General features: G+C 61.4%; 48 protein-coding genes and 4 tRNA genes (1 of these 52 cut by a window edge). 26 read left to right on the top strand and 26 right to left on the bottom strand.

All coding sequences use genetic code 11. The annotated features are described in order from the left end of the window. Positions 1-271, top strand: partial view of a lipoprotein-releasing ABC transporter permease subunit gene (locus FFM81_RS13000; RefSeq protein ID WP_003573890.1) — the 3' end only. It extends 1,034 nt beyond the left edge of the window; the window shows 271 of its 1,305 coding nt (coding positions 1,035-1,305); its start codon lies off the left edge, out of view; the stop codon is at positions 269-271. Positions 272-285: 14 nt separating this feature from the next. Next, complete coding sequence (locus FFM81_RS12995) at positions 286-969, top strand: ABC transporter ATP-binding protein (RefSeq protein WP_003573888.1); 684 nt, start codon at positions 286-288, stop codon at positions 967-969. Between the two features lie 257 nt (positions 970-1,226). Here FFM81_RS12995 and FFM81_RS12990 read toward each other — a convergent pair whose 3' ends face one another. Further along, positions 1,227-1,691, bottom strand: coding sequence for a DUF5680 domain-containing protein (locus FFM81_RS12990; RefSeq protein ID WP_003573886.1), 465 nt, complete (start codon positions 1,689-1,691; stop codon positions 1,227-1,229). 501 nt (positions 1,692-2,192) lie between these two features. Between FFM81_RS12990 and dnaE the strand changes: the two genes are divergently transcribed. Next, on the top strand, positions 2,193-5,690 hold the full coding sequence (dnaE, locus tag FFM81_RS12985; protein ID WP_138384864.1) for a DNA polymerase III subunit alpha: 3,498 nt from the start codon (positions 2,193-2,195) through the stop codon (positions 5,688-5,690). 83 nt (positions 5,691-5,773) lie between these two features. Here the strand turns inward: dnaE and FFM81_RS12980 are convergent, their stop codons facing one another. From FFM81_RS12980 to FFM81_RS12965, 4 genes are all read right to left on the bottom strand, one after another. Next, positions 5,774-7,027, bottom strand: coding sequence for a L,D-transpeptidase family protein (locus FFM81_RS12980; protein WP_138384865.1), 1,254 nt, complete (start codon positions 7,025-7,027; stop codon positions 5,774-5,776). A gap of 92 nt (positions 7,028-7,119) precedes the next feature. Further along, on the bottom strand, positions 7,120-8,412 hold the full coding sequence (locus FFM81_RS12975; protein ID WP_003573880.1) for a DNA polymerase IV: 1,293 nt from the start codon (positions 8,410-8,412) through the stop codon (positions 7,120-7,122). Positions 8,413-8,543: 131 nt separating this feature from the next. Beyond that, positions 8,544-9,221: a hypothetical protein gene (locus tag FFM81_RS12970; RefSeq protein WP_003573878.1), complete on the bottom strand. Its 678-nt coding sequence runs from the start codon at positions 9,219-9,221 to the stop codon at positions 8,544-8,546. 2 nt (positions 9,222-9,223) lie between these two features. Continuing rightward, the gene (locus FFM81_RS12965) at positions 9,224-9,532 is read right to left on the bottom strand and encodes a DUF3572 domain-containing protein (protein ID WP_003573876.1); all 309 of its coding nucleotides are present in this window, start codon (positions 9,530-9,532) and stop codon (positions 9,224-9,226) included. Positions 9,533-9,662: 130 nt separating this feature from the next. Between FFM81_RS12965 and FFM81_RS12960 the strand changes: the two genes are divergently transcribed. Together FFM81_RS12960 and FFM81_RS12955 are read left to right on the top strand one after the other, a co-directional pair. Then, complete coding sequence (locus FFM81_RS12960; RefSeq protein ID WP_003547430.1) at positions 9,663-10,034, top strand: response regulator; 372 nt, start codon at positions 9,663-9,665, stop codon at positions 10,032-10,034. 18 nt (positions 10,035-10,052) lie between these two features. Beyond that, positions 10,053-11,426 carry a PleD family two-component system response regulator gene (locus FFM81_RS12955; RefSeq protein WP_138384866.1) on the top strand — a complete coding sequence of 458 codons (1,374 nt, stop codon included), beginning with the start codon at positions 10,053-10,055 and terminating at the stop codon, positions 11,424-11,426. Positions 11,427-12,176: 750 nt separating this feature from the next. Here FFM81_RS12955 and rpmG read toward each other — a convergent pair. The 9 genes from rpmG to FFM81_RS12910 all read right to left on the bottom strand — a co-directional run bounded on the left by rpmG (position 12,177) and on the right by FFM81_RS12910 (position 23,680). Next, complete coding sequence (rpmG, locus tag FFM81_RS12950) at positions 12,177-12,344, bottom strand: 50S ribosomal protein L33 (protein WP_003547442.1); 168 nt, start codon at positions 12,342-12,344, stop codon at positions 12,177-12,179. A 93-nt stretch (positions 12,345-12,437) separates the two neighbouring features. After that, positions 12,438-13,622 (bottom strand): MFS transporter, encoded by a 1,185-nt coding sequence (locus FFM81_RS12945; protein WP_003573873.1) that lies wholly within the window; start codon positions 13,620-13,622, stop codon positions 12,438-12,440. Between the two features lie 256 nt (positions 13,623-13,878). Continuing rightward, positions 13,879-14,331, bottom strand: a complete 453-nt coding sequence (locus FFM81_RS12940; protein WP_003573871.1) for a DUF983 domain-containing protein — start codon at positions 14,329-14,331, stop codon at positions 13,879-13,881. A gap of 19 nt (positions 14,332-14,350) precedes the next feature. Continuing rightward, positions 14,351-16,723: a ribonuclease R gene (gene rnr, locus FFM81_RS12935; protein WP_138384867.1), complete on the bottom strand. Its 2,373-nt coding sequence runs from the start codon at positions 16,721-16,723 to the stop codon at positions 14,351-14,353. 1 nt (position 16,724) lies between these two features. Then, entirely contained in the window at positions 16,725-19,379 is a 2,655-nt protein-coding gene (gene topA / locus FFM81_RS12930; RefSeq protein ID WP_138384868.1) for a type I DNA topoisomerase, read from the bottom strand. Positions 19,380-19,629: 250 nt separating this feature from the next. Further along, positions 19,630-20,772, bottom strand: coding sequence for a DNA-processing protein DprA (gene dprA / locus FFM81_RS12925; protein WP_138384869.1), 1,143 nt, complete (start codon positions 20,770-20,772; stop codon positions 19,630-19,632). Continuing rightward, the gene (gene plsY, locus FFM81_RS12920; protein WP_003573863.1) at positions 20,772-21,392 is read right to left on the bottom strand and encodes a glycerol-3-phosphate 1-O-acyltransferase PlsY; all 621 of its coding nucleotides are present in this window, start codon (positions 21,390-21,392) and stop codon (positions 20,772-20,774) included. The genes dprA and plsY overlap by 1 nt, the downstream gene beginning before the upstream one ends. Positions 21,393-21,437: 45 nt before the next feature. Continuing rightward, positions 21,438-22,727, bottom strand: a complete 1,290-nt coding sequence (locus FFM81_RS12915; protein ID WP_003573861.1) for a dihydroorotase — start codon at positions 22,725-22,727, stop codon at positions 21,438-21,440. Next, positions 22,724-23,680: an aspartate carbamoyltransferase catalytic subunit gene (locus FFM81_RS12910; protein ID WP_025415898.1), complete on the bottom strand. Its 957-nt coding sequence runs from the start codon at positions 23,678-23,680 to the stop codon at positions 22,724-22,726. The genes FFM81_RS12915 and FFM81_RS12910 overlap by 4 nt, the downstream gene beginning before the upstream one ends. A gap of 179 nt (positions 23,681-23,859) precedes the next feature. On the opposite strand from FFM81_RS12910, the gene FFM81_RS12905 reads away from it, so the two are divergent. Beyond that, a complete protein-coding gene (locus tag FFM81_RS12905) occupies positions 23,860-25,518 on the top strand; it encodes an acyl-CoA dehydrogenase family protein (protein ID WP_138384870.1) in 1,659 nt (552 codons plus the stop codon). A 30-nt stretch (positions 25,519-25,548) separates the two neighbouring features. Here the strand turns inward: FFM81_RS12905 and vapC are convergent, their stop codons facing one another. The 3 genes from vapC to FFM81_RS12890 all read right to left on the bottom strand — a co-directional run bounded on the left by vapC (position 25,549) and on the right by FFM81_RS12890 (position 29,184). Beyond that, positions 25,549-25,938 carry a type II toxin-antitoxin system VapC family toxin gene (gene vapC, locus FFM81_RS12900; RefSeq protein ID WP_138384871.1) on the bottom strand — a complete coding sequence of 130 codons (390 nt, stop codon included), beginning with the start codon at positions 25,936-25,938 and terminating at the stop codon, positions 25,549-25,551. Then, positions 25,935-26,144: a type II toxin-antitoxin system VapB family antitoxin gene (locus FFM81_RS12895; protein WP_025415900.1), complete on the bottom strand. Its 210-nt coding sequence runs from the start codon at positions 26,142-26,144 to the stop codon at positions 25,935-25,937. The genes vapC and FFM81_RS12895 overlap by 4 nt, the downstream gene beginning before the upstream one ends. 142 nt (positions 26,145-26,286) lie before the next feature. Continuing rightward, positions 26,287-29,184 (bottom strand): Rne/Rng family ribonuclease, encoded by a 2,898-nt coding sequence (locus FFM81_RS12890; protein ID WP_138384872.1) that lies wholly within the window; start codon positions 29,182-29,184, stop codon positions 26,287-26,289. A gap of 623 nt (positions 29,185-29,807) precedes the next feature. Between FFM81_RS12890 and FFM81_RS12885 the strand changes: the two genes are divergently transcribed. From FFM81_RS12885 to prfB, 3 genes are all read left to right on the top strand, one after another. Next, positions 29,808-31,064: an N-acetylmuramoyl-L-alanine amidase gene (locus FFM81_RS12885; protein ID WP_138384873.1), complete on the top strand. Its 1,257-nt coding sequence runs from the start codon at positions 29,808-29,810 to the stop codon at positions 31,062-31,064. A gap of 361 nt (positions 31,065-31,425) precedes the next feature. Next, positions 31,426-33,885, top strand: a complete 2,460-nt coding sequence (locus FFM81_RS12880) for a penicillin-binding protein 1A (RefSeq protein WP_138384874.1) — start codon at positions 31,426-31,428, stop codon at positions 33,883-33,885. 98 nt (positions 33,886-33,983) lie between these two features. Further along, positions 33,984-35,115, top strand: a protein-coding gene (prfB, locus tag FFM81_RS12875; protein WP_003573848.1) for a peptide chain release factor 2 whose coding sequence is annotated in 2 segments (ribosomal slippage) — positions 33,984-34,052 and positions 34,054-35,115 — 1,131 coding nt in all. Because the reading frame shifts where the segments join, the coding sequence is not laid out codon by codon here. Between the two features lie 54 nt (positions 35,116-35,169). Here the strand turns inward: prfB and FFM81_RS12870 are convergent. Genes FFM81_RS12870 through FFM81_RS12860 form a run of 3 tightly spaced genes read right to left on the bottom strand, consistent with a single transcriptional unit; the run spans position 35,170 to position 37,511 of the window. Further along, positions 35,170-36,189, bottom strand: coding sequence for an alpha/beta hydrolase family protein (locus FFM81_RS12870; RefSeq protein ID WP_003573846.1), 1,020 nt, complete (start codon positions 36,187-36,189; stop codon positions 35,170-35,172). A 34-nt stretch (positions 36,190-36,223) separates the two neighbouring features. Next, complete coding sequence (locus FFM81_RS12865; RefSeq protein WP_138384875.1) at positions 36,224-36,733, bottom strand: hypothetical protein; 510 nt, start codon at positions 36,731-36,733, stop codon at positions 36,224-36,226. Positions 36,734-36,737: 4 nt separating this feature from the next. After that, positions 36,738-37,511: an NAD kinase gene (locus FFM81_RS12860; RefSeq protein WP_003573842.1), complete on the bottom strand. Its 774-nt coding sequence runs from the start codon at positions 37,509-37,511 to the stop codon at positions 36,738-36,740. A gap of 156 nt (positions 37,512-37,667) precedes the next feature. Between FFM81_RS12860 and FFM81_RS12855 the strand changes: the two genes are divergently transcribed. Both FFM81_RS12855 and FFM81_RS12850 read left to right on the top strand, forming a co-directional pair. Further along, positions 37,668-37,743, top strand: a tRNA-Thr gene (locus tag FFM81_RS12855). Positions 37,744-37,848: 105 nt separating this feature from the next. Further along, positions 37,849-38,262, top strand: a complete 414-nt coding sequence (locus FFM81_RS12850) for a hypothetical protein (RefSeq protein ID WP_172643070.1) — start codon at positions 37,849-37,851, stop codon at positions 38,260-38,262. Between the two features lie 41 nt (positions 38,263-38,303). On the opposite strand, the gene FFM81_RS12845 is transcribed toward FFM81_RS12850, so the two are convergent. Both FFM81_RS12845 and FFM81_RS12840 read right to left on the bottom strand, forming a co-directional pair. Next, positions 38,304-38,441, bottom strand: a complete 138-nt coding sequence (locus FFM81_RS12845; RefSeq protein ID WP_003573837.1) for a hypothetical protein — start codon at positions 38,439-38,441, stop codon at positions 38,304-38,306. 61 nt (positions 38,442-38,502) lie between these two features. Then, a complete protein-coding gene (locus tag FFM81_RS12840) occupies positions 38,503-38,661 on the bottom strand; it encodes a hypothetical protein (protein ID WP_003578649.1) in 159 nt (52 codons plus the stop codon). Positions 38,662-38,867: 206 nt separating this feature from the next. On the opposite strand from FFM81_RS12840, the gene FFM81_RS12835 reads away from it, so the two are divergent. After that, positions 38,868-39,608, top strand: a complete 741-nt coding sequence (locus FFM81_RS12835) for a hypothetical protein (protein ID WP_138384876.1) — start codon at positions 38,868-38,870, stop codon at positions 39,606-39,608. A gap of 7 nt (positions 39,609-39,615) precedes the next feature. Here the strand turns inward: FFM81_RS12835 and FFM81_RS12830 are convergent, their stop codons facing one another. From FFM81_RS12830 to FFM81_RS12820, 3 genes are read right to left on the bottom strand one after another with little or no spacing between them, the layout of a single operon-like run. Next, on the bottom strand, positions 39,616-40,308 hold the full coding sequence (locus FFM81_RS12830) for an AprI/Inh family metalloprotease inhibitor (RefSeq protein WP_138384877.1): 693 nt from the start codon (positions 40,306-40,308) through the stop codon (positions 39,616-39,618). 38 nt (positions 40,309-40,346) lie between these two features. Then, entirely contained in the window at positions 40,347-41,237 is an 891-nt protein-coding gene (gene rlmB / locus FFM81_RS12825) for a 23S rRNA (guanosine(2251)-2'-O)-methyltransferase RlmB (RefSeq protein WP_003573831.1), read from the bottom strand. Continuing rightward, positions 41,234-41,410 (bottom strand): hypothetical protein, encoded by a 177-nt coding sequence (locus FFM81_RS12820; protein ID WP_155256623.1) that lies wholly within the window; start codon positions 41,408-41,410, stop codon positions 41,234-41,236. Before FFM81_RS12820 ends, rlmB begins: the two co-directional genes overlap by 4 nt. Before the next feature lie 30 nt (positions 41,411-41,440). Here FFM81_RS12820 and FFM81_RS12815 point away from each other — a divergent pair. The 14 genes from FFM81_RS12815 (at position 41,441) to rpoC (ending at position 57,119) form a co-directional block, all read left to right on the top strand. Next, positions 41,441-41,525, top strand: a tRNA-Tyr gene (locus FFM81_RS12815). Between the two features lie 24 nt (positions 41,526-41,549). Next, a tRNA-Gly gene (locus FFM81_RS12810) sits at positions 41,550-41,623 on the top strand. A gap of 334 nt (positions 41,624-41,957) precedes the next feature. Continuing rightward, positions 41,958-43,133 (top strand): elongation factor Tu, encoded by a 1,176-nt coding sequence (gene tuf, locus FFM81_RS12805; protein WP_003573803.1) that lies wholly within the window; start codon positions 41,958-41,960, stop codon positions 43,131-43,133. Between the two features lie 204 nt (positions 43,134-43,337). Continuing rightward, positions 43,338-43,472: a hypothetical protein gene (locus tag FFM81_RS33135; RefSeq protein WP_281070048.1), complete on the top strand. Its 135-nt coding sequence runs from the start codon at positions 43,338-43,340 to the stop codon at positions 43,470-43,472. A 170-nt stretch (positions 43,473-43,642) separates the two neighbouring features. Next, entirely contained in the window at positions 43,643-44,536 is an 894-nt protein-coding gene (locus FFM81_RS12800) for an NAD-dependent epimerase/dehydratase family protein (RefSeq protein ID WP_003573828.1), read from the top strand. A gap of 168 nt (positions 44,537-44,704) precedes the next feature. Next, positions 44,705-44,780: transfer RNA gene (locus FFM81_RS12795), tRNA-Trp, on the top strand. A gap of 193 nt (positions 44,781-44,973) precedes the next feature. After that, positions 44,974-45,174: a preprotein translocase subunit SecE gene (gene secE / locus FFM81_RS12790; protein WP_003573826.1), complete on the top strand. Its 201-nt coding sequence runs from the start codon at positions 44,974-44,976 to the stop codon at positions 45,172-45,174. A gap of 17 nt (positions 45,175-45,191) precedes the next feature. After that, positions 45,192-45,722 (top strand): transcription termination/antitermination protein NusG, encoded by a 531-nt coding sequence (gene nusG, locus FFM81_RS12785; protein WP_003573823.1) that lies wholly within the window; start codon positions 45,192-45,194, stop codon positions 45,720-45,722. 177 nt (positions 45,723-45,899) lie between these two features. Continuing rightward, entirely contained in the window at positions 45,900-46,331 is a 432-nt protein-coding gene (rplK, locus tag FFM81_RS12780) for a 50S ribosomal protein L11 (RefSeq protein ID WP_003547518.1), read from the top strand. Positions 46,332-46,335: 4 nt separating this feature from the next. Further along, positions 46,336-47,037, top strand: a complete 702-nt coding sequence (gene rplA / locus FFM81_RS12775; RefSeq protein WP_003573821.1) for a 50S ribosomal protein L1 — start codon at positions 46,336-46,338, stop codon at positions 47,035-47,037. A 328-nt stretch (positions 47,038-47,365) separates the two neighbouring features. Continuing rightward, positions 47,366-47,884: a 50S ribosomal protein L10 gene (gene rplJ, locus FFM81_RS12770; RefSeq protein WP_003573819.1), complete on the top strand. Its 519-nt coding sequence runs from the start codon at positions 47,366-47,368 to the stop codon at positions 47,882-47,884. Positions 47,885-47,942: 58 nt separating this feature from the next. Continuing rightward, entirely contained in the window at positions 47,943-48,320 is a 378-nt protein-coding gene (rplL, locus tag FFM81_RS12765) for a 50S ribosomal protein L7/L12 (RefSeq protein ID WP_003573814.1), read from the top strand. 260 nt (positions 48,321-48,580) lie between these two features. Beyond that, a complete protein-coding gene (gene rpoB, locus FFM81_RS12760) occupies positions 48,581-52,720 on the top strand; it encodes a DNA-directed RNA polymerase subunit beta (RefSeq protein WP_003573813.1) in 4,140 nt (1,379 codons plus the stop codon). Positions 52,721-52,910: 190 nt separating this feature from the next. After that, complete coding sequence (gene rpoC, locus FFM81_RS12755; RefSeq protein WP_003573811.1) at positions 52,911-57,119, top strand: DNA-directed RNA polymerase subunit beta'; 4,209 nt, start codon at positions 52,911-52,913, stop codon at positions 57,117-57,119. A 147-nt stretch (positions 57,120-57,266) separates the two neighbouring features. Here rpoC and FFM81_RS12750 read toward each other — a convergent pair whose 3' ends face one another. Continuing rightward, a complete protein-coding gene (locus tag FFM81_RS12750; RefSeq protein WP_003573810.1) occupies positions 57,267-57,560 on the bottom strand; it encodes a hypothetical protein in 294 nt (97 codons plus the stop codon). Positions 57,561-57,671 lie beyond the last annotated feature (111 nt).

Below are 57,671 nucleotides of genomic sequence, written 5' to 3'. Positions count from 1 at the left end.
GATCGGTATCGTCGGCACCCTTGCCGGAGTGCTGCTCGGCGTTCTCGTCTGCGTCAACATCGAGTCCATCCGCCAGTTCTTCTCCTGGATTTCCGGCACCGTGATCTTTAATCCGCAGGTCTATTTCCTCAGCCAGCTGCCGGCCGAGATGCAGCTCAGCGAAACCATTTCGATCGTCGTCATGGCGCTGACGCTCTCCTTCATCGCGACGATCTTTCCGGCCTGGCGCGCCTCCAGGCTCGATCCGGTGCAGGCCCTGCGCTACGAATAAGGAATGCCGACTTCATGAACCGCAACGTCGTTCTCAAGCTTACCGGCGTCGAGCGCCATTACGGGCAGGGCGATACGCTGCTCCCGATCCTGAAGGGCGCGGAATTTTCGCTGTCGAAAGGCGAGATCGTCGCTCTCGTCGCTCCGTCGGGGACCGGCAAGTCGACGCTGCTGCATATTGCCGGCCTGCTGGAGCATCCAGACGGCGGTGAAGTCACCATCAACGGCCATGCGTGCGACGGCCTTTCAGACGAGAAACGTACCGGGATCCGCCGCAGCGAGATCGGCTTCGTCTACCAGTTCCACCACCTCTTGCCCGAATTTTCGGCGCTCGAAAACATCATGATGCCGCAGCTGATTGCCGGACTGTCCTGGAAGGAAGCCGGCGAGCGGGCCGGCCAGCTCCTCGATTATATGCGCATCGGCCATCGTGGCGCCCATCGCCCCGGCGAGCTTTCCGGCGGCGAGCAGCAGCGCGTCGCGATTGCCCGCGCCGTTGCCAATGCGCCAAGCTTGCTTCTTGCCGACGAGCCGACCGGCAATCTCGACCCGGAAACGGCAGCCTACGTCTTCGACGCGCTGGAGGCGCTGGTGCGCCAGTCCGGCCTCGCGGCGCTTATCGCCACCCACAATCACGAACTCGCCCGCCGCATGGATCGGCGCGTGACGATCTCGGACGGCAAGATCGTCGATTTCTAAAACCGCGGTCTATGGCTGTCCGGCTTGCGCCGATGCGCAACCGGCTGGATAGTGTGCTGCCCCTCACCCTAACCCTCTCCCCGTAAAAACGGGGAGAGGGGACGCGCCATGCGAGAGGTTTGCGGGAGGCCGAGAGGGTGCGGCATATCCCGAAGGTGCCGGCAGGCGGATGAGGGGCTGGTTCCGCCGATCTCGCCGTTCTCCTGGCCGTACACCACGCACTCAATCGGCAATTCGAACCCGAGGCAGCACTGCGGTCACGGGATGACCAGTCCGCCGTGATAATCGAGCATATAGGCCTTGCGGCCGTCGACCATGATGCATTCGTGGCCGCTGAAGCGCTTGCAACTGCCCTCGCTGCGGTCGAGATAACGGCCGAGCGGATGATCGAATTCCATTCCGCCAAGAAAGCGCCCCTGCCGATACATGGCTGAAAGTGCCGCCTTGATCACCGTCCCGGCGGCAGCGCCGTCGATGACATCCGGTGCAACGATCCATCCGAAATAATTCATCACCCAGATCGGCTCGCCGGCAGACCACACCACCTCCTGTCCGGCGAAATCGGTGCCGCCGAAATAGCTGTCGAGATAGCGCCAGTCGCCGCTCTCGTAACCGATATCATGGGAACCCGGTCGGCAGGGCGCGCTCGGCACGCCGCCGCCGACATAGGTCGCGGCCTTGGCCTCCACGACGAATTCATTCAGCATCGCAATGTCGACCATATCGTTCTCCTCTCGGCCGAATGCTGGCAAATATGCAGCAACGTGTAAAGAACAAAAGCGGAACAATAGTCGGAAAGAAGTGGCTCGCTTTAAACGGAGGTCAGACGGCTGAGGCCATGCTGATCTGAGGCGGATCGGGCGAGGACCACGGCCTGTCCATTACACGCGTGTCGGTCCCTCCCGATTCGCAATGCGCTGCCGGAGATTCTCCGAACACAAGAAAGGAGGAAAAGATTCCTGTTGACAATGGAACATATATCGAACAAATTGAAAACATAACGAGTAAAGGAGAGCCAAATGACTGACATGATCCGTGATATCGCAGCATTCACCTCCATCGCAATGTTCGTTGCCAGCTTCTCGCTGATTGTCATGGCGATCTAAAGTTTTCAGGGGACCGCATGGCAATCATGCGGTCCGGACGTGGGACTTCTGCTGGACATCATCGCCCTCTATGCCGACAATGCGCCCGATTCATTCGGGTGATTGGGAAGGCATGTCATGGCGGATACGGCAAAGGGTTCTACGGCTGAGGCGACCGGCGGCACGCCGGGCTTCATCCATCTGAGGGTCCATTCTGCCTATTCGCTTCTTGAGGGCGCTTTGCCGCTGAAGAAGATCCTCTACAAGGCGACCGGCGACAGCCAGCCGGCAATCGCCATTACCGACACCAACAATCTGTTCGTCGCACTGGAATTTTCCCAGAAGGCGATGGACGAGGGCCTGCAGCCAATCATCGGTTGCCAGGTCTCGATCGACATGGAAGACGGGTTGGAAACGGAAAAGCGCGGCGGCCAGCAGGCCCTGGTCAAGCTGCCGTCGATCGTTCTTCTCGCTGCCACGGATGCCGGTTACGAACGGCTGGTCGATCTCGTCAGCCGCGCTTATCTCGGCGGTGAAAGCAACCAGGCCATTCATGTCAGAGCCTCCTGGCTGGCGGAGGCCGGCACCGAAGGGCTGATTGCTTTGACCGGCGCCCTGACCGGGCCGGTCGACGCGGCGATCAAAGAGGGCCATTCCGCCCAGGCGGAAGCCCGGCTACTCGCGCTGAAGAGCCTGTTCGGCGATAGGCTCTATGTCGAACTGCAGCGGCACGGCACCTACGACAAGCGCCACGAGCAGGGGATCGTCGGGCTCGCCTATGCCCACGACCTGCCGCTGGTTGCGACCAATGAGGCCTTCTTCCCGACCCGCGACGATTACGACGCCCATGATGCGCTGATGGCGGTCGCCCACAACGCCATCGTCTCCGACGACAGCCGCTTTCGCTTGACGCCGGACCATTATCTGAAGAGCCGGGCCGAGATGGCCAAGCTTTTCGCCGACCTGCCGGAAGCGCTGGAAAATACGATCGAGATCGCCAGGCGCTGCTCCTTTGTGCTGAAGACGCGCAAGCCGATCCTTCCCCGCTTCACCGGCGCGACCGACGATGCCGAGGAAGCCGAACGCGCCGAGGCGAGCGAATTACGCCGCCAGGCGGTCGAAGGGTTGGACCTGCGGCTTGCGACGCTCGGCATGTCGCCGGGTTACGAGGAAAAGGAATATCGCGAGCGGCTGGATTTCGAGCTCAGTGTCATCGAGCGCATGCGTTTTCCTGGTTACTTCCTGATCGTTGCCGACTTCATCAAATGGGCCAAGCAGCACGATATTCCGGTCGGTCCCGGCCGCGGTTCCGGCGCAGGCTCGCTTGTTGCCTACGCCTTGACGATTACCGATGTCGATCCGCTGCGGTTTTCGCTGCTGTTCGAGCGCTTCCTTAATCCCGAACGCGTCTCGATGCCGGACTTCGACATCGACTTCTGCCAGGACCGCCGCGAAGAGGTGATCCGCTACGTCCAGGCCAAGTATGGCCGCGAGCAGGTGGCGCAGATCATCACCTTCGGTTCGCTGCAGGCGCGCGCCGCCCTTCGCGACGTCGGTCGCGTGCTTGAGATGCCCTACGGTCAGGTCGACAAGATCTGCAAACTCGTGCCGAACAACCCGGCCAACCCGACGCCGCTGTCGAAGGCGATCGAGGAGGAGCCGAAGCTGCAGGAGGAGGCGGCAAAGGAACCGGTCGTCGCGCGCCTGCTCGACATTGCCCAGAAGATCGAGGGGCTTTACCGCCATGCCTCGACGCACGCCGCCGGCATCGTAATCGGCGACCGGCCGCTCTCCAAGCTGGTGCCGATGTATCGCGATCCGCGCTCCGACATGCCGGTTACCCAGTTCAACATGAAATGGGTGGAGCAGGCCGGCCTCGTCAAGTTCGACTTCCTCGGCCTGAAGACGCTGACGGTGCTGAAGGTCGCCGTCGATTTCGTCGCCAAGCGCGGCATCGCGGTCGACCTTGCCGCCATTCCTCTCGACGACAAACCAACCTACGAGATGCTGTCGCGCGGCGAAACGGTCGGTGTGTTCCAGGTGGAAAGTGCCGGCATGCGCAAGGCGCTGATCGGCATGAAGCCGGACTGCATCGAGGACATCATCGCGCTGGTGGCGCTCTATCGTCCGGGCCCGATGGAGAATATCCCGACCTACAATGCCCGCAAGCACGGCGAAGAGGAGCTGGAATCGATCCATCCGATGATCGACCACCTGCTCAAGGAAACTCAAGGGGTCATCGTCTATCAGGAACAGGTGATGCAGATCGCCCAGGTCCTGTCCGGCTATTCGCTCGGTGAAGCCGACCTTCTGCGCCGCGCCATGGGCAAGAAGATCAAGGCCGAGATGGACCAGCAGCGCGAACGCTTCGTCGTTGGCGCCGTCAAGAACGGCGTCTCGAAGCCGCAGGCCGACAATATCTTCGAACTGCTGGCGAAGTTCGCCAACTACGGCTTCAACAAGTCGCATGCCGCCGCCTATGCCATCGTCTCCTACCAGACGGCCTATATGAAGGCGCATTATCCGGTCGAATTCCTCGCCGCCTCGATGACGCTCGACATGTCCAACACCGAAAAGGTCAATGACTTCCGTCAGGATGCCAAGCGCTTGGGTATCGAGGTGATCGCACCCTCGGTCCAGACCTCCTTCCGCCACTTCCAGACCGGCGACAACCGCATCTATTACGCGCTCGCCGCCCTCAAGGGCGTCGGCGAATCCGCCGTCGACCATATCGTCGAGGTGCGCGGCGACAAGCCGTTTGCCGGTATCGAGGATTTCTGCCTGCGTATCGATCCGCGCCAGGTCAACCGCCGCGTGCTCGAAAGCCTGATCTTTGCCGGCGCCTTCGATTGTTTCGACATGGACCGCGCCCAGCTTGCCGCCGGTCTCGACCGCGTTCTCGGTTATGCCCAGCGCGCCCAGGAGAACAAGCTGAGCGGCCAGTCGGACATTTTCGGCAGTACGCTGACCTCGGGGCCCGAGAAGATCTCCCTGCCGCCGTTTTCGCCATGGCTCGCCTCGGAGCGGCTGCTCAAGGAGTTCCAGGTGCTGGGTTTCTATCTCACCGCCCACCCGCTCGATTCCTACAACAACATCCTGCAGAAGATGCGGGTGCAGACCTTTGCAGAGTTTTCCCAGGCGATCAAACAGGGCGCCTTCAATGCACGCCTCGCCGGCACCGTCATTTCGAAGCAGGAGCGCAAGACCCGCACCGGCAACAAGATGGGCATCATCGTCTTTTCCGATTCCTCCGGCCAGTTCGAGGCGGTGCTGTTTTCGGAAATGCTGAACCAGTATCGCGACGTGCTGGAATCGGGAAAATCCTTCGTGCTGACCGCCACCGGCGAGGAGCGGCCGGAAGGGATCGGCCTGCGCATCCAGACGATCCAGTCACTGGAGGAAAAATCACTGCAGATGCAGAAGGCGCTGCGCGTCTATGTCAGAGATTCCGGGCCGCTGAAGATGGTCGCCGGCCATCTCAACGCCAAGGGCGACGGCCTCGTTTCCTTCATCGTCATCAAGGAGGACGGCAAACGCGAGGTGGAAGTGGCGCTGTCGGAGAAATACCGCATCACGCCGGAAATCGCGGCCGCTCTCCGCGCCGCCCCCGGCGTCGTTGATGTCGAGCTTGTCTAGAGATGATGCGCATCACCTAGGGTGATTTTTGTCACTTCGGATGATGGTTATCACCTGGGATGATGGTATCGCCCGGGAAATCATCAACCCCGGGTGATGGTGATGAAATCCGTACCTTCGCCGGTCTCCCGGCCGAGGCCGGTATCGGAGATCGTCAGCGTCGAGCCGGGCGCGATCAGCGCCTCGATTCTGCGGCGGGTCTCCTCGGGGATCGTGACGCGGCTAAGCGACCGGGCGATCGGCCTGCCGCTGACGATCGAGCTTTCCTGATTGGTGATGCCGAGCCGCTTCATCGTCTCGCGAGAGAGATTGTTTTCGAGCGTGATGCCGAGCCAATCCACGGTACCGGCCTTCTCATCGACTGCATGCAGCGTGAAGAAATGCGTGCCGAGCGCCAGGCCCGGATCGGCGATCGTCAGCGGCGCTTCGAAGATTGGCTTGAACGCCCGGCGCACCATGATGACGCCGTTCGGCGGCTCGCCCTTGCCTGTTGCGGCATAGACGGATTTGAGCAGCGTATCGGAGACCAGGCTCCTGTCGCCGGTAAATTCCGCCGGCCGCAATGTCTTGAAAGCCTTGATCGCCTCGACGGTCGCCGGCCCGAGCAACCCGTCAGGATTACCGGCGGGAAAGCCGAGCTGGTTGAGCAGGGTCTGGATGTCGATCACCGTCTCGCGCAGCGTACGGCGGGTGATCAGCATGCTGATCGGTTCGGTCGGCGGTTTGGGTTGGGGCATTGCAATTGGCGCGGCCGGCATCGGCATCGCCGCCGTGTCGTTCATCGCCACCTGCACCGGTGTCCCCGGGCTGTCGGGCATCGAGGGCCGCAATTCGACATCCGAAAGCAGCAGCATCGGCGCCGGCGCCTCTGGATGGAAAAGCGTCGGATGGTCGATCGGCTGCGGGACCACTTCGCCGTCGCTGATGATGACGGGAATACCGGGCTCGGTCATCCCGTAAAGCTTTTTCGCAAAAACGCCGGGCATGCGCACGCAGCCATGCGAAGCCGGATAGCGCGGCACGGAATTGGATTCGTGCAGTGCAATGCCCGACCACGTCAGCCTTTGCATGAAGGGCATCGGCGCGTTCGAATAGAGATTGGATTCGTGGTATTTCTGCTTTTCGAGCACCGAGAAGATGCCGCTCGGCGTCGTGTGCCCGTCCTTGCCGGTCGAGACTTTTGAAGTCGCGACGACCTCGGTGCCGTCATAGACCGCAAGCGACTGCTTGTCCTTCGAGACGATGATCTGCAGCGTGCGTGCATCCGCGGCAAGAGCAGGGTGCACGAGTGCGGTGGCCGACAGCAAGCCGAGGCCGAAGACGAGACGCGAGAACATGATACCCAACCATACGCAATACTGGTCCGGCACACTATGGGACGAAGTTTAAGGAAGATTTTATAGGCTCGACAGGAACCTGGACTCACGCTTTAGTGATCGCGCTTGCCGCTGCCGAAGGTGTAACCGGTCTCGACCGTGTTCTTGCCGAACTTGTCGCGCAGCTTGTCCATCGCCGCTTCGGCGGCCGCCCGCCGGCCCGATTGCCGGTCGATGAGATCGGGCGGATCGGCGCGCGCGGCATCGCCGAGATCGGTGACGCCGATGCCGAGTAGCCGGAACTTCGTGCCGTCGGTCTCCTTTTCGAGAAGCTCGAGCCCGATGCGGAAGATCTTGTCGGCCAGCTGGGTCGGGTCTTCCAGCTTGCGATTGCGTGTGCGTAGCTTGAAGTCGGCGGTCTTCATCTTCAGGACGACGGTCTGGCCGGCGATGTCGTTTTTCTTCAGCCGCCAGGAGACCTTTTCCGAAAGATTGCGCAGGATCGGCACCAGATCGTCATAACGTGAGATGTCGTCGAAGAAGGTCGTCTCGGACGACACGCTCTTGGCCGCATCGTTGAGATGCACTTCGCGGTCGTCGATCCCGCGCGACAGCCGGGCGAGCCGCTGGCCGATGCTGCCGTAGCGGCGCATCAGGTCGTTTTCCTCCATCTGCTGCAACTGGCTGATGGTGCGGATGCCGTCGGCCTCCAGCGTCGCCGCAAAGGCCTTGCCGACGCCCCAGATCGTGGTGACCGGACGCGGCGCCAGGAACTCGACCGCTTCCTCACGGCCGATGACGGAAAAGCCGCGGGGTTTCTGCAGGTCGGAGGCGACCTTGGCGAGGAATTTGCAATAGGAGAGCCCGACCGACACGCTGATGCCGATCTCCTTTTCGACCCGGCGGGCGAATTTGGCGAGCGTGCGGGCCGGCGGATCGTGATGCAGCCTCTCCGTGCCTTCAAGCTCCAGGAAGGCCTCGTCGATCGATAGCGGCTGCACCAGCGGCGTCAGATCCTGCATCATGGCGCGCACCTGGCGGCCGACCCGGACATATTTTTCCATGTCGGGGCGGATGACGATCGCTTGCGGGCAGGCTTCCAGCGCCTTGAACATCGGCATCGCCGAACGCACGCCGTGGATGCGGGCGATATAGCAGGCGGTGGAGACAACGCCGCGTTTGCCGCCGCCGATGATCACAGGCTTGTCGGCAAGTTCCGGATTGTCGCGTTTTTCGACGGCCGCATAGAACGCGTCGCAATCGATATGCGCAAGCGTCAAAGCATAGAGCTCGCGATGGCGCACCAACCGGGGGCTGCCGCAGGAAAGGCAGCGGCGAGCCTCGCCCTTCTGCTCGGCAAGGCAGTCGCGACAGAAGCCGGGTGTCTTGTCGGGCGCGGGCGTCATCATGAGAACAAAGGTTGAACGCCGGGACAATACGCCCTAAGCTTCCGAGTCTCAAGAGAGGGCGGGAGCTTTGCCTTTGGATAACGATCTTCGTTTCGAGACGGTAACGCGGCGCAAAGAAGGCCGCCCGCTCATGCGGCTGGAACTGCAGGGCTGAAAGCGCCGGCAATGAAATGCGCCTCGATCAGGGCGGCCGCATGCGCCCAGTCGCTGACGCGGGTGATGTCGTCGGCGGCTGCCGGCGCGAAACGATGGACGGGCGAGTCGGGCATCAGGTGAATCAGCAGGCAGTCGGCAACATATTCCCTTACGGAATGCAGATTGCGCGCCATATCATCGATGAAGACAACGGGAAGGGAGCGGCTGGCATGCAAGGCGTGAACGATCGGCCCCTTGGGCTCTTCGCTGGCAAGCAGCGGAAAAAGCAGGCCCATCCTGTCGAGCAGGCGGCGGCGCTGGTCCTGGAACCGCGGCTGCATGGCGGTCAGGAAAAGCACGTCGGCCTCCCGCGAAAGCCGGTCGAGCGTTTCGACGACGCGGTCGAGCGGCGTCTGCCAGAGCTCCTGCGTCTCGAAGAATTCCTCGATCAGCCGGCTGACCTGCTGGTCCCCGATCTCGACGCCATCCGCCTGCGAGACGATGTTGCCGTGCAGCTTGAACGAGCGTGGCAGAAATGCGTGGCCCTGGCTTTGCAAGAAAAGCTGGAACGGGCCGATGAATTGCAGCACGACATCGTCGACATCGCAGACGATCAGCGGCCGTTCGCCGAGCCGGATATGCGAGATATCGAGGTCCACAATGCCGGTCACCGTCAGTATTCCCCGGAATCGAGGCCGGGCGAGGAGAAATGCTGCCAGGCGGCGGTGACCGTTTCCGGGCTGATGCCGCTCGCCGCGCAGAAAGCCATTGCCGTCGGTTCGTGGTTCATCAGGAAATCCATCATGCCGGCGAGAAACCCGGGATCGTTGACGGCGCCGCGCACCTGGCCGGGAGCCACACCGGTCAGCGCCAGGAAGCGGCCGAACATGTCGGGATCGTCGGCAAGCCAGCCGAGCACGGCGATCGCGGTAGCGTGCGGGTCGGCGGCCGGTTGTTTCGAAGTCTTGAAGTTGCTTTGCATTTCGAGGGGTAAGTTACCTTTTCTTCAACCAAATACCGCTAGCGTGCGCTATCGGTTTTACGCAGCTACCGTCCGCATGCCTTTCTCATGGGACGAACCGCTGCGCGAACGGACGTAGGGACAGCTTGTCATGCCCAAACAGGTGATGATTGTAGAAGATAACGAGCTCAACATGAAGCTCTTTCGCGACCTCATCGAGGCGTCCGGTTATACGACGATCCAGACCAGAAACGGTATGGAGGCGCTGGATCTGGCGCGCAAACATCGCCCCGACCTCATCCTGATGGATATTCAGCTTCCCGAGGTCTCTGGTCTCGAAGTGACGAAATGGCTGAAGGAAGACGACGAGCTGCACGTGATTCCCGTCATTGCCGTCACGGCTTTCGCGATGAAGGGCGACGAGGAGCGGATCCGCCAGGGCGGCTGCGAAGCCTATGTTTCCAAGCCGATCTCGGTTCCGAAATTCATCGAGACGATCAAGACCTATCTCGGCGATGCCTGACGCATCGGAAAGACACCTATGACTGCGCGAATACTGGTGGTTGACGATATTCCGGCCAATGTGAAGCTGCTTGAAGCGCGGCTGCTTGCCGAATATTTCGACGTGATGACCGCGGCCGACGGCTACACGGCGCTGGCGATCTGCGAGCGCAACCAGGTCGATCTCATCCTGCTCGACATCATGATGCCCGGTATCGACGGTTTCGAGGTCTGCGAGCGGCTGAAGGCCAGCCGCAAGACCGCCCATATTCCTGTCGTCATGGTCACGGCACTTGATCAGCCGGCCGATCGCGTCCGTGGCCTGAAGGCCGGCGCCGACGATTTCCTCACCAAGCCGGTCAATGATCTTCAGCTGATCTCACGGGTGAAGAGCCTGCTGCGGCTGAAGACGCTGAGTGACGAGCTGCGCATCCGCGCCGATACCGCCCATACGATGGGCATCGACGATCTCATGCGGGCAGGCGAGGGGCGCATCGACGAGGCCGGTCAGATCCTGCTCGTCGATGGTCGCGCCAATTCGCAGGAGCGCATCATCAAGGCGCTGAAGCCCGTCGCCGACGTGCTTGCCCTTTCCGATCCGCAGGCAGCGCTCTTCGAGGCGGCGGAAAGCCCGTTTGATCTCGTCATCGTCAACGCCAATTTCGATGATTACGATCCGCTTCGCCTCTGCTCGCAGCTGCGCTCGCTGGAGCGCACGCGCTTCCTGCCGATCCTGATCATCACCGAGCAGGGTGCTGACGAGATGGTCGTGCGCGCGCTCGATCTCGGCGTCAACGACTACATCATCCGCCCGGTCGATCCCAACGAACTGGTTGCCCGCAGCCTGACGCAGATCCGCCGCAAGCGCTGCAACGACCGTCTGCGCGCCAGCGTCAAGCAGACGATCGAGCTTGCCGTGACCGATCCGCTAACCGGCCTTTATAACCGGCGCTATCTCGACAATCACCTGAACGTGCTCTTCAACCGTTCGATGGCGCGGGGCCGGCCGCTTTCGGTGCTGATCACCGATATCGACCGCTTCAAGCAGGTGAACGATACCTATGGCCATGATGGCGGCGACGAAGTGCTGCGGGAGTTTGCTAATCGCGTCCGCTCGACCATTCGCGGCGCCGATCTCGCTTGCCGCTACGGCGGCGAGGAATTCGTCGTTGTCATGCCGGATACCTCGCCGGAAATTGCCGCCACCGTCGCCGAGCGCCTGCGCGCGGCTGTCGAAAATGCGCCCTTCAGGCTGAAACACGCGGGGGAGGCGCTGAATGTCACCGCGTCCTTCGGCATCGCCTCGCGTATGGGCTCGGTGCTGACCCCGGATCAGTTGATGAAGCAGGCCGATCTTGCGCTTTACGAAGCCAAGAATACCGGCCGCAATCGCGTCGTCGCCGCAGCCGCTTGACGAATCACTTTGGCGCCATAGGCGCCATTTGCGGGTTTTCCACTGCGGTAAGCGAATTGTTACCGATCTTTAATCTTCGCCCGAGCGATGCGGGGCGAAAATTTTGCAATTCAATAGCCCCAAAATCGCCTTTCGGCATTGCTGCCGATATGCCGCAGCGCGATAGTGTTGAGGGTGTCGGGGCCTTCGCTCCGGATGAAATAGAGACTATAAAAAATGGCTGCTGCCTGCAGGCTCAAATAGAGCGCGGCGACGTCACCTCACGTAAGGGTAGGGGAGGCGTAAGTTGTTCAGTTATAGTGTCGAATTTCTTGGGGTGGTCGGACAATAGGCTTCAGGCCCAAGCAGAGCCGACAATTTTTTATATGTCCCAAAATTGGACTTTTAACCATAGAATCACACTCATAAAATTCACCATTAAGAATTTGTTGATTTTCTTTCATTTCTGCGCAAATTATCGGCTCATAAGAGAAGCGCTCCCGTAGAGGAGTTGTCGATACCCCATGATGCTCAGGTCCGCCGCATCTCCTGGGTCGTGGGGTCGGTCGGCTAGTAGGCAAATTATAGCGGTTCCTCGTGCCGTTTTGCATGCTGGCCGACCCCCTTTCAAGAAAACGCCGCCACTTCCCGAAGATGGAAGGGCGGCGTTTTTCTGTTTGCGCTATCATCTCTCGAAGCGGGCCAATTCAGGCAATAAAAAACGCGCAACCCGAGGGCGCGCGCTTTTTGCGAAATCCTGAGATCAAGCGATTACTTGATCTTGGTTTCCTTGAACTCGACATGCTTCTTAGCAACCGGGTCGTACTTCGTCTTCGTCATCTTGTCCGTCATCGTACGGCTGTTTTTCGTCGTGACGTAGAAGAAACCGGTGTCGGCTGTCGACAGCAGCTTGATCTTGATTGTTGTAGCCTTGGCCATAGTCGTCCTGCCTTTAAGAAAAATGAAAGCCGTGGAAGCCGGATGGGCTCCACGGCAAATTCTGGCGCGAAACTACGAATCCAGCTCGAAAAGTCAAGTCCGTTTTCGTATGAACATCAGTCTGATGCCGGAAAGTAGGGCGTAAAGACCGAAGAAACCGGCAATCGCCCAGGCAAAACCGTTGTTTCCGGCGACATCGATCGCCGCACCGATTGCCTGCGGCCCGGCCACGGTTCCCATCGCATAACAGAAGACGAAGGCGGCATTGGCCGCCGCAAGGTCGGAACCCGTCAGCCGCGAGCCGAGATGGCTGAGGCCGACCGTATAGAGGCCGGAGACGCAGCCGCCCCAGAAAAGCAGTAGCCCGGCCATTAGCAGCCAGTTGTCGACCAGCAGCGGCAGCATCAGCGAGCCGACGAAGCCCATCAGCGCCATGCCGGCCAGCAGCGGCCGTTTGTCCGGAATGCGGTCGGAGAGCAGACCGAGCGGGATCTGGAAGATGACGTTGCCGACGCCCATCATGGTGAGCAGAAGCGCTGCCTGCGATTCGGTGAAATGGGCGCGCACCGCAAAGATCGGAAAAAGCGACAGCCCGCCCGCTTCGACCGCGCCGAAGATGAAGACCGCCGCCGTCGCCGTCGGCACCAGGAAGACGTAGCGCATGAAATGCAGCTCCGGTTTTTCCTCGAGCGCCGGGCTCTCGTCGCGGGCGATGAAGATCGGAATGGCGGCAAGCAGGATGGCGCAGGCGCCGATCAGGAAGGGGAAGATGCCGTCGCTGCCGAGGATCGAAAACAGCAGCGGCCCGGCGGCGAAGCCAAGCGAAAGCACCGTCGCATAGATGCCGAGCACGAAGCCGCGTTTGGACGGCGGCGAGGCGGCGTTGATCCAGAATTCGGAGAGGATGAACAGCGTCGTCGTTGCGCCATGGAAGGCGAAACGCAGCGGGAACCACATCCAGAAATCCTCGGCATAATAAAAACCGAGTGCGCTCAGCGCCGAAATCAGCACTGCCCAGAGCATTGTCGGCGCAACGCCGTATTTATGCGCGAGCTTGGTGGTGATGGGCGCGGCCGCCATCGCCGCCACACCTGCCATCGCCGTGTTGAGCCCGATCAGGGTGGACGAGATGCCGCGTTTTTCCAGGATGATGCTGAGAAGCGGGAGTCCGAGGCCGATTGCTATGCCGACGGCTGATATGGACGAGATGGCTGCCACCAGAGAAGGCCAATGGATTTCCTCGACATCGCCCGGTGTGCCGTTTCTCGGCTGAGACATTTATCCATCCTTAGAAAGCTGCGCGAGCGAATCGGCCGGTCCCGTCAGATAGATAGACACAGACGTGCCAAATCCGGGTGACGGATGCCGCTTCGCAGTGTTTCCGATGTGAGTGACCATCTGCGGAATGTAAAGCCCGTTCGGCCAAGAAATGCTTACCATGTCGGGTCGTTGAGGATCGTCGGCTGCCGCATTCGGGTGGTGGTCGGTGGAGCGCTGGCCCTACACGTTAAATATGTCTGGAAGGTGAAAGCGATCAATCCGGGCGTCCGGGAAGGTCATAATCGTCCGGATCGTCGCTCTCGCCGCCGAAACCGTGCATCCGCAGCGCCCATTGCAGGCCGATGACGCCGCCCTTGATCGGCTGGATCGAGGCAAGGGCGGTGATGACGGTGATCGGCGCCCAGATGGCAATATGCACCCAAACCGGCAGCACGAAGGTCAGGTCGGTCAGCATATAGCCGCCGACCACGACATGGCCGAGAACGAGGATGACGATATAGGGCGGCAGGTCGTCGGCGCGTTGGTGATGCATCGCCTCGCCGCAGGCCGCGCAATGATCGACCGGCTTCAGGAAGGCGCGAAAGAGCTTGCCGCTGCCGCAGGCCGGGCAGCGGTTCATCAGCCCACGCAGGATGGAGCGTCCCAGCGGGCGCTCGACCTCGGGCGCATCCCCGTAGCGGACGGCCGGATCGGTCGGTGTGCTCATCGCATGTTCCTCTTCGGAGCTAGCGCCGCCCGCGCGGTGGCCTCGTTCCGGGTTTCTTGCGGACCTGACCTCTTTCGCGGCGGCCGGCTTTGTGGAAGGATCGCACCGCCGCTGGCATTTCGCGCCCTTCGCTGACCATTTCGAAACGCAGCGCACCGGCAAGCGGGATCGCCTCGGCAAGCTCCACCGTGACGTTGTCGCCAAGGCGGTAGCCGAGCCCGGTTCTTTCACCCGAGAGCGCCTGATGCGCCTCGTCATAAATAAAATAGTCGGTGCCGAGCGTAGATATGGGGACGAAACCGTCAGCGCCATAGTCCGGCAGGGCGACAAAGAGGCCTGATTTCGTCACACCCGAGACCCGTCCGGCGAATTCCTCGCCGACGCGGCCCGCAAGGTGATGGGCGATCAGCCGGTCGACCGTCTCACGCTCGGCCGCCATCGCCCGGCGCTCGAAGGTCGAGATTTCGGCGGCGATATCGTCGAGCGTGCCTTCTTCCTCGGGCGTGATGCCGCCTTCGCCGAAGCCGAGCGAGCCGACAAGGGCGCGATGCACAATGAGATCGGCGTAGCGGCGGATCGGCGAGGTGAAATGCGCATATTTCATCAGGTTGAGGCCGAAATGGCCGATATTCTCCGGGCTGTAGATTGCCTGGCTTTGCGAACGCAGCACCATCTCGTTGACCATGGTCTGGTGCGGCGTGCCGTCCGCCTTCGCCAGGATGCCGTTGAAATTGTTGGCGCGCATGTTGCCGCCCTTGGCAAGCGGGATGCCGAGTGTGGCCAGGAACTCGCGCAGGATTTCCTGCTTGGCAAGCGTCGGGCCGTCATGGATGCGGTAGATCAGCGTCTGGCGTCTCTTTTCCAGCGTCTCGGCGGCGGAGACGTTGGCCTGGATCATCATCTCTTCGATCAGCTTGTGCGCATCGAGCCGCGGCGGCACATGGACCCGGTCGACCGTGCCGTCGGGCTTCAGCAGGATCTTACGTTCCGGCATGTCGAGTTCCAGCGGCTGGCGTCGGTCGCGTCCGCGCTTCATCACCTCATAGGCGTGCCAGAGCGGCTTCAGGATCGGCTCGAGCATCGGTCCGGTCCGATCGTCCGGCTTGCCGTCGATTGCCGCCTGCGCCTGCTGGTAGGAGAGTTTGGCCGCGCTCTTCATCATGACACGATGAAAGGTGTGGCCGATCTTGCGGCCTTCCCCTGAGAAGCTCATGCGCACGGCAAGTGCCGGGCGGTCGACGCCTTCCTTTAGCGAGCAGAGATCGTTGGAGATGCGCTCCGGCAGCATCGGCACGACGCGATCCGGGAAATAGACCGAGTTGCCGCGCTTCAGCGCCTCGCGGTCGAGCGGCGACTTCGGGCGGACATACCAGGAGACGTCGGCAATCGCCACAGTGACGATGACGCCGCCGGGATTGTCGGGCGAGGGGTCGAGTTCGGCATAGACGGCGTCGTCATGGTCTTTGGCGTCGGCCGGATCGATGGTGATCAGCGGCACGTCGCGCCAGTCCTCGCGATGCGACATCGTTGCGGGCTTTGCGTCCTCGGCCTCGGCGACAACGGCGGGCGGGAAGACATGCGGAATGCCGTGCGCATGGATGGCGATCATCGAGATCGCCTTTTCCGAGCCGACGGAGCCGACGACGGAAAGCACCTTGGCGCGCGGCAGGCCCAAACGGCCGAGACGGGCGATTTCGACTTCGACCAGATCGCCGTCGGCAGCACCGCCGGTGAAGTCGGGATCGATCACCATCTCCTCGCCGCGCCGCTCAATCGGCAGTAGCCGGCCACCGCCGCCCGGCGCCGTGCGGAAAACGCCCATCGAGGCGCCGCGGCGCTTGTCGATCACCTTGATGATCCGCGCTGTGTAGGCCGGCCCGCCGCGATCGACGGCCGGGAAGATTTTCGCCAGGATGCGGTCGCCGAGGCCCGCGACGGGTGCCTTGCCCTTGCCCTGGCGGCCCGCGGGCGATTGCTGGCGGATGGCGACGGCAGGGGCGACACCCTGGTCCTCCGGCCATTCCGCCGGCCGGCCGATCAGATCGCCGTCCTTGTCGCGCGTGGTGATGTCGAGGACGGTGACGGGCGGCAGGGCACCGGGACGGATCAGCGACTTGCGGGTCTTCTGCAGCATGCCTTCCTGCTCGAGCTCCTGCAGCATGTGCTTGAGCTCGACGCGGTTGTCGCCCTTCAGGCCGAAAGCCTTGGCGAGTTCGCGTTTGGACGCTTTCTGCGGATGATCGGCGATGAAGCGCAGGATCACCTCGCGCGAGGGCAGCGCCCCGTGGACGATGTTCAGCGGCTCGACGGCGGGAGCATCCTTGCCGGCGCGGCCGATCTTGCCCGGACGTTTGCCCGCAGGGTTCGTTCTGTCGCGCGGTATTCTGCTCACGTCAGCTCTTTTTCAATTTCGCGGGCGCTTTCGCCTTCGTTGCCTTCGGCTTGGCCGCCGTCTTGGTGGTCTTGGTTGCAGCAGCAGCCGCCTTCGGCTTGGCCTTTGCCTTGGCCGTCTTGCCGGCTGGCGCCTTGCCAGCCTTCTCCGTGATCAGTGCAAGCGCCTCCTCGATAGTGACCGCCTGCGGATCCTTGCCCTTCGGCAGGGTGGCATTGACCTTGCCCCAGTTGACGTAAGGGCCGTACTTGCCGTCGCGAACGGTAATGGGGCCGCCATCCGGATGATCGCCGAGTGCCTTCAGTGCCGCCGGTGTACCGCGCGAACCCCGGCCCGGCGCCTGGTTGGCCCTTTCGGCAATGACCGTCACGGCGCGGTTGAGGCCGACCGAGAAGACGTCCTCGATGGTTTCCAGATTGGCATAGGAACCGTCATGCAGCAGGAACGGCCCATAGCGGCCGATGCCAGACGAAATCATCTTGCCGGATTCCGGATGCTTGCCGATATCGCGCGGCAGCGAAATCAGCGCCATCGCCTTTTCATAGTCGATGTCCTCAGGCTTCCAGCCCTTCGGCAGCGAAGCGCGCTTGGCTTCCTTGCCGTCGCCGCGCTGGATATAGGGGCCGAAGCGGCCGGAACGTAGCGTCAGCTCCTCGCCGGTCGTCGGATCGGTGCCGAGGTTCTTCGGTTCGTTGAGGGCCGCACCATCCGCTTCTCCGCCGTTTTCGGAGGAGAGCTGGCGGGTGTAATTGCATTCCGGATAGTTCGAGCAGCCGACGAAAGCGCCGTATTTGCCGAGCTTCAGCGACAGATTGCCGGTGCCGCAGACCTGGCAGATTCTCGGGTCGCTGCCGTCTTCCCGCTTCGGGAACACCAGCGGCGCCAGCGCCTCGTTCAGCGAATCCAGTACATTGGTGACGCGCAGTTCCTTGGTGTCTTCGATCTGGGCGAAGAAATCCTTCCAGAAGTCGCGCAGCACCTGCTTCCAGTTCAGCTCGCCGGCGGAAATCCGGTCGAGCTTTTCCTCCAGAGCGGCGGTGAAGTCGTATTCGACATATTTGGTGAAAAAGCTTTCGAGGAAAGCCGTCACCAGCCGGCCCTTGGCCTGCGGGATCAGCTTGCGCTTGTCGATCGTCACATAGTCACGGTCGCGCAGCGTCGCCAGCGTCGCCGCATAGGTGGAGGGGCGGCCGATGCCGAGCTCTTCCATCTTTTTGATCAGCGAGGCTTCCGAATAACGCGGTGGCGGCTCGGTGAAATGCTGGGTCGAATTGATCTTCTGCTTGGCGAGGTTCTCGCGCGCATTGATCTCCGGCAGGCGGCCATCCTCGTCGCCATCATCGCTCTGCTCCCCGTCTTCCTTCTGGTCGGTATAGGCGGCGATGAAGCCGTCGAAGCGGATGACCGAACCGACGGCGCGCAGGCCGGCTTTCTCGCCCTTGTTGTCGGCGGTGATTTCAGCCGTCGTGCGCTCGATTTCGGCCGATGCCATCTGGCTGGCGATGCCGCGTTTCCAAATCAGGTCGTAGAGCCGGATCTGGTCGGCATCGAGGAATTTGCGTACGCGGTCCGGGGTCCGGTCGAAATCGGTCGGACGGATCGCTTCGTGCGCTTCCTGGGCGTTCTTGGCCTTGGTGGAATAGAAGCGTGCCTTTTCAGGCATGTAGCGTTCGCCGAACTGGTCAACGATGGCGCGTCGCGCGGCATCGATCGCCTCCGGCGCCATCTGCACGCCGTCGGTTCGCATATAGGTGATGAGACCGACCGTCTCGCCGCCGATATCGACACCTTCATAGAGTTTCTGGGCGACCTGCATGGTGCGCGAGGCGGAGAAGCCGAGATTGGAGGAGGCGGCCTGCTGCAGCGTCGAGGTTGTAAAGGGCGGTCCCGGGTTGCGCTTGACAGGCTTGGCCTCGACCGCATCGACGATATAGCTGGCGCCGTCGAGCAATGCCTTCAGCCGGCCGGCTTCCTCGCCGTTGCCGATCGCCCGCGGCTGCAGGCGTTTGCCATTTGCCGAAACCAGCCTTGCCTCGAACTCGTCGCCGCGCGGCGTCTTCAGAAGCGCAGAGATGTTCCAGTATTCTTCCGAAATGAAGCGCTCGATCTCGGATTCGCGGTCGCAGACCAGGCGCAGCGCCACAGACTGGACGCGGCCGGCCGAACGTGCGCCGGGCAGCTTGCGCCAGAGGACCGGCGAAAGATTGAAGCCGACGAGATAGTCGAGGGCGCGGCGCGCGAGATAAGCGTCGACCAGCGGCACGTCGATGTCGCGCGGATCGGCCATCGCGTCGAGCACTGCCTTCTTGGTGATCGCGTTGAAGACGACGCGCTTGACCGGCTTGCCGTTCAGAACCCGCTTCTTGTTCAGCATGTCGAGCACGTGCCAGGAAATCGCTTCGCCTTCGCGATCCGGGTCGGTTGCGAGAAACAGGCTGTCGGAGGATTTCACCGCGTCGGCGATGTCCTTCATCCGCTTGGCCGAGGCGCTGTCGACCTCCCAAAGCATTTCGAAATCCTGATCGGGGAGGACCGAGCCATCCTTGGCAGGCAGATCGCGCACGTGGCCGAAGGAGGCGAGCACCTTGTATCCCGAACCCAGATACTTGTTGATCGTCTTGGCCTTGGCAGGCGATTCCACCACTACAACATTCATGATGATTCTCTAAAAAAGGAAACGACGCCAGCGTTGAAGCCAGCGCAACACACACCGTAACTTGGATACCGGCCTTCCGACATGGACAGGGAAATCGCCGCGGTCAAGGGGTTTGCTACAATTTTACCTCTTGCATCTGTTGCAATCAGAGAAAGATTCGCGATGAAAAACAATTTTCGATTGCGTATCCATCATTTTCGACACGCGGTTTCTGCAATCGGAGAGGCGTTCTCTCATATTGGGCAGGGGCTCAATCGGAAAGCGAGATAAGGCCGCCCTGATGCCGGTGCAGCCTGCCTGCAATGTCGAGTTCCAGCAGGATGAGATAGACCGCCGATGCCGAGAGTCCGGTGTGGCGGATAATGTCGTCGATCTCGACCGGCGTCGGCCCGAGCGCATCGATGATGCGGCTGCGATCCGTATCGCCGGGCGGCATCGTCATTGCCCCGCCCTCACGCGGCGGTTCCTCGGCCATCGACGACGGGAACAACTCGAATTGCGCAAGCGGCGCCAAGGCCTCGATGACATCGGCGGGTGCGGTGACGATCGAAGCCCCGTCCTTCAGCAGGCCATTGGTGCCATGGCAGCGCGGATCGAGCGGTGAGCCGGGCACGGCAAACACCAGCCGGCCGAATTCGCCGGCAAGCCGTGCGGTGATCAGCGACCCCGAGCGCGTTGCCGCTTCGACCACCACGAGGCCGAGCGCGATGCCGGCGATCAGCCGGTTCCGGCGCGGGAAATCGCGGGCGCGGGGTTCCCAGCCGAAAGGCATCTCGCTCACCGCCAGACCGTTGCCGCCGGTGATCTCCTCGAGCAGGCCGATATTCTCCGGCGGGTAGGGCTGGTCGAGACCGCCGGCAAGGGCCGCGATGGTGCCCGTTTCGAGGCTTGCCCGATGCGCCGATGTGTCGATGCCGCGCGCGAGGCCCGAGACGACGGTATATCCGGCCCGGCCGCAGTCGCGCGCCACCATTGCCGCGAATTTGGCGCCGGCGATCGAAGCGTTGCGCGAGCCGACGATACCGACAGCCGGTCGTTTGGCGGCGGCCAGCGCGCCCTTGACGGCCAAGAGCGGCGGTGCGCCGTCGATCTGCTTCAGCGCTTGCGGATAATCCGGCTCGCCGATGCCGACGAAACGGGCGCCGAAACGATGTGCCGCCTCCAGTTCCCGATGCGCCTCGGCCTCGCTGGCGATGCGGACTGCCCGCGTCGCGCCGCCGCGCGCTGAAAGCTCCGGCAGCGCTGCAAGTGCTGCCTCGGCCGAACCGAAATGATTGATGAGATCGCGAAAGGTGGCCGGGCCGATATTGTCGGAACGGATGAGGCGCAGCCAGGCAATTCTCTGCCGTTCGCTCAGCACAGTGCCTTTTGGTCCCGCGCTCAGCGCATCCATTATCCCTTTGCCCCGATCTTGCTTTCAGTCCCGCCCATCAGCCGGGAAATATTCGCCCTGTGCTTCCAATAGGAGATCAGCGTCATGATCGCCATGACGGCTGCAACCTTTTCGTTGCCCAGTATCCACAGCGCAACCGGAATGACAAGCATGGCGACCAGCGCCGACAGCGAGGAGTAGCGGGTGGTGAAGGCGACCGCCAGCCAGACGGTGGCGAAAAGCACGACCATGATCGGCGCGACACCGAGCAGGGTGCCGATATAGGTGGCGACACCCTTGCCGCCCTTGAAGCCGATCCAGACCGGGAAGAGATGGCCAATGAAGGCGAAGAAGCCGGCGATGATCGCAGCCTCCTCACCGAGGAAATAGCCGACGATCCAGGCCGCGGCCGACGCTTTCAGCGCATCGAGCAGCAGCGTCGCCGCCGCAAGCTTGCGGTTTCCGGTTCTGAGCACATTGGTCGCGCCGATATTACCGGAGCCGATGCTGCGCACATCGCCGAGCCCGGCGGCGCGCGTGAGGATCAGGCCGAAAGGAATGGAGCCGAACAGATAACCGATGACGGCGGCGGCAAGCGCAACCGGCAGGGTGATCTGCCATGACATGAGATTGGATAACATATGCCCCCTCGGCCCTCCGTGGCCTATCCTCAGTCCAGCCGTCTCCTAAAGCGCGTGGACAAGCTTTCCCGAGACGTAAGTCGCGACCGCCCGCCCGCTGAAGCGCGCATCCTCGAACGGCGTGTTCTTCGAGCGCGAGAGAAGCATGTCTTTGGCGACAAGCCAAGGCTCATCGAGATCGATCAGCGCGATATCGGCAGCAGCCCCCGGCTTCAGCGTGCCAGCAGCAAGGCCGAAAATCTCAGCCGGGCGGGTGGACATGGCGTCGATCAGGCGCATCAGGCTCACCTGGCCGCCGTGGTGAAGCCTGAGCGCTGCCGCCAGCATGGTTTCGAGGCCGACCGCGCCATCCTCCGCCTCGCCGAAAGGCAGGCGCTTGGTATCGACGTCCTGCGGATCGTGCGAGGAGACGATGATGTCGATCGCGCCGCTTGCCAGCGCCTCGACCATGGCGACCCGGTCATCTTCCGGGCGCAGCGGCGGATAGAGCTTGAAGAAGGTGCGGTATTCGCCGATGTCGTTTTCGTTGAGCGCGAGATTGTTGATCGATATGCCTGCGGTGACCTTGGCGCCGCGGCTGCGGGCGCGTTCGATCGCTTCGACCGATTGCGGCACCGAGATCATCGCGGCGTGATAGTGCCCGCGTGTCAGCTCTGCGATCCTGAGATCGCGTTCGAGCGGAATGAGTTCGGCTTCCCTTGGAATGCCGGAGAGCCCGAGCCAGCTGGCGAAAAGCCCCTCATGCATGACGCCGTTGGCGCCGAGATATTTGTCGCGGGTTTCGCAGGAGATGACAGCGCCGAATTCGCGCGCATAGGTCATGATCCGGCGCAGCACCTGCGTGTCGTGGACGCTGGAATGAGCATCGGTGAAGGCGACGGCGCCCGCCTGCATCAACAGGCCGATCTCGGTCATTTCCTCGCCGGCAAGCCCCTTGGTGATGGCCGCGGCTGGATAGACGTTGACGGCCGCCGTATCGCGCGCCGTCTTCTTGACGAATTCGACCAGCGCGATGTCGTCGATAACGGGATCGGTGTCCGGCATCATGATGATCGAGGTGACGCCGCCGGCCGCCGCCGCCCGGCTCGCCGAGGCGATCGTCTCACGGTGCTCGCCGCCGGGTTCGCCGATATGAACACGCGCGTCGACGAGGCCGGGCGTGGCGACGAGGCCGGTGCAGTCGCGGATGACGGCGCCCGCGGGGGCGCCCTGGTTCTGCACCGCGTGCCCGGCGGCAACAATGACCCCGTTTTCGGCGATGATCGTGCCCACTTCGTCGAGGTTGCGCGAGGGATCGACGATGCGGACGTTCTGGAGGACGATCGGGTTGCTCATGCCTTCATTCCATCGGTTCGGGGACCCTGGTTCTGCGAGACGAGCAGCGTCTCCATCACCGCCATGCGCACCGCGACCCCCATTTCCACCTGTTCGGCGATGACGCTCTGCGGACCGTCCGCCACCTCGGAGGCGATCTCGACGCCGCGGTTCATCGGGCCGGGATGCATGACCAGCGCATCCTCCTTCGCCGCCTTCAGCGTTTCGGCGTCGAGCCCGTAGAAATGGTAGTATTCGCGCACCGACGGCACGAAGGCGCCGGACATGCGCTCGCGCTGCAGCCGCAGCATCATCACCACATCGGCGTCCTTCAGCCCTTCCTTCATCGAATGGAAGACCTCGACGCCCATATCGGCGATGCCGGCGGGCAGGAGAGTGGCAGGGGCGACGACACGGACGCGCGCCCCCATCGCATTGAGCAGCAGGATATTGGAGCGCGCTACCCGCGAATGCAGCACGTCGCCGCAGATTGCCACGATGATGCGCGAGAGTTTGCCCCTGGCGCGGCGGATCGTCAGCGCGTCGAGCAGCGCCTGGGTCGGATGTTCATGCTGGCCGTCGCCGGCATTGACGACCGAGCAGGAGACTTTCTGGGCGAGGAGGGCGGCCGCCCCGGCGCTCGAATGGCGGATCACCAGCACGTCGGGGCGCATCGCATTCAGCGTCATCGCCGTATCGATCAGCGTTTCGCCTTTTTTCACCGAGGAATTGCCGACCGACATGTTCATGACGTCGGCGCCGAGCCGCTTGCCGGCAAGCTCGAAGGAGGCCTGCGTGCGGGTCGATGCCTCGAAGAACAGGTTGATCTGCGTCAGCCCGCGCAGCGTCGACGTCTTCTTCTCTCGCTGGCGGCTGATCTTGACGGCCTCGTCGGCCTTGTCGAGCAGATAGGTGATATCCTGCTCGGTGAGGCCCTTGATGCCGATGAGGTGGCGGTGGGGGAAAAAGACCATGACCCTGCCTCTTGCTGTCTCTGGCGGGTCTATAAAGAGTGCTGCCCGCCGGGGCAAGCATGCGCTGTGGGCAAAGGCTTATGTCCCCATGCATTTTCGCCAAAATTCCGATAGAGCAGAATGAACCGAATCATAACTTCCGGTTTCCCTTTGCCGGGCTCTTACACTAGAAGCGAATAATGACCTCCGCCAACCGGACTGACGAAAAACTCGCAGAACTCAACCAGCCGAGCCTGTGGTCCGGCATCAATGCCTATCGGTCCGATCCGCTGATCGTCGATCTGACGGCGGCCTTGCCGCGCGGTATCCGCGAAGACCTGGAAAATATGGGCCGTTACGTCACATCGCCGGAGGCGCAGGAGCTGGCGCGCATGGCGAACCAGGGGGCGCCGCAGCTGCGCACCCATGGTCCACGCGGCGAGCGCGTCGATGTCGTCGAGTTCCACCCCGCCTGGCATGCGCTGATGCGCCGCTCGATGTCGGTCGGCCTGCATTCTTCCGTCTGGGATCCGCAAGCCGACACCGAAGCCAAGGATGAAGCCCATAAGGTTCGCGCCGCCCGCTTCTACCTGACGTCACAGCTGGAATCCGGCCATCTCTGCCCGCTGACGATGACCAGCGCCTCCGTCGCCGCGCTCTCGGCCTCGCCCGCGGTGCAGAAGGACTGGGCGCCGAAAATCCTCTCGCGCAAATATGATTCGTCGAACAAGCCCGCCATGCGGAAATCCGCCGTGACCATCGGCATGGGCATGACGGAAAAGCAGGGCGGAACGGATGTGCGGGCCAACCGCAGCGCTGCCGAAAAGGTCAGCGAAGGCATCTACCGGCTGTCCGGCCACAAATGGTTCATGTCAGCCCCGATGAGCGATGCCTTCATCATGCTGGCGCAGACGAAGGAGGGCATGGGCTGCTTCCTCGTGCCGCGCCTGCTGGAGGATGGGTCCGCCAACGGCCTGCAGTTCCAGCGGCTGAAGGACAAGGTCGGCAACCGCTCCAACGCCTCTGCCGAAGTGGAATTCTCAGACACCTTCGGGTTCCTGCTCGGCGGTCCGGATGCCGGCATCCGCACCATCCTCGACATGGTGACGCTGACGCGGCTCGACTGCGCCTTGGCCTCCTCGGGCATGATGCGCGCCTCGCTGGCCGAGGCCGTGCACCACACCCGCGGCCGCAGCGTCTTCGGCAAGATGCTCGTCAATCAGCCGATCATGACGCGGGTGCTGGCCGACATGGCGCTCGATGTCGCCGCCGCCACCGCGCTCTCCTTCCGTCTTGCCGACGCCTTCGACAAGGCGCGTGGCAACGCCGAAGAAGCCGCCTATGCCCGCGTCATGACGCCGGTCGCCAAATATTGGTGCTGCAAGATCGCGCCCGCGCTGATCTACGAGGCGATGGAATGCATCGGCGGCAATGGTTACATCGAGGAGCGCCCGATCGCCCGCCATTACCGCGAGGCTCCGGTGAACGCCATCTGGGAAGGCTCCGGCAACGTCATGGCGCTCGATGTGCTGCGGGTGCTCAACCGCGGCAAGGATCTGTTCGAAACGGTTTTCGCTGGCCTTGCCCGCGACCTCGGCCCTGCCGGCAAGAAGACCATCGACGTGCTGCGCGCCGCAATCGCGCTCTGCGAACAGGATGAGGGCGCCGCGCGGCTGCTCGTCGAGCAACTGGCGCTTGCCGCCGGTGCCGCCGAACTCTACCGGCTCGGGGCAGGGCGCATCGCCGATGCCTTCATCGAGACGCGTCTCGCCGGCGGCTGGCGCTCGACCTACGGCATGCTCGATTCCCGCTTCGACGCCAGCTACATCGTCGATTTGCTCTATCCGCCGGCGGCCTGATCGCAGGCAGTGAGCCGCCGACCCTTGAGATCAGGCGATCCTGAGACCGAGATGCTCGGCCATCGGATCGAAATCACGATCATCGTGCAGGAGTGAATGGCCCTCTTGTATGCAGAATGTGCCTATGATCAAGTCCATGGTCTTGCGCACTGTGATGCCGCGTTCCCGTAACAGACGGTAGTTGCGAGCTGCCCGAATGGCCAGGCTCTCGCCAAGCATCGGGCGAATGGTGAATTGGCGCAAGCTCGCTTCGATGGTGGCTGCATGGCGTTCGTTGCGCGCGCCCTGGAGCACTTCCAGAAGGATAACATCACCGACAAGAATCTCTAGCGGATCCTCGATATCCTGCAGGCGTCGTCTTGCGGCGCTTTCTATCCCGCGCAGATGTGTAATCCAGACCGAGCTGTCGACGACGATCACTGGTTATCGTCCGGCCGATCGCGACGCATCTCGTCGAGATCGCCTTCCCAGCCGATTCCCGAGAGATTTGCGATCGCATTTTTCCGGCGGTGTCTGTCGACAAGGCTTCGCAGTGCCTGTTCGATGGTGGCTTTTTTCGTCGCCAATCCCGTGGCGGTCATTGCCGCGTCGAGCAAGGCGTCATCGATATCTATATTCGTCCGCATTTTCACCTCATGTGTATAATCTTCTTAAAAGATACACATCAGCGTCACGCGGTTCAAGATCGACGCTGACGCCATCGCCACAAACAAAAATCCGGCCGCGTCGCCGCGGCCGGATTGATCATTTATGTCCGAAAATCAGCTTTCAGAAGAAGCCACGGCGCTGCCACCAGCCGGCTTTCTTCGGCTTGCCGTCTTCGCCTTCGGCGTTTTCAGCGCGGGTGGACTTCACCGTCGGCTCGGAGGAGGTGATGTTGGATTCGCGGTTGGCGCGAACCGGCTTTGCCTCTTCCTGCGCTTCTTCCTGAACGGGTGTTCCGAGATCGGCGGCGGCTACCGCCAGTTCCGGTTCAGCCACGGCCGTCGGTGCTGTCTCTGCCACCGGCTCTTCGACCGGCGCTGCTGCGGCTTTGCGACGGCCGCGGCCACGGGCCGGCTTCAGATCCTCGGTGACGACGGCCGCACCCTCGACAGCGGCGGCTGCGGCCTGGCTTTCGCCCGCCTGCTCGACAACCGTTTCGACAGTTTCGGCTTCCTGGGAAGTGCCGTCGTTCGCGATGTCGTCGCCTTCGCCCTCTTCGACGCCCTCGTCACTGCCATTGTCTTCACCGGCTTCGCCGGCCGTCAGTTCGGAACCATCCTCGGCGCGGTTGCGGCGGCCGCCACGCTTGCCGCGACGGCGGCGCTTGCGGCGCTGCGATTCTTCGCTTTCAGCCAGTGTCTCGGGCGTGCCCTCGGCGTTTTCATCGCCTTCGCTGCCTTCGTCGTCACCGTCCTCATCCTCGTCGCCGGCTTCGCCTGCAGCCGATACCGGCTGCTCGGCATTGCCGTTGCGGCCGCGCCGACGCCGGCGGCGCTTGCGCTTGCGGTTTCCGTCACCCTCGCCTTCCGAGCGTGCCGCGACGGGTCGCTCGGCGGTGGCCGGCTTCTCCTCGAGTTCCTCGTCTTCGTCCTCATCCATCTCAATGACGATGTCGTCATCGTCATCCTCAGGAATAGCTGCGAAGTTGAAGAGCGTCTCGATTTTGACCGGGTTCTCCACGGCATCGCCCCGATCGATGGCGAAATGCTGCGCGCCGACCGAACCATCCGCATCGATGACGATAGCGACGCCGAAACGATTTTCGTAGTCGATGATCGTCTGGCGCTTGTGGTTGAGCAGGTAGAGCGCGATGTCAGGCGTGGTGCGTACGCTGATATTGTGCGTGGTATTCTTGAGCAGATATTCCTCGATACCGCGCAGGACATGCAGCGCAACGGAGGATTGCGAACGCACATGGCCACTGCCGCCGCAATGCGAGCAGACCTGCGTGGTCGATTCGAGAACGGAGGCGCGGATGCGCTGGCGCGACATTTCGAGCAGGCCGAAATGCGAGATCCGGCCGACCTGAATGCGGGCGCGGTCGTTCTTCAGGCACTCCTTCAGCTTCTTCTCGACTGCGCGGTTGTTGCGCTTCTCTTCCATGTCGATGAAGTCGATGACGATCAGGCCGGCAAGGTCGCGCAGGCGAAGCTGGCGGGCGACCTCGTCGGCCGCCTCGAGGTTGGTCTGCAGCGCAGTGTCCTCGATCGAGTGTTCGCGCGTTGAGCGGCCGGAGTTGACGTCGATCGAGACCAGCGCTTCCGTCTGGTTCATGATCAGGTAGCCGCCGGACTTCAGCGTGACCTGCGGCTGCAGCATGCGGTCGAGCTGCGCCTCGATGCCCGAACGCGAGAAGATCGGGTGGATGTCACGATAGGGCTGAACAACCTTGGCATGGCTCGGCATCAGCATCTTCATGAAGTCTTTCGCTTCACGATAGCCTTCTTCGCCGGAGACGATGATCTCGCCGATATCCTTGTTGTAGAGGTCGCGGATCGAGCGTTTGATCAACGAGCCTTCCTCATAGACGAGGCAGGGAGCGGTGGACGCCAGCGTCAGCGTACGCACGTTTTCCCAGAGGCGCATCAGATATTCGAAGTCACGCTTGACCTCGACCTTGGTGCGGTTGGCGCCGGCGGTGCGAAGGATGACGCCCATGCCCTGCGGCACCTCGAGCATGCGCGCGATTTCCTTCAGGCGCTTGCGGTCGGCAGGGTTGGTGATCTTGCGGGAAATTCCGCCGCCGCGCGCCGTGTTCGGCATCAGCACGGAATAGCGGCCGGCAAGCGACAGGTAGGTGGTAAGGGCCGCGCCCTTGTTGCCGCGCTCTTCCTTGGCAACCTGCACGAGCAGGATCTGACGGCGCTTGATGACTTCCTGGATGCGGTATTGCTTGCGCGGCTTGCGCTGCACCCGGTCCGGCACTTCTTCCATCGCGTCTTCGGCGCCGACGGATTCGATGACTTCCTCTTCGCCGTGATCGTCATCGTCGTCGTCATCATCGTGGCGACGCTTGCTGGTATCGACGTCCTCGGAAATCTCGTCGGTTTCCACCATGGCGGCCATTGCGCTGCCGGTCGAGCCATCATCCTCGTTGTCGACGTTCGCAGCGCCTTCGGCTTCGACGTCTGTGGGAACGGCGTCCTCGGTCGCGGTCGTCTCGGCAACCGGCTCGGCTGCCTTCTTGCGGCTGCGGCGCGGCCTTGCCTTCTTGGCCGGCGCTTCCTCGGTGGCCTCGGGCGCTGCCGCGGCCTCAACCGCCGCCGGCTCTTCAGTTGCGGCAGAAATTTCCGGCGCCTCTACCGGCACGATGCCGACATCCGGCTGATCCTGCTTGGACAGATCGACCATCGGCGCGGTTTCGACATGCTCGACGTCTTCGTCGCGGCGATGCTCCTCGGCTTCGGCCCGAAGCAGCGCCTGACGGTCGGCGAGCGGTATCTGATAATAGTCAGGATGGATTTCGGCGAAGGCCAGGAAGCCGTGCCGGTTGCCGCCGTAATCGACGAAGGCGGCTTGCAGCGAGGGCTCGACCCTCGTTACCTTTGCCAGATAGATGTTGCCGCGGATCTGCTTCTTGTGCTGGGACTCGAAGTCAAATTCTTCTATGCGGTTCCCGCGAACGACAACGACGCGCGTCTCTTCCTCGTGAGACGCATCGATAAGCATTTTGTCTGCCATGTAAGCTGAGCTCCTCGGCGTGGCCGCGAGAGCGCATTCCCGACTGCTGTTGAAACAGAAAGAATGCGGTCCGTCGTGGCCGCGCCGGATAATGAAAGTCGCGCCTGATGCGAGGGGGAGGGCAGCAGCCAGACCGCAGCCGGAACCATTTCGGTCCGGGGCCTGTACACTTCAGATAAAACCTGCTGCGAAACCATCAACAACCAAGCGTGATCGACAAATACGAAGACCCGTTCGGGTCCGATGAGTTTGCTCCCTGAGAGCGTGGTGGCTGATCCACCAATGAATTCCGACAATGAGCCGGAAAATCAGGATCCAGTTCAAAGGATGAAGCGCATGAGACGGCGGACGATGACCGGTGTGGCGCCAGGTCCTGATCTGGCTGGCAGCCTTTGCGGCGACTCTATCCCGTCAACACTTTATCCTAAAATTCGTTGTATGTTTTCCGTGTCACAATAGCAAGGGAAAAGCCAAATGTGCCATAATATTGATGGATTTCGTGACGCATAGAAGCTGGGATAAAGCGATTGCGATTCGGCAGGCCGCAACGGGTATTTCGTCCAAGCGACGTTCGACGCGGCCGCGTCGGCTCCATCGCAATACAGATAGGGTGTGGCGGTTTATTGTTTAAGAGGGCTCGGATCGCGGCGAAGTCCGCAGAGTGGCGATCGACATTCGCGAGGCGGGTTCTGATAGTGCTTCTGGCCGTCAGCCTATTGCCGGCCGTTGCCGGCTCCGTCGAGGCCAAAGATCCGCTGCTTGCCTATGGCGCGCGTATCGTCGGCGACGATGCAAGGAGCCGCATCGTCATAGATTTCGATCGCGAACCCCGCTTCTCCGTCCACTATATCGCCAATCCGGAACGCATCGTCATCGACCTGCCGGCGACCGCCTTCGGTTTTCCGGCCAAGGATCTCGCCGCCCGCGGCCTGTTCAAGGATATCCGTTACGGCAAGATGGACGAGGAAAGCGCCCGCATCGTCCTGACGACCGCAGGGCCGGTGAAGCTGGCGCTCGCCAAGGTGCAGGCCGACGAGTCCGGCAAGGGGCATCGTCTGGTGCTTGATGCCGAGATGATCGACAAGCAGGCCTTTGCCGAACTGGTCAAGACGCAATCCTGGAGTGACCAGAGTGAGGCGGCCCAAACGACGAGCGCCATTCCGGCTCCTGAGAAAACCGCCCCCGGCGATTTCGTCATCGCCGTCGACGCCGGCCATGGCGGCATCGATACCGGCGCGATCGGGGTCGACACCAAGACCGAGGAAAAGCAGGTGACGCTTGCCTTCGCCAAGGCCCTGACCGAGCGGCTGAACAAGGAGCCGGGCATTAAGGCTTTCCTGACGCGCGAAGATGACGAGTTCCTGTCGCTTTCGCAGCGGGTGCTGATCGCCCGCCAGAACCACGCAGGCCTGTTGATTTCGCTGCATGCCGACACATTGAAGCAGAAGGATATCCGCGGCGCCACCGTCTACACGATCTCCGACAAGGCATCCGACAAGCTCGCCGCCGATCTGGCCGAACGTGAAAACCTCTCCGACCAGATTGCCGGCAAGGAGACGGTCGCCGAGCCGCCCGAGGTCGCCGATATCCTGCTCGATCTGACCCGGCGCGAGACCCAGGCCTTCTCGATCTCGCTGGCCGAGAGCGTGCTGAATTCCTTCAAGGATCAGGTCGGCACCATCAACAATCCACACCGTCATGCCGGTTTCCGCGTGCTGCAGGCCCCTGACGTGCCGTCGATCCTTCTCGAGCTCGGCTTTCTCTCGAATGCCGAGGACGAGAAATTGCTGCTCGACGAGACCTGGCGCGGCAAGATCGTCGGTCTTTTGACCGAGGCGGTGAAGCGCTACCGCGCCGCCGTCATCGCCAATGGCGGCTAGTGCCTGCCCCCCTAAATCCATCGTGGTTGAGGTTGGCAGAATCCATGAAAACAAAGACTTAACGTGCGTTGCGTGACTCAAATTCTGAGCAGGATTCCTCGGATTGGCGGCGGGGACGGGCGTTGCTTGGATGTGACAGTGCTGATGAAACGCGCCCGCAGCGGTGAATGCGGCGGGCAGAGCCCTATTTTCCTCACAATCGCGCCGTTACTCCGGCTTATGTTTCGTAAGCCTTGAGCGCGGAATCGGCTTGTGGCGGTAACGCTCATGGAGTAAGCCGCGCAACGTGCAAATTGCCTTGATCCGTGCAATCGTGGCGTTCTGCGCCGATTGAAGATCGAAGAGACCGGTAGCTGAAAATATGGTTAGACTTTTTGGATATTTCTTCGGAATGGCCTGCGTCCTGTTTCTGGTCGCGGCGGCGGGGGTTGCCATCTACCTCGCCAACGTCGCGAAGGATCTCCCGGACTATGCCGTTCTGAACAGCTATGCGCCGCCGGTGACCACCCGTGTCCACGCCGGCAACGGCGCTCTAATGGCCGAATACGCCAAGGAAAAGCGCCTCTTCCTGCCGATCCAGGCCGTCCCCGACCGCGTCAAGGCGGCCTTCCTGTCGGCCGAAGATAAGAATTTCTACAATCATCCGGGCGTCGATCTCACCGGTCTCGGCCGCGCCATCCTCGTCAACCTGCAGAATTTCGGTTCCGGCCGCCGCCCCGTCGGCGCTTCCACGATCACCCAGCAGGTGGCCAAAAACTTCCTTTTGAGCTCTGACCAGACGATCGACCGCAAGATCAAGGAAGCGATCCTGTCCTTCCGGATCGAGCAGGCCTACAGCAAGGACAAGATCCTCGAACTCTACCTGAACGAGATCTTCTTCGGCATGAATTCCTACGGCATCGCCGGCGCCGCGCTTACCTATTTCAACAAATCGGTCACCGAATTGACCGTCGCCGAGGCCGCGTATCTCGCCTCGCTGCCGAAGGGGCCTGCCAACTACCATCCTTTCCGCCATCCCGAGGCAGCCCTCGAGCGCCGCAACTGGGTGATCGACCGCATGGTCGAGAACGGCTATGTCAGCCAGAGCGACGGCGAGGACGCCAAGAAGCAGCCGCTCGGCGTCACCGCCCGCTCGACCGGCCCGTCGCTCTTTGCTTCGGATTATTTCGCCGAAGCCGTGCGCCGCCAGCTGATCGACCAATATGGTGAAAAGGTTCTCTATGAGGGCGGCCTTTCGGTGCGCACCTCGCTCGATCCGCAGATGCAGCTCGCTGCCCGCAAAGCGCTGCAGGACGGTCTGGTGACCTATGACGAGCGCCGCGGTTTCCATGGGCCCATCAAGCAGATCGATGCAAGCGGTGACTGGGGCAAGGCGCTTGCCGATATTCCCACCCTCTCCGACGTGCCGGAATGGCGGCTTGCCGTCGTGCTTGCGGTCTCCGACAGCAATGTCGATATCGGCCTGCAGCCGCCCAAGGATGGCAGCGGCAAGGTTTCAGCCGACCGTCAACGCGGCACCATCGACGCCAAGAACATGCAATGGGCCTTCCGGTCGTCCGACGGCGCCCGCAAGACGACGAAATCGCCGGTCGGCGCAGTCGCCCCCGGTGACGTCGTCTATGTCGCAAAGCTCGGCGACGCTGCGTCGACCTCTTATCGGCTGCAGCAACCGCCGAAGGTGCAGGGTGGTCTGGTCGCCATGGACCCGAAGACCGGCCGCGTGCTCGCCATGGTCGGCGGCTTTTCCTATTCGCAGTCCGAATTCAACCGCGCCACCCAGGCGATGCGCCAGCCGGGCTCCTCGTTCAAGCCCTTCGTCTACGCCGCGGCGATGGACAATGGCTACACGCCGGCTTCCGTCATCATGGATGCGCCGATCGAGATCGTCTCCGGCGGCCAGGTCTGGAAGCCGGAAAACTACGGCGGCGAAGTCGGCGGCCCGTCGACGCTGCGCTCGGGTATCGAGCATTCGCGCAATCTGATGACGGTGCGCCTCGCCAACGATCTCGGCATGAACATCGTCGCCGAATATGCCGAGCGCTTCGGCATCTACGATCACATGCTGCCGGTTCTCTCCATGTCGCTCGGCGCCGGCGATACCACGGTGCTGCGCATGGTCTCGGCCTATTCGGTCATCGCCAATGGCGGCAAGCAGATCAAGCCGACTTTGATCGACCGCATCCAGGACCGCTACGGCAAGACGATCTTCAAGCACGAGGAGCGTCTCTGTGAAGGCTGCAATGCCGGCGACTGGCAGAACCAGGAAGAACCCAACGTCGTCGACAACCGTGAAACCGTTCTCGACCCGATGACCGCCTATCAGATCACCTCGATGATGCAGGGCGTCATCCAGCGCGGCACCGCAGCCGGCAAAATCGATCTCGGCGGCCGCGACGTCGCCGGCAAGACCGGCACTACCAACGACGAGAAGGACGCTTGGTTCGTCGGCTTCACCCCGGATCTGGTCGCCGGCCTCTATATGGGCTTCGATACGCCGGCCCCGCTCGGCCGCGGCGGCACCGGCGGCGGTCTCTCCGCCCCAATCTTCAACGAATTCATGCAGGCTGCGGTCAAGGATTCGCCGGAATCGAAATTCGTCATCCCGCCGGGCATGAACCTGATTTCGATCGACCGCAAGACCGGCATGGCCGCCGTCGACGGCGATCCGAACACCATCATCGAGGCCTTCAAGCCCGGCACCGGCCCGGCCGACAGTTTCTCCGTCATCGGCATGGACAGCACAATGGCGCCGGAAGAGATCCTGAAGACTTCGCCGCAGGCAAACCAGGCCGTCCAGACCGGCACGCCCGGCCTGTTCTGACCGCCGCCTGATTTTTGAACGCCCGCGCGGCCTTTACATCCGCGGCGGGCGTCTCTATGTCCACCAGCACCGGAAGAACCAGACAGAGAAGCAGGAATATGCGAGCCGAAATCGAAAACGTTGTCGATGAAACCAAGCAGGCTATCACCCTGCTGAGGAGGCATCTTTGACTGGGACCAGGCGATAAGACGGCTGGACTGGTTGAACAACAAGGCAGAGGATCCGAACCTCTGGAACGACGCTACCGAAGCGCAGAAGCTGATGCGCGAGCGTCAGCAGCTCGATGACGGCATCAGTGGCGTCAAGCAGCTGGAACAGCAGCTGAATGACAATATCGAGCTGATCGAACTCGGCGAGGAAGAGGGCGATGAAGGCGTCGTCAAGGAAGCCGAGGACACGCTGAAGGCCTTAAAAGCCGAGGCTGCGCGCCGCCAGGTGGAGGCGATGCTCTCCGGCGAGGCCGACGGCAACGACACCTATCTCGAAGTCCATTCCGGCGCCGGTGGCACTGAAAGCCAGGACTGGGCGAACATGCTGCTGCGCATGTACACTCGCTGGGCCGAACGCCAGCGTTTTAAGGTCGAGCTTCTCGAAGTTCATGACGGCGAAGAGGCGGGCATCAAATCCGCAACCCTGCTCGTCAAGGGCCACAATGCCTATGGCTGGCTGAAGACGGAATCGGGCGTGCACCGGTTGGTGCGCATCTCGCCTTACGATAGCAACGCGCGTCGCCACACCTCCTTCTCGTCGATCTGGGTCTATCCCGTGGTAGACGACTCGATCCAGATCGAGATCAACGAAGGTGATTGCCGCATCGACACCTATCGTTCGTCGGGCGCCGGCGGCCAGCACGTCAACACGACAGACTCGGCCGTGCGCATCACCCATATGCCGACCGGCATCGTCGTTCAGTGCCAGCAGGAGCGTTCGCAGCACAAGAACCGCGCCAAGGCCTGGGACATGCTGCGCGCCCGCATGTACGAAGCCGAGCTGAAGAAGCGTGAGGACGCCGCCAGCGCCGAAGCCGCCTCCAAGACGGATATCGGCTGGGGCCACCAGATCCGCTCCTACGTGCTGCAGCCCTACCAGCTGGTCAAGGACCTGCGCACCGGCGTCGCCAGCACCGCGCCGGATGACGTGCTGGACGGCGAGCTCAACGAGTTCATGGAAGCGGCCCTTGCCCACCGCATCAGCGGCGCCGCCGACGCAGTCGTCGACGATGTGGACTGATGGACAAAACCAGGACTGAGACGAGAAAGCCCCGGAGACGGGGCTTTTTTATGCTCAGGCGATCGCTTCGACGGTGCTGTCCTGGAACAGCGCTGCCGACAGATCGGCAATCTCGTCATGAATGGCTGCGCGCTCGACGCCCGGGGGATCGGTAAAGAGCTCTGCGGCAAAGGCGAGGCCGAGTGCGGTGCCCTCCGGCACGAAGACATAATGTCCAAGCCCGCCGCCGAAGATGCTAAGAGAACCGCGCCGGAGCCGCGCATGCAGCCATGCCGAACATTCCTCGGCCGGCGCCGCCCTGTCGGCATCGCCGACGAGAATGAGGGCGGGCGCGTCGACGGCTTTCAGGCTTTCCTCGCTGAAACCGAGAACGGACCGGCCCGGCGCGCACAGGAGCGCAGCCTTGATTCTGTCGTCCCGGTAGGACTTCGACATCCGCGACCATGAATCGCGAAACACATCGCTGCTGCGAAGCAAGGTGGGGATATGGTCGGCAAGATCGGGAAATTCCCTTGGTCCGCGCGCCCCACCCGACTTCATTCTTGATGGTTCGAATTGCGAAAACTGGGCGACAGCGCCAAGAAGCAGCATCACGCTATAGGCGCCGGCCGAAAATCCGGCGGCGAACACGCGGGTCATATCGATAGAACAGGAGAGATCACCGAGCCAGTCATCGCTGTGGTCGAGCATAAAGCTTAGATCCGGCGCCCGCTCCCAAAGGCAGGCGAAGCCTTCGGCGCGATAGGGCTCGTTGCCGGTATTGCCGTGATGGTTGACGCCGAGCGCTGCAAATCCGCGCTCGGCGAGCCGTCGCGCCAGCCACTCCAGTCCGGCCGCGGATCCGCCGGTGCCATGTGACAACAGGACGAGGGGATGGGGCAGGAGATCCGGCCGGATGGGTGCGTTGCGGGCGATGGCGGCCTTCTTGAACCAGCTTCTTTCCGTTGCATCGCTTTCCCGCGCCTCATCGGCAGCGGGATACCACAGCGACCAGCTGATGGGTCTGGGACCGTTTGCGTCCCAGTTCGACCTGTTTTTGTCGTAAAGCACGCCATCGCGGAAGCCGAGTTTCATCTCTTCCACTCTTTCCCGAACGCTTCCCCGTGGTTCAATTCGTCGCTTTCTCGACGGTGATGTCGCCGAATTCATCGATCAGCACGGTCCAGCCATCCGGCTCGGCCTGGGGATCGGTCTTCAGATAGATCGTCGCGAATAGCCCCGGCTCCTTGATGATGCCGTTCGAATTTTCCGGGCGTATATCGGTAATGTAAGGCTTGAGGTCGCTGATCTCCTGCAGTTCGACGGTAGAAGCGATCGCCGGACCGGTCTCGGTCTGGGCGACCTGCTGCAGATAGACCTTCGAGGTCCTGTCTGGCTGTCTTACGGCAAAGAGCTTGTAGTAGCCGTGGCGCTGCGTGCGCTTTCCTTCGGGGTTGGCAACGGGCTCGGCGCCTGTCGGCGCCCGCTCGACATCAGGGGCGTTGCCGTCATCCTCCCAATAGCCGGTGCTGGTCGCGAAAATCACCGATGCCGGCAGGATGTCATCGTGCGCGGGCAAGGCTGCGGCCGACCATCCGATGAAAAAAACCGTGGTCATCAATATCCGTCGCACGGCCATCGTCTCAATCCTTGAACTGCTCGGCGAGAATACGGTCGGACCAGGAACGGTCGGGATCGGAAAGAATGCGTGCCGTCATATGTTCCGACTGGGCAATGCGGACATGCAGCACCGATTTGACCTCGGTATTGTCGGCCACCGCATTTACCGGCCGCTTCACCGGCTCGAGCACATCGATATCGACGGTCACCTTGTTCGGCAGCAGAGCGCCCCGCCAGCGCCGCGGCCGGAAAGCGCTGACCGGCGTCATGGCGAGCAGCGGCGCCTCGAGCGGCAGGATCGGGCCATGGGCGGAAAGATTATAGGCCGTCGACCCGGCAGGGGTCGCCACCATCAGCCCGTCGCAGATCAGCTCCTCCAGGCGCACGCGTCCGTCCACCGTCACCTTCAGGTTCGCCGCCTGATAGGACTGGCGGAAAAGATAGACCTCATTGATGGCGAGCGCCGTCGAGTTGGTGCCGTCGGCATTGGCCGTCGTCATCTGCAATGGCCGGAAGACGTTTTCGACGGCGAGGCAGATGCGCTCCTGAAGCTGTTCGCTGCGATAGTCGTTCATCAGGAAGCCGACCGAGCCGCGGTTCATGCCGTAGACCAGCTTGCCGGAATTCATGGTGTTGTGCAGCGTCTGCAGCATGAAACCATCGCCGCCGAGCGCGACGATGACATCGGCATCGTCAGCCGGCACATCGCCATAGATACGAATCAACTCCTCGCGCGCGGCGAGCGCCTCCGTCGTCGGTGAGGCGATAAAGGAAAGAGTCTGAAATGAACGGCCCATGCAATGCCCTTTGTGAAGCTGCTCTAGCTAACGGATAAAGTGCTGGTGCGACAAGGACGTTTTCTCCAACCAAGCGTTTGAGCGGCAGCCGACCCGTCCGCACAGACACGAATTTTCCTTTACAGAATCATAGAATCTGCTAGTTGGGCACCTATTGCCCTTGTAGCTCAGTTGGTAGAGCACCTGATTTGTAATCAGGGGGTCGCGGGTTCGAACCCTGCCGGGGGCACCATTTTTTCCGCGCGGTACCGCTCGTCCAGACCATGATCTCGATTCGATGCGCTCGATCGCGCCGGCAGATCTTTCCAGCCATCACGTATCGTTTGATGAACCTTGTCTGAAGGGCTGCTTCAGCGCCAATTCAGCCGTGCGAACTTATCTTCGCCTCATCATCAATGAGGAAACTGCCATGAGGCTCGCACATCTCTTTCTCGCCGCAACCCTTTCTGCCGGTGCGGCTTTCGCGTCCGTCGCACCGGCCGCCGCCATGCCGGCCGACCGGCCTGCGGTCTCGGCGCAGGGCGATATCATTCAAATCCGCGATGGCTGGCGCCATGATCGCGACCGGGACTATCGTGACGACCGTGGCTGGCGTGACGACCGTGGCTGGCGCGACGAGGGCGATTGGCGCCGGTCCGACTGGCGCGACGATGACCGCCGCTGGCGGCGGTGGCGTGCAGAGCGTTGGCAGGAACGGCGCGAGTGGCGCCATCGCAATCGCGATATGCCTTTCTGGCTCTATCGCAGCTGATCGTAGCTGAGAGGAACGGCCCGGATCATCCGGGCCATTTTTCAATGAGCGACGGGCTCGTTGACGCTCGCCTCGATCCTGCTGCCATTGCCGGTCTGGCCGGCGCCGGAGGGCGATAGGATTGCGATGCTGAGCACGGAAACGACCATGAAGGCGACGACGGCAATCATTATGCGCATAGGCGTTCAATCCTCATTCAGTGGGGATTAACGCGCGATTGCCGCCGGCGTTCCTATCAGCCTATTGCACCGTTCCCGGCGTCGCGGGGCCGGGCGCCGTCGGCGACAGGGGATCGGGCTGGTGGATGGGATGAGACGTGTCCACCCAGATGATGCTGAGAATGATCCCGACGAAGACCGCGATGAAGAGGATACCGAAAATCAGCGGTCGAATAGCCATGATGGGGATCGTTCCTTCTTGCTTCCGACCGGTCGTTGCGATCGGTCATCGCCCGATCATAATGCTCCAGGAGGTCTTTCCAAGGCAAAATCGAATTTCTCCGGCATCCGTCGTGCCTTGCGCGGCTATCGCCGGCATTCGTTTTCCATCTGTCGCACCGGCTTGAACTGTGTCAGGGATGCCTGAAACAATTGGGGACGGACGCGATGAAACGGACGGTTATAACATCGGTCATTGTCGCGGCATTCGTCTGCGTCGCCGGAGCCTCTTCAGACCCAGCAGCTTTCGACAAGCCGATAAAAGTGGATGTCGTCACTCTGCCGAAGGATGAGCTCAATCCCGATGCAAAGCCGAAGATCACCTGCAGCCGCTATCCCGCCTTCATGGTCAAGGAGGTCGATCTCGGTGAGGTCGGCGCCGAAAAACTGGCGCTGCTTGCAGCCGAAGCGCCCTGTGAGCGCGCCGGCGGGCGCGAGTGGGTGATCGAGGACGATACCGCCGGCTATCTCATGGGCGTCAGCGGTGGTTTCGTCTTTTTCCGTGCCGCGGATGGATGGAACGGCGGGCTGCCCTTCGTCGTCTACGATGCGGCGACGGGCGAGCGGCTGCTTGACGATTCGTTTGAGGGCGAGGACTTTGCCGTGATCAGCAGCGGGAAGGGGGAGCTGACCGTTCATTTTCGTCGCGTCTACACGGCATCCTGCTCGCTCTACCTGAAGGAGGCCGACTGCGCGAAGGCGATTACCGCCGATACCGGCCTGTCACTGACCCAACTGCCTGATTGCGCCGCAGCCTATAAGGCGGAAATCAAACGCAGCCCCGATCACGCAAGCGAAATTGAGAAACTGCCGAGCGTTATCGTCTACCCCATCGAATTGGCCTACGCGGCTGGCGATACGACGCGCCGGCCGATGGATGGCCCGACCACTTGCGGGAGGCCCGACTGACGGAGAATCAGCGACGCACGAGCGAAAGCGGCTTGCCGCCTTCCTGCTTCGATTTGTCGAAATTGCCGTCGGCGCGCATGTCGAAGCTAAGGGATGAACCGTCACCGCCCATCAGCGTCAGCCCGAAACCCTCGATATGCCAGACCGCAAGCTTGAGCTTGGCGACATTGGCGGCGCAGTCACCGGAAAGTGACAATGGCGCATTGCCGTCCGTCCCGACATTGCTGCCGAGCGTTACGCCGCAAAGCCTTTCGCCGTCCGGCCGTTGCATTGTCCACGGCCCGGCAAGGCTGTTGACGGTCGGCAGGTGATCGACGCCGTCGGGTGCCGCGCTCAGCAGGAACAGCTTGCCGTCCTCAGTCTTCATCGGCGAGCCTTCGTTTTCGACGAAACGGGCGATCACTTTGCGCGTCGGATCGATCAGGATGAGGCCGCCATTGCCGTCGAAATTCCACGAAGAGGCTTCCGCGAGGGCCGGCAACGGCTTGGCGCAGGCGTCCTGCCCGGAAACCGAATAACCGCCGATCGCCATGTCGGTTTCGAGCGTCATCCTGCATCCCGTGCGCCCGTCTTCGGGCGCGACGAGATAGGTTCCTGCCTGCGCTTTGAGGATATCGGGATCGATATCCTGTCCGTACGCCAGACCGCAGGCGAGCAGGGCGGCTGCGGTAGCCGCGAGCCGAAAGACGAAACGGATCATGACAGTTCCCCTTTGTCGCGGCCCGCCTGCGGACCAGCCTATGCCTTCAGGTAAAGCCGCGCCGCATAAAGCGCGATCGCCGCCGCATTCGAGACGTTCAGCGATTTGATCGCGCCCGGCATGTCGAGACGGGCAAGTGCGTTGACGGTTTCCCGCGTCTTCTGGCGAAGACCCTTGCCCTCGGAGCCGAGCACCAGCGCCACTTTCTTGCCCGAAAACGTGCCTTCGAGCGCCGCAGGCCCCTCCGAATCGAGGCCGATGGTGGAGAAGCCGAGCTTGTGCAGTTCACCGAGTGCATCGGCGAGATTGGTCACCTGTATATAAGGTATCAGTTCCAGCGCGCCGGAGGCGGACTTGGCGAGGACGCCTGACTCGGTTGGGCTATGTCTCTGAGTAGTGATAACGGCGCCGCAATTGAAGGCGACGGCCGAGCGCATGATCGCGCCGACATTGTGGGGATCGGTGACCTGGTCGAGGACGAGCAGGAGAGGGCTGTCCTTCAGTGCTTCGAGACGGCGCACCGGCAGCGGTCGCGTTTCCAGCATGACGCCCTGATGGATCGCCTCGGGGCCGAGCACCTTGTCGATATCCTGCGGCGAGACAATCTCGAAGGGGATTCCGAGCGTTTCGGCGTCGACTTCGAGCCGCGCCAGGGCGTTCTGCGTCACGAAGAGCTTGATCTTCTTGCGCTCGGGATTGTCGAGGGCGGCGCGCACCGTATGCAGGCCGTAGAGATGCACCTGGTCAGGCGCCAGCGCCGGCGGTTTCCAGTCCTCAGCCCCGCGCCTGCGTTTCTGCGGCTGAGGTGTCGGAATTTCGCCGCGTTCGCGCTTGGCGTCGCGATGCGCGCGCCGCAGCGTGGCGTAATGCGTGTCCTTGGCCGATGGGTCTGTCGCGGCCTTGCCGCCGGGTTTTTTGTCTTTGCTCATGCGGCTTTATAGCCATGGCGCTCGCCGCCGCATAGGCTTTCTTTCATATGCCGGCTTTCGGCGGAGAATGAAATTTTTCGTGTTTTTTCCGTTGTTGTCGTGTTGACAGACTGAAATGCTCCGGTCATATACGCGGCGCAGACGACGGGCGGCAACGCTTCAAAGTCTGACAAACTTGGTCTTCTAGATCCGGACGAAAAACTGGAGAGATGCCCGAGTGGTTAAAGGGGACGGACTGTAAATCCGTTGGCTCAGCCTACGTTGGTTCAAATCCAACTCTCTCCACCATTCGTCATCGGATCGGACCACCCCGCGGGTATAGCTCAATGGTAGAGCAGCAGCCTTCCAAGCTGAATACGCGGGTTCGATTCCCGCTACCCGCTCCAGTTCTCCGAAGCCCGTTTATGCGCCCGACGCTGCCGCGATAATTCCGCAGGTCGATGTTTCGCAAGCGGCTCTCGACTGACGGAAGAGTGCGTTCCAGCCCTGGCCGCCCGTGCCTCATCTCTCGCAGTCCACGCGATTTTCTCCAAGGATTTCAGTGATTTTCCCCCGCATGCCGGCGAATCGCCTTGCAGCCGGCGAATTGTCCCCCATATGCGCTGTCACACCAAGATTGGCGTCTGCAATTAAGTCTTGCGCAATTTCGCCGAAAGCCTTAAACGGCGGCACTAAACCGGTTCGCCGGGGCCCACAATTTCGTTCACAGGAAGCATTCAAATGGCAAAGAGTAAGTTTGAGCGCAACAAGCCGCACGTCAACATCGGCACGATCGGCCACGTTGACCACGGCAAGACGTCTCTGACGGCAGCGATCACGAAGTACTTCGGTGAGTTCAAGGCGTACGACCAGATCGACGCTGCTCCGGAAGAAAAGGCCCGTGGCATCACCATTTCGACGGCCCACGTCGAATATGAGACGCCGGCCCGCCACTACGCGCACGTCGACTGCCCCGGCCACGCCGACTACGTCAAGAACATGATCACCGGTGCTGCCCAGATGGACGGCGCGATCCTGGTGTGCTCGGCCGCTGACGGCCCGATGCCGCAGACGCGCGAACACATCCTGCTGGCCCGCCAGGTCGGCGTTCCGGCGATCGTGGTGTTCCTGAACAAGGTCGACCAGGTTGACGACGCCGAGCTTCTCGAACTGGTCGAGCTCGAAGTTCGCGAACTGCTGTCGTCCTACGACTTCCCGGGCGACGATATCCCGGTCGTCAAGGGTTCGGCACTGGCCGCTCTCGAAGACAGCGACAAGAAGATCGGCGAAGACGCGATCCGCGAGCTGATGGCTGCGGTCGACGCCTACATCCCGACGCCTGAGCGCCCGATCGACCAGCCGTTCCTGATGCCGATCGAAGACGTGTTCTCGATCTCGGGCCGTGGTACGGTTGTGACCGGCCGCGTCGAGCGTGGCATTGTCAAGGTTGGCGAAGAAGTCGAGATCGTCGGCATCCGCGCGACCTCGAAGACGACGGTGACCGGCGTTGAAATGTTCCGCAAGCTGCTCGATCAGGGCCAGGCCGGCGACAACATCGGCGCACTGGTTCGCGGTGTGAACCGTGACGGCGTCGAGCGTGGCCAGATCCTGTGCAAGCCGGGCTCTGTCAAGCCGCACAAGAAGTTCATGGCCGAAGCCTACATCCTGACGAAGGAAGAGGGTGGCCGTCATACGCCGTTCTTCACCAACTACCGTCCGCAGTTCTACTTCCGCACGACGGACGTCACGGGCATCGTAACGCTGCCGGAAGGCACGGAAATGGTCATGCCGGGCGACAACGTCACGGTTGCCGTCGAGCTGATCGTTCCGATCGCGATGGAAGAAAAGCTGCGCTTCGCCATCCGCGAAGGCGGCCGCACCGTCGGCGCCGGTATCGTTGCTTCGATCGTCGAGTAATCCTGGGATTACCCGAATTTCAGGAAAAACCCCGCTGGAAACGGCGGGGTTTTTTCGTTTTGATGCCTATCTGGGTGTTTAACAGGTGTTGTAAAAATATCGTTAAATTCACCCGTCACAGTATTTTGTTCATCTCACATTCAGAAACCGGTTGTGATTGGTTCATTTTAGTCCAGACTCCTTCATGCAAAGAGGAGAGCCCGGATGATTCCAAAGGCCACGTTCGTTGCGACGATATTCGCGATGTATGTTTTCACGATGTTTTTCATCGCTGCAATTCCGCAGGAGGTTGTTCAGGCAGCCGGAGTGCAGATCGGTGACATAAGCGTCGTCAAGTGACGATTTAAGCAGTTCATCGCAGGCTTTGCGGTGATCGGAAATGACTGCCACGTGGCCCGGATAGGGAGCGCTCGGCGATGCGGGGGTGAACCCTTGCCGGACGCTCGCTTGCTCTTCGCGCGGAAGCGTCTAACTATGCCTCCGATGTTATGACGCGGAGGATATTTCCCATGAAGAAGCGAATTCTGTTTACGGGCGGTTCGGGCAAGGCAGGTCGCCACACCGTGCCGTGGCTCGTCAATGCAGGTTACGAGGTTCACAACCTCGATCTCCTGCCGCTGGACAGTCCCGGCGTCACCAATCTCATTGCCGACATCACGGACAGCGGTCAGGTCTTCAACGCGCTGTCGATGCACCGAGATTTTCCCGATCTCGATGCGGGCAGGGGCGTGCAGCCCTTCGATGCCGTCGTGCATTTCGCCGCCATTCCGCGTATTCTGATCAAGCCCGACAATGAGACTTTCCGCATCAACACGATGGGCACTTATAATGTCATCGAGGCGGCGGTGAAGCTCGGCATCAGGAAGATTATCATCGCATCCAGCGAGACGACGTATGGCGTCTGCTTCGCCGAAGGCCATCGCGATTTCCACCAGTTCCCGCTGGAGGAAGACTACGACGTCAATCCGATGGATTCCTACGGGCTTTCCAAGGTGGTGAACGAAAAGACGGCCCGCGCCTTTGCCGAGCGTTCGGGCTTCGACATCTATGCGCTGCGTATCGGCAACGTCATTGAGCCGCACGAATATGAGAGGTTCCCCACCTATTTCGCCAATCCCGAGATGCGCAAGCGCATTACCTGGAGCTATATTGACGCCCGCGATCTCGGACAGATCTGCCATCTCTGCATCGAAAAGGACGGCCTGGGCTATCAGGTCTTCAACGCCGCCAACGACACCGTCTCGGCCAACACGCCGTCGAAGGAGCTTGCCAAGCGATTCTTCCCGAACGTGCCCTTCACCCGCGAGATCGGCGAATATGAAGGCCTGCTCTCCAACCGCAAGATTCGCGAGGTGCTGGGTTTTAAAGAAGAGCACGATTGGCGGAAATATGTGAAGGTCTGAACCCTTCTCGGTGGCGGGACGGGCAAGCCGATGGCTCGCAAATGCGCAGAATGGCTTTGAAAAACGAAATTCGTGCTTGCCAATCCGCTGCCGTCGTCTTAAAGGGAGCGCCATGCTTTTCAGCAGCGATTTGCGGGTCTTGGCCCAGACGCTGAATGATCGGTATGAAGGGGTATAGCTCAGTTGGTAGAGCGGCGGTCTCCAAAACCGCAGGTCGTAAGTTCGAGCCTTACTGCCCCTGCCATTTTCCTCGTGCGGAACAGCGCGGACATGCTCGCGGCATTCCGGCCGGGGATTTATGGGCAATGACTTATTTCGTTAAACTTCGGTTTCCCTCTTGTGTATTCGGAAATCGGTGTTTATTTAGGGTTCAACAGACACGCGGTGCGTGGGGCTGATAGTTTCAGCTTTACGCGCCGTAATTGCGTGGGCAGTCGATGGCATCCAAATCCAATCCGTTTGCGTTTCTGCAGCAGGTTCGCTCCGAGACGTCCAAAGTTACATGGCCGTCGCGCCGCGAGACGATGATCTCGACGGTCATGGTGCTTGTGATGGTGGTTTTCGCCGCGCTGTTTTTCTTTGCCGCTGACCAGCTGATCGGCTGGGTTCTGAGCTTCGTGCTCAATACCGGCAACTGATACGGGTGGAGATGAAAATGGCGGCACGTTGGTACATCGTCCACGCATATTCAAATTTTGAAAAGAAGGTAGCTGAAGACATCGAGAACAAGGCTCGCCAGAAGGGGCTTGAGCACCTGTTCGAGAAGATCCTCGTGCCGACCGAAAAGGTGGTGGAAGTGCGTCGCGGCCGCAAGGTCGATTCCGAGCGCAAGTTCTTCCCGGGCTATGTCATGGTTCGTGCCAATCTGACGGACGAAGCCTATCACCTGATCAAGAATACGCCGAAGGTGACAGGTTTCCTCGGCTCCGACAATAAGCCCGTTCCGATTCCGGATCATGAGGCCGAGCGCATTCTCGGTCAGGTCCAGGAAGGTGTCGAGCGGCCGAAGGCCTCCATTACCTTCGAGATCGGCGAGCAGGTGCGTGTTTCCGACGGCCCGTTCGCGTCGTTCAACGGCACGGTTCAGGATGTGGACGAAGAGCGTTCGCGCCTGAAGGTTGAAGTGTCGATCTTTGGCCGCGCAACGCCGGTTGAGCTGGAATACGCTCAGGTCGAGAAGGTCTGATTGTATGAGATTGGAAGCTGGCCCTTGCGGCCTGTTTCCCGCGGACCTTGTCCGCACCCGCGTGGAAGGTGAGGGGTCTTAGCCGGACCCTAATGATCCGCACCACGCAACCGCAGCCGCCGGAGAGATCCGGCATCACGGGTCGGGCGACCGGCCGTTCATGAAAGGCAGAGAGATATGGCTAAGAAAGTTGCAGGCCAGCTCAAGCTTCAGGTCAAGGCAGGATCGGCAAACCCGTCCCCGCCGATTGGTCCGGCGCTTGGTCAGCGTGGCATTAACATCATGGAATTCTGCAAGGCGTTCAATGCCGCCACGCAGGAAATGGAAAAGGGTATGCCGATCCCGGTCGTCATCACCTACTACCAGGACAAGTCCTTCACCTTCGCGATGAAGCAGCCTCCGGTCAGCTACTGGCTGAAGAAGGAAGCGAAGATCACATCCGGTTCCAAGACGCCCGGCAAGGGCGCCAAGGCCGGCTCCCTCACCAAGGCTCAGATCAAGTCGATCGCAGAAGCCAAGATGAAGGATCTGAACGCAGCGGATATCGAAGGTGCAATGGCGATGATCGAGGGCTCTGCCCGCGCCATGGGCCTGGAAGTGGTGGGTTAAGATCATGGCTGGTAAGCGCACGCAGAAGATCAACGAAGGTGTTGATCCCACCAAGCTCTATGCTCTCTCCCTGGCCATCGGTATGGTCAAGGAACGGGCTGTGGCCAAGTTCGACGAAACCATCGAAGTCTCGATGAACCTCGGCGTCGACCCGCGCCATGCGGACCAGATGGTTCGCGGCGTCGTCAACCTGCCGAACGGCACCGGCCGTACGGTTCGCGTTGCTGTCTTCGCTCGTGGCGTCAAGGCTGATGAAGCCAAGGCCGCCGGTGCTGATATCGTCGGCGCTGAAGAGCTCGTCGAAATCGTCCAGGGCGGCAAAATCGAATTCGATCGCTGCATCGCCACCCCCGACATGATGCCGCTCGTCGGCCGTCTCGGTAAGGTTCTCGGACCCCGCGGCATGATGCCGAACCCGAAGGTCGGCACCGTCACCATGGATGTGGCCGGAGCCGTCAAGGCTTCCAAGGGCGGTGCTGTCGAGTTCCGCGTCGAGAAGGCTGGTATCGTCCATGCCGGCATCGGCAAGGCCTCTTTCGATGCCAAGGCTCTGGAAGAAAACATCCGCGCCTTCGCTGACGCCGTCATCAAGGCGAAGCCGGCCGGCGCCAAGGGCAACTACGTCAAGCGCGTGGCGATTTCTTCGACCATGGGCCCGGGCGTCAAGATCGAAGTCGGCTCGGTCACCGCAGCTCCGACTGCGTAAGTTGATTGCCGGACCTCGGTCCGGTCACTGAAATTCCGGCCTCGCGAGGGGCCGGAATATTCCGGAGAAATCCGGAATCCTGTCCGAGATTGCAGGTGGTTTTCCCTTAATCACTTCGCCTGCATGAGACGGGTAAGACCCGAATTGCATGAAGTTCGCTTCTCGTAACTCGGTTCGAGCCTTGGATGCCTTGTGCCTCTTTAGCCTTGAATGGCGCGGGAGCGCGGGGGGACAGGATCCTCAAGCGTCGCTTGGGATCTCACATGATCCCGGGAGGCAAAGGCAACCCGGCGGGCCCGTTTTCGGTCCCGCCAACTGGAGATAGGCAGTGGAAAGAGCGGAAAAACGCGAATTCGTCACGGAACTGAGTGAAGTCTTCAAGGCTTCGGGCTCAGTTGTCGTGGCCCACTATGCTGGTGCCACAGTCGCGCAGATGAACGACTTTCGTTCGAAGATGCGTGCAGCTGGCGGCACCGTCAAAGTCGCGAAGAACCGCCTGGCCAAAATTGCCCTTCAGGGTACGGAAGCGGAAGGGATCACCGATCTCTTCAAGGGTCAGACGCTGATTGCATACAGCACCGATCCGATCACCGCTCCGAAGGTCGTCATGGATTTCGCCAAGACCAACGACAAGATCGTTGTTCTGGGCGGCGCCATGGGAACAACCACGCTCAACGCCGATGCAGTCAAGTCGCTTGCGACCCTGCCTTCGCTCGATGAGTTGCGTGCGAAGCTGCTGGGCATGATCCAGACACCGGCTACCCGCATCGCTGGAGTTGTTGCAGCACCGGCAAGCCAGCTTGCCCGCGTGTTTGCGGCCTACGCCAAGAAGGACGAAGCCGCTTAAGGCGGTTTTTCGCTGTTTATAATCAACCGGTTCGAACCGAACAAAAGGAACTAGTAAAATGGCTGATCTCGCAAAGATCGTTGACGACCTCTCCTCGCTGACCGTTCTGGAAGCTGCAGAACTGTCGAAGCTTCTCGAAGAAAAGTGGGGCGTTTCCGCTGCTGCTCCGGTAGCTGTTGCTGCCGCTGCTGGTGGTGCTGGCCCGGCTGTCGTTGAAGAAGAAAAGACCGAGTTCGACGTCATCCTCGCGGATGCCGGCGCCAACAAGATCAACGTCATCAAGGAAGTCCGCGCCATCACCGGTCTCGGCCTCAAGGAAGCCAAGGACCTCGTCGAGGCCGCTCCGAAGGCTGTCAAGGAAGGCGTTTCCAAGGCTGAAGCCGCTGACATCAAGAAGAAGCTTGAAGACGCCGGCGCCAAGGCCGACGTCAAGTAATCTTGAACTGCTTTTGGGAGGCAGTCTCGACTGCCTCCCATTTGCCGTTTTTCTGAACGAATTACCCAAAAGCCGCGTCAAACCGGCTTTTGGGTAATGGGTTCTTCAAAAGGATAGTCTCGCGCCGAGGGCAGCACAGCAATCCGAGCTGAGCGTTTTCGGGAGTCGGACGAGATTGAACTACCCATTGATTGACGGGATCGACTGGCCATCGGTTCCCGTCCGTTGCAGGCCCGGGTGCAAGATTTGAAGGAGCGACGATGGCTCAGACCCTTTCGTTCAACGGTCGCAGGCGCGTACGCAAGTTTTTTGGTAAGATCCCCGAAGTCGCAGAAATGCCGAACCTCATCGAGGTTCAGAAGGCGTCCTACGACCAGTTTTTGATGGTTGAAGAGCCGAAAGGCGGCCGGCCCGACGAAGGCCTTCAGGCCGTTTTCAAGTCGGTTTTCCCGATCACCGATTTCTCCGGCGCGTCCATGCTGGAATTTGTGTCCTACGAGTTCGAACCGCCGAAGTTCGACGTTGACGAATGCCGTCAGCGCGACCTGACCTATGCAGCACCGCTGAAGGTCACGTTGCGCCTAATCGTGTTCGATATCGACGAGGATACCGGCGCGAAGTCGATCAAGGACATCAAGGAACAGTCCGTCTACATGGGCGACATGCCGCTCATGACCAACAATGGCACGTTCATCGTCAACGGCACGGAGCGCGTCATCGTCTCCCAGATGCACCGTTCGCCGGGCGTCTTCTTCGACCACGACAAGGGCAAGAGCCATTCTTCCGGCAAGCTGCTCTTTGCTGCCCGCGTCATCCCCTATCGCGGCTCCTGGCTCGACATCGAATTCGACGCCAAGGATATCGTCTACGCCCGTATCGACCGTCGCCGTAAGATCCCTGTCACCTCGCTCCTGATGGCGCTCGGCATGGACGGCGAGGAAATCCTTGACACCTTCTACACGAAGTCGCTCTACAAGCGCGACGGCGCAGGCTGGCGCATTCCCTTCAAGCCGGAAACCCTGAAGGGTGCCAAGGCGATCACCGAGATGGTCGACGCCGATACCGGCGAAGTCGTCGTGGAGGCCGGCAAGAAGCTGACCCCGCGTCTGCTTCGCACGCTCTCCGACAAGGGCCTGAAGGCGCTGAAGGCTGCCGATGACGATCTCTATGGCAACTACCTCGCCGGCGACATCGTCAACTACTCGACGGGCGAGATCTATCTCGAAGCCGGCGACGAAATCGATGAGAAGACGCTCGGCATCATCCTGGCCAACGGTTTCGACGAGATCCCGGTTCTCGGCATCGACCACATCAATGTTGGCGCCTACATCCGCAACACGCTTACCGCCGACAAGAACGAGAACCGTCAGGACGCTCTGTTCGACATTTACCGCGTCATGCGTCCGGGTGAACCGCCGACCATGGAATCGGCCGAAGCCATGTTCAACTCGCTGTTCTTCGATGCGGAGCGTTACGACCTCTCCGCCGTCGGCCGCGTCAAGATGAACATGCGTCTCGACCTGACCGTCGAAGACACCGTCCGTATCCTGCGCAAGGACGACATTCTGGCCGTGGTCAGGATGCTGGTCGAACTGCGCGATGGCAAGGGCGAGATCGACGATATCGACAACCTCGGTAACCGTCGCGTCCGCTCGGTCGGCGAGCTGATGGAAAACCAGTACCGTCTCGGCCTGCTCCGCATGGAGCGCGCGATCAAGGAACGCATGTCCTCGATCGAGATCGACACGGTCATGCCGCAGGATCTGATCAACGCCAAGCCGGCGGCTGCCGCCGTTCGCGAGTTCTTCGGTTCCTCGCAGCTCTCGCAGTTCATGGACCAGGTCAACCCGCTCTCGGAAATCACCCACAAGCGTCGTCTTTCGGCTCTTGGCCCGGGCGGTCTGACCCGTGAGCGCGCCGGCTTCGAAGTCCGCGACGTGCATCCGACCCACTACGGCCGTATTTGCCCGATCGAAACGCCGGAAGGCCCGAACATCGGTCTGATCAACTCGCTTGCGACCTTTGCCCGCGTCAACAAGTACGGCTTCATCGAAAGCCCGTACCGCCGTATCGTCGACGGCAAGGTGACGAGCGACGTGCTCTACCTCTCCGCCATGGAAGAGGCGAAGTATTACGTCGCCCAGGCCAACGCCGAAATGAACGCCGACGGCTCCTTCGTCGACGAGTTCGTCGTCTGCCGTCATGCCGGCGAAGTCATGCTCGCGCCCCGCGACAGTATGAACCTGATGGACGTTTCGCCGAAGCAGGTCGTTTCGGTCGCAGCCGCGCTCATCCCGTTCCTGGAAAACGACGACGCCAACCGCGCCCTCATGGGCTCGAACATGCAGCGTCAGGCCGTGCCGCTGCTGCGTGCCGAAGCCCCGTTCGTCGGTACCGGCATGGAGCCGGTCGTTGCCCGCGACTCGGGTGCTGCCATCGGCGCCCGCCGCGGCGGCGTGGTCGACCAGGTCGACGCGACGCGTATCGTTATCCGCGCCACTGAAGACCTCGAAGCCGGCAAATCCGGCGTCGATATCTACCGCCTGCAGAAGTTCCAGCGTTCGAACCAGAACACCTGCGTCAACCAGCGTCCGCTGGTCACCGTCGGTGACGAGGTCAACCGCGGCGACATCCTTGCCGACGGCCCGTCGACCGATCTCGGCGACCTGGCGCTCGGCCGCAACGCGCTCGTCGCGTTCATGCCCTGGAACGGCTACAACTACGAAGACTCGATCCTGCTCTCCGAGCGTATCGTTGCCGACGACGTGTTCACCTCCATCCACATCGAGGAATTCGAAGTGATGGCGCGCGACACCAAGCTTGGTCCTGAGGAAATCACCCGCGACATTCCGAACGTTTCGGAAGAAGCGCTCAAAAATCTCGACGAAGCCGGCATCGTCTATATCGGCGCCGAAGTTCAGCCGGGCGATATCCTCGTCGGCAAGATCACCCCGAAGGGCGAAAGCCCGATGACGCCGGAAGAAAAGCTTCTGCGCGCCATCTTCGGCGAAAAGGCCTCCGACGTGCGCGATACCTCCATGCGCATGCCGCCCGGCACTTACGGCACGATCGTCGAAGTTCGCGTCTTCAACCGCCATGGCGTCGAGAAGGACGAGCGCGCGATGGCAATCGAGCGCGAAGAGATCGAGCGTCTTGCCAAGGACCGCGACGACGAGCAGGCGATCCTCGACCGTAACGTCTACGGCCGTCTGATCGAAATGCTGCGCGGCCAGGCTTCCATCGCCGGCCCGAAGGGCTTCAAGAAGGGCACCGAGCTTTCGAACGCCGTCGTCTCCGAATATCCCCGCTCGCAGTGGTGGATGTTCGCGGTCGAAGACGAGAAGGTTCAGAGCGAGCTTGAAGCGCTCCGCGGCCAGTACGACGAATCCAAGTCGCGCCTTGAACAGCGCTTTATGGATAAGGTCGAGAAGGTCCAGCGCGGCGATGAAATGCCTCCTGGCGTCATGAAGATGGTCAAGGTCTTCGTCGCTGTGAAGCGCAAGATCCAGCCGGGCGACAAGATGGCCGGCCGACATGGGAACAAGGGCGTCGTTTCGCGCATTGTGCCTGTCGAGGACATGCCGTTCCTCGAAGACGGCACGCATGTCGACGTCGTTCTGAACCCGCTCGGCGTTCCCTCGCGCATGAACGTCGGCCAGATCCTTGAAACCCATCTGGGTTGGGCTTGCGCCGGCATGGGTCGCCAGATCGGCGAACTGATCGAGGCATACAAGGCCAATGGCAACATCGAGCCGCTGCGCAAGACCATCGGCGATGTCGTCGGTGACGGTCCGAAGGCCGAACAGGTCCACGAGTTCGACGACGAATCTGTTCTGCGTCTTGCCGACCAGTGGAAGCGCGGCGTTTCGATTGCGACGCCTGTCTTCGACGGTGCTCACGAAGGCGACGTCAACGACATGCTGCGTCTGGCAGGTCTCAAGGATACCGGTCAGTCGACGCTTTATGATGGCCGTACCGGCGAGCAGTTCGACCGCCAGGTCACCGTGGGCTACATCTACATGCTGAAGCTCAACCACCTGGTCGACGACAAGATCCATGCCCGTTCGATCGGTCCTTACTCGCTCGTGACCCAGCAGCCGCTGGGTGGCAAGGCGCAGTTCGGCGGCCAGCGCTTCGGCGAAATGGAAGTCTGGGCGCTCGAAGCATACGGCGCGGCCTACACGCTGCAGGAAATGCTGACGGTGAAGTCGGACGACGTCGCCGGCCGCACCAAGGTCTACGAAGCCATCGTCCGCGGAGACGACACGTTCGAAGCCGGTATTCCGGAAAGCTTCAACGTTCTCGTCAAGGAAATGCGCTCGCTGGGCCTTAGCGTCGAGCTCGAAAACACCAAGCTTGACGAGGCGCAGGCAGCTCAGCTGCCCGACGCGGCCGAGTAAGCAGTTGATAGGGCGTGCGCTGCCAATGCGGCGCACGCCGGTCCCGCCGGGCGCCGTATCCGTATCGGCCCTGCAGGGAAGTTTCGCCGCATCTTGCGGTTATTCTCGTTTAAGCGAGGGAGGCGGCTCCCGGGAATTTGCCGCCGTCCATCGCATTTTGAGGGCGCTTTAGCCCATGAAGGAGACAGGCATGAACCAAGAGGTCATGAATCTTTTCAATCCGCAGGTGCCTGCACAGAATTTCGATTCCATTCGGATTTCGATCGCGTCGCCGGAGAAGATCCTCTCCTGGTCCTACGGTGAGATCAAGAAGCCGGAAACCATCAACTACCGCACGTTCAAGCCGGAACGCGACGGTCTGTTCTGCGCGCGCATCTTCGGGCCCATCAAGGACTACGAATGCCTGTGCGGCAAGTACAAGCGCATGAAGTACAAGGGCATCATCTGCGAAAAGTGCGGCGTCGAAGTCACGCTGTCGCGCGTTCGCCGTGAGCGCATGGGCCATATCGAGCTCGCCGCTCCCGTTGCCCACATCTGGTTCCTGAAGTCGCTGCCGTCGCGCATCTCGACGCTGCTCGACATGACGCTGAAGGATGTCGAACGCGTCCTCTATTTCGAAAACTACATCGTCACCGAGCCGGGCCTGACTGCCCTCAAGGAGCACCAGCTCCTCTCGGAAGAAGAGTATATGCTCGCCGTTGACGAATACGGCGAAGACCAGTTCACCGCGATGATCGGCGCTGAGGCGATCTACGAGATGCTGGCCTCGATGAACCTCGAAAAGATCGCTGGCGACCTGCGCGCCGAGCTTGCCGACACCACGTCGGATCTCAAGCAGAAAAAGCTGATGAAGCGCCTGAAGATCGTCGAGAACTTCATGGAGTCGGGCAACCGTCCGGAATGGATGATCATGAAGGTCGTTCCGGTCATCCCGCCGGACCTGCGTCCGCTGGTTCCGCTCGACGGCGGCCGTTTCGCGACCTCGGACCTGAACGATCTCTACCGCCGCGTCATCAACCGTAACAACCGTCTGAAGCGCCTGATCGAGCTTCGTGCGCCTGGCATCATCATCCGCAACGAAAAGCGCATGCTGCAGGAATCGGTTGACGCGCTGTTCGACAACGGCCGTCGCGGCCGCGTCATCACCGGCGCCAACAAGCGTCCGCTGAAGTCGCTCTCCGACATGCTGAAGGGCAAGCAGGGACGCTTCCGCCAGAACCTGCTCGGCAAGCGCGTCGACTATTCCGGCCGTTCGGTTATCGTCACCGGCCCGGAACTGAAGCTGCACCAGTGCGGTCTGCCGAAGAAGATGGCGCTCGAGCTCTTCAAGCCGTTCATCTATGCCCGCCTCGACGCCAAGGGTTATTCCTCGACCGTCAAGCAGGCCAAGAAGCTGGTCGAAAAGGAAAAGCCCGAAGTCTGGGATATCCTCGATGAGGTTATCCGCGAGCATCCGGTTCTCCTGAACCGCGCACCGACGCTGCACCGCCTGGGCATCCAGGCCTTCGAACCCACCCTGGTCGAAGGCAAGGCGATCCAGCTGCATCCGCTCGTCTGCACGGCCTTCAACGCCGACTTCGACGGTGACCAGATGGCCGTTCACGTGCCGCTGTCGCTCGAAGCCCAGCTCGAAGCCCGCGTGCTGATGATGTCCACCAACAACATCCTGCATCCGGCCAACGGCGCGCCGATCATCGTTCCCTCGCAGGACATGGTTCTCGGCCTCTATTACCTGTCGATCCTGAACCAGAACGAGCCGGGCGAAGGCATGGCCTTCTCCGATCTCGGCGAGCTGCATCACGCCCTCGAAAGCAAGGTCGTGACACTGCACACCAAGATCCGCGGCCGTTTCAAGTCGGTCGACGAGGATGGCAAGCCCTACTCGAAGATCTATGAGACGACGCCTGGCCGTCTGCTCATCGGCGAACTGCTGCCGAAGAACGGCAAGGTTCCCTTCGACATCTGCAACCAGGAAATGACCAAGAAGAACATCTCCAAGATGATCGACACGGTCTACCGTCACTGCGGCCAGAAGGACACGGTCATCTTCTGCGACCGCATCATGCAGCTCGGCTTCTCCCATGCCTGCCGCGCCGGCATTTCGTTCGGCAAGGACGACATGGTCATTCCGGATGCCAAGGCCAAGATCGTTGCCGACACCGAAAGCCTGGTGAAGGAATACGAGCAGCAGTATAATGACGGCCTGATCACCCAGGGCGAAAAGTACAACAAGGTTGTCGACGCCTGGGGCAAAGCCACCGAAAAGGTCGCCGAAGAGATGATGGCCCGCATTAAGGCGGTCGAATTCGACGACAAGACCGGTCGTCAGAAGCCGATGAACTCGATCTACATGATGAGCCATTCCGGCGCCCGCGGTTCTCCGAACCAGATGCGTCAGCTGGGCGGCATGCGCGGCCTCATGGCCAAGCCGTCGGGTGAAATCATCGAGACCCCGATCATCTCGAACTTCAAGGAAGGCCTGACCGTCAACGAGTACTTCAACTCGACGCACGGCGCCCGCAAGGGGCTGGCAGACACCGCCTTGAAGACCGCCAACTCCGGCTACCTGACCCGCCGTCTTGTCGACGTCGCGCAGGATTGCATCGTCACGCACGTCGATTGCGGCACTGAAACCGGCCTCACCATGACCGCCATCGTCGATGCCGGTCAGGTGGTTGCCTCGCTCGGCGCCCGCATCCTCGGCCGCACGGCGCTCGATGACATCGATCATCCGGTCACGGGTGAGCGCATCGTCGATGCCGGCAAGATGATCCTCGAGCCCGATGTCATCGAGATCGAGAAGGCCGGTATCCAGTCGATCCGCATCCGGTCGGCGCTGACCTGCGAAATCCAGACGGGCGTCTGCTCGGTCTGCTACGGCCGCGACCTGGCCCGTGGTACGCCTGTCAATATGGGCGAAGCCGTCGGCGTCATCGCGGCTCAGTCGATCGGCGAGCCGGGCACCCAGCTCACCATGCGAACCTTCCACCTTGGCGGTACGGCCACCGTGGTCGACCAGTCGTTCCTGGAAGCCTCGTACGAAGGTACGGTGCAGATCAAGAACCGCAACATCCTGCGCAACTCCGATGGCAACCTCGTTGCCATGGGCCGCAACATGACCGTCCAGATCCTGGACGAGCGTGGCGTGGAACGATCTTCGCAGCGTGTGGCCTACGGTTCGAAGCTGCATGTCGACGAAGGCGACAAGGTCAAGCGCGGCCAGCGTCTGGCGGAGTGGGATCCTTACACCCGTCCGATGATGACCGAAGTGGCTGGTACCGTTCAGTTCGAAGACCTGGTCGACGGTCTCTCCGTTCTGGAAGCAACCGACGAATCCACCGGCATCACCAAGCGTCAGGTCATCGACTGGCGTTCGACCCCGCGCGGTTCGGACCTCAAGCCGGCGATCGTCATCAAGGATGCCAGCGGCAATGTCGCCAAGCTTTCGCGTGGTGGTGACGCCCGCTTCCTGCTCTCAGTCGATGCGATCCTGTCGGTCGAGCCAGGCACCAAGGTCTCCCAGGGTGACGTGCTTGCGCGTTCGCCGCTGGAAAGCGCCAAGACCAAGGACATCACCGGTGGTCTGCCGCGTGTTGCCGAGCTCTTCGAAGCCCGCCGTCCGAAGGACCACGCCATCATCGCAGAGATCGATGGTACGATCCGCCTCGGCCGCGACTACAAGAACAAGCGCCGCGTCATCATCGAGCCGGCGGAAGACGGTGTCGAGCCTGTCGAATACCTGATCCCGAAGGGCAAGCCTTTCCACCTTCAGGAAGGTGACTATATCGAAAAGGGTGACTACATCCTCGACGGTAACCCGGCTCCGCACGACATCCTGGCGATCAAGGGCGTCGAGGCTCTGGCCTCCTACCTCGTCAACGAGATCCAGGAAGTCTACCGCCTGCAGGGCGTTGTCATCAACGACAAGCACATCGAGGTGATTGTCCGTCAGATGCTGCAGAAGGTGGAGATCACCGATGCAGGCGACTCGACCTATATCGTCGGCGACAATGTCGACCGGATCGAGCTCGAAGACGTCAACGATCACCTGATCGAACAGGGCAAGAAGCCCGCCTATGGCGATCCGGTTCTTCTCGGCATCACCAAGGCGTCGCTGCAGACCCCGTCCTTCATCTCGGCCGCATCCTTCCAGGAAACGACCAAGGTGCTGACGGAAGCTGCGATCGCCGGCAAGACCGACGGTCTGCAGGGTCTGAAGGAAAACGTCATCGTCGGCCGCCTCATCCCGGCCGGCACTGGCGGCACCATGACCCAGATCCGCCGTATCGCTACGTCGCGCGACGAGCTGATCCTCGAAGAGCGCCGTAAGGGCTCCGGTGCTGCCGTTGCCACGCCGATGCTGCAGGACATGGCCGAAAAGGCTCCGGCTGCGGAATAATCCGCAGCTGAAGTCCACCAATTGAAAAACCGCCCGGAGCGATCCGGGCGGTTTTTGTTTTGGTCGGTGTTGGTTGGTCCGGGGCAGGGAAGGCGCTCATTCCACTTATGCTGCTTTGGCGACCGGCAGCCTAAGTGGCGGCGCCCTTCAGTTGAACCGGATGATCGCGACCTCGCCGTCGACCGCACCCTGGTAGGCAGAGGCGTGCGGCTCTTCGGCAGGCACCTCGGTCAGCATGCCGATCTGGTCGAGATCGGCCTCGATGAAGCCTTCCTCGGCAAGCGCGTTCAAGGCCTCGCGCACGGCCGTGTCGTCGTCGGGCGCCTTCAGCATGATGTGCAGGTCGATGCCCTCGCTGTCGTCGGACTCATAGCCCTTGCCGATAATGATGAAGATCATCGGGCCATCGAAATTATTGTCGTTATCGGGTGTCGTAATCATCGCCTGTCCTTCGGCTCTTTGACGATTCGGTCGCTCGAATCCTGCTGTGAGGGCCGCACGCCGCAATTGCTGATTCCTTAACTGCTTTTGCCGCGATGCCCAAGTTTTTAT

This window comes from Rhizobium hidalgonense (genome assembly GCF_005862185.2).
In the GTDB taxonomy this organism is placed as follows: Bacteria; Pseudomonadota; Alphaproteobacteria; order Rhizobiales; family Rhizobiaceae; genus Rhizobium; species Rhizobium hidalgonense.
The sequence above is the reverse complement of the archived record's forward strand: the minus strand, read 5'-3'. Positions and strand labels throughout refer to the sequence as shown.

Excerpts from the sequence above, each read along its gene's own strand:
- FFM81_RS12995 (WP_003573888.1), top strand. The coding sequence starts at position 286 with ATGAACCGCAACGTCGTTCTCAAGCTTACCGGCGTCGAGCGCCATTAC.
- FFM81_RS12990 (WP_003573886.1), bottom strand. The coding sequence starts at position 1,691 with ATGGTCGACATTGCGATGCTGAATGAATTCGTCGTGGAGGCCAAGGCC.
- dnaE (WP_138384864.1), top strand. The coding sequence starts at position 2,193 with ATGGCGGATACGGCAAAGGGTTCTACGGCTGAGGCGACCGGCGGCACG.
- FFM81_RS12980 (WP_138384865.1), bottom strand. The coding sequence starts at position 7,027 with ATGTTCTCGCGTCTCGTCTTCGGCCTCGGCTTGCTGTCGGCCACCGCA.
- FFM81_RS12975 (WP_003573880.1), bottom strand. The coding sequence starts at position 8,412 with ATGACGCCCGCGCCCGACAAGACACCCGGCTTCTGTCGCGACTGCCTT.
- FFM81_RS12965 (WP_003573876.1), bottom strand. The coding sequence starts at position 9,532 with ATGCAAAGCAACTTCAAGACTTCGAAACAACCGGCCGCCGACCCGCAC.
- FFM81_RS12960 (WP_003547430.1), top strand. The coding sequence starts at position 9,663 with ATGCCCAAACAGGTGATGATTGTAGAAGATAACGAGCTCAACATGAAG.
- FFM81_RS12955 (WP_138384866.1), top strand. The coding sequence starts at position 10,053 with ATGACTGCGCGAATACTGGTGGTTGACGATATTCCGGCCAATGTGAAG.
- rpmG (WP_003547442.1), bottom strand. The coding sequence starts at position 12,344 with ATGGCCAAGGCTACAACAATCAAGATCAAGCTGCTGTCGACAGCCGAC.
- FFM81_RS12945 (WP_003573873.1), bottom strand. The coding sequence starts at position 13,622 with ATGTCTCAGCCGAGAAACGGCACACCGGGCGATGTCGAGGAAATCCAT.
- FFM81_RS12940 (WP_003573871.1), bottom strand. The coding sequence starts at position 14,331 with ATGAGCACACCGACCGATCCGGCCGTCCGCTACGGGGATGCGCCCGAG.
- topA (WP_138384868.1), bottom strand. The coding sequence starts at position 19,379 with ATGAATGTTGTAGTGGTGGAATCGCCTGCCAAGGCCAAGACGATCAAC.
- dprA (WP_138384869.1), bottom strand. The coding sequence starts at position 20,772 with ATGGATGCGCTGAGCGCGGGACCAAAAGGCACTGTGCTGAGCGAACGG.
- plsY (WP_003573863.1), bottom strand. The coding sequence starts at position 21,392 with ATGTTATCCAATCTCATGTCATGGCAGATCACCCTGCCGGTTGCGCTT.
- FFM81_RS12915 (WP_003573861.1), bottom strand. The coding sequence starts at position 22,727 with ATGAGCAACCCGATCGTCCTCCAGAACGTCCGCATCGTCGATCCCTCG.
- FFM81_RS12910 (WP_025415898.1), bottom strand. The coding sequence starts at position 23,680 with ATGGTCTTTTTCCCCCACCGCCACCTCATCGGCATCAAGGGCCTCACC.
- FFM81_RS12905 (WP_138384870.1), top strand. The coding sequence starts at position 23,860 with ATGACCTCCGCCAACCGGACTGACGAAAAACTCGCAGAACTCAACCAG.
- FFM81_RS12895 (WP_025415900.1), bottom strand. The coding sequence starts at position 26,144 with ATGCGGACGAATATAGATATCGATGACGCCTTGCTCGACGCGGCAATG.
- FFM81_RS12890 (WP_138384872.1), bottom strand. The coding sequence starts at position 29,184 with ATGGCAGACAAAATGCTTATCGATGCGTCTCACGAGGAAGAGACGCGC.
- FFM81_RS12880 (WP_138384874.1), top strand. The coding sequence starts at position 31,426 with ATGGTTAGACTTTTTGGATATTTCTTCGGAATGGCCTGCGTCCTGTTT.
- FFM81_RS12870 (WP_003573846.1), bottom strand. The coding sequence starts at position 36,189 with ATGAAACTCGGCTTCCGCGATGGCGTGCTTTACGACAAAAACAGGTCG.
- FFM81_RS12865 (WP_138384875.1), bottom strand. The coding sequence starts at position 36,733 with ATGGCCGTGCGACGGATATTGATGACCACGGTTTTTTTCATCGGATGG.
- FFM81_RS12860 (WP_003573842.1), bottom strand. The coding sequence starts at position 37,511 with ATGGGCCGTTCATTTCAGACTCTTTCCTTTATCGCCTCACCGACGACG.
- FFM81_RS12845 (WP_003573837.1), bottom strand. The coding sequence starts at position 38,441 with ATGCGCATAATGATTGCCGTCGTCGCCTTCATGGTCGTTTCCGTGCTC.
- FFM81_RS12840 (WP_003578649.1), bottom strand. The coding sequence starts at position 38,661 with ATGGCTATTCGACCGCTGATTTTCGGTATCCTCTTCATCGCGGTCTTC.
- FFM81_RS12835 (WP_138384876.1), top strand. The coding sequence starts at position 38,868 with ATGAAACGGACGGTTATAACATCGGTCATTGTCGCGGCATTCGTCTGC.
- FFM81_RS12830 (WP_138384877.1), bottom strand. The coding sequence starts at position 40,308 with ATGATCCGTTTCGTCTTTCGGCTCGCGGCTACCGCAGCCGCCCTGCTC.
- rlmB (WP_003573831.1), bottom strand. The coding sequence starts at position 41,237 with ATGAGCAAAGACAAAAAACCCGGCGGCAAGGCCGCGACAGACCCATCG.
- tuf (WP_003573803.1), top strand. The coding sequence starts at position 41,958 with ATGGCAAAGAGTAAGTTTGAGCGCAACAAGCCGCACGTCAACATCGGC.
- FFM81_RS33135 (WP_281070048.1), top strand. The coding sequence starts at position 43,338 with ATGATTCCAAAGGCCACGTTCGTTGCGACGATATTCGCGATGTATGTT.
- FFM81_RS12800 (WP_003573828.1), top strand. The coding sequence starts at position 43,643 with ATGAAGAAGCGAATTCTGTTTACGGGCGGTTCGGGCAAGGCAGGTCGC.
- secE (WP_003573826.1), top strand. The coding sequence starts at position 44,974 with ATGGCATCCAAATCCAATCCGTTTGCGTTTCTGCAGCAGGTTCGCTCC.
- nusG (WP_003573823.1), top strand. The coding sequence starts at position 45,192 with ATGGCGGCACGTTGGTACATCGTCCACGCATATTCAAATTTTGAAAAG.
- rplK (WP_003547518.1), top strand. The coding sequence starts at position 45,900 with ATGGCTAAGAAAGTTGCAGGCCAGCTCAAGCTTCAGGTCAAGGCAGGA.
- rplA (WP_003573821.1), top strand. The coding sequence starts at position 46,336 with ATGGCTGGTAAGCGCACGCAGAAGATCAACGAAGGTGTTGATCCCACC.
- rplL (WP_003573814.1), top strand. The coding sequence starts at position 47,943 with ATGGCTGATCTCGCAAAGATCGTTGACGACCTCTCCTCGCTGACCGTT.
- rpoB (WP_003573813.1), top strand. The coding sequence starts at position 48,581 with ATGGCTCAGACCCTTTCGTTCAACGGTCGCAGGCGCGTACGCAAGTTT.
- rpoC (WP_003573811.1), top strand. The coding sequence starts at position 52,911 with ATGAACCAAGAGGTCATGAATCTTTTCAATCCGCAGGTGCCTGCACAG.
- FFM81_RS12750 (WP_003573810.1), bottom strand. The coding sequence starts at position 57,560 with ATGATTACGACACCCGATAACGACAATAATTTCGATGGCCCGATGATC.